This window comes from Anaerotruncus sp. DFI.9.16 (assembly GCF_024461615.1).
Lineage (GTDB): Bacteria > Bacillota > Clostridia > Oscillospirales > Ruminococcaceae > Anaerotruncus > Anaerotruncus massiliensis.
Genome location: NZ_JANFZX010000013.1, coordinates 1 through 57,258, shown reverse-complemented (window position 1 = coordinate 57,258; position 57,258 = coordinate 1). Strand labels below are relative to the sequence as shown.

General features: G+C 63.6%; 51 protein-coding genes and 1 other annotated feature (1 of these 52 only partly in view). Of the genes, 20 read left to right on the top strand and 31 right to left on the bottom strand.

Features of this window, described 5'->3' with window-relative positions:
* From NE609_RS07585 to NE609_RS07565, 5 genes are all read right to left on the bottom strand, one after another.
* Positions 1-68, bottom strand: partial view of a GNAT family N-acetyltransferase gene (locus NE609_RS07585; protein ID WP_256152200.1) — the 5' portion only. The gene continues 730 nt to the left of window position 1, outside the view; the window shows 68 of its 798 coding nt (coding positions 1-68); it begins with the start codon at positions 66-68; the stop codon falls past the left edge of the window.
* Positions 69-146: 78 nt separating this feature from the next.
* Complete coding sequence (locus tag NE609_RS07580) at positions 147-992, bottom strand: S-adenosyl-l-methionine hydroxide adenosyltransferase family protein (protein WP_256152199.1); 846 nt, start codon at positions 990-992, stop codon at positions 147-149.
* Between the two features lie 74 nt (positions 993-1,066).
* Entirely contained in the window at positions 1,067-1,909 is an 843-nt protein-coding gene (locus NE609_RS07575; protein ID WP_101551288.1) for an energy-coupling factor transporter transmembrane protein EcfT, read from the bottom strand.
* On the bottom strand, positions 1,896-3,608 hold the full coding sequence (locus tag NE609_RS07570; RefSeq protein ID WP_121585947.1) for an ABC transporter ATP-binding protein: 1,713 nt from the start codon (positions 3,606-3,608) through the stop codon (positions 1,896-1,898). Before NE609_RS07570 ends, NE609_RS07575 begins: the two co-directional genes overlap by 14 nt.
* A 6-nt stretch (positions 3,609-3,614) precedes the next feature.
* Positions 3,615-4,187: an ECF-type riboflavin transporter substrate-binding protein gene (locus NE609_RS07565; RefSeq protein WP_121585948.1), complete on the bottom strand. Its 573-nt coding sequence runs from the start codon at positions 4,185-4,187 to the stop codon at positions 3,615-3,617.
* Between the two features lie 271 nt (positions 4,188-4,458).
* Between NE609_RS07565 and NE609_RS07560 the strand changes: the two genes are divergently transcribed.
* Both NE609_RS07560 and NE609_RS07555 read left to right on the top strand, forming a co-directional pair.
* Positions 4,459-6,555 carry a ribonucleoside triphosphate reductase gene (locus NE609_RS07560; RefSeq protein ID WP_256152198.1) on the top strand — a complete coding sequence of 699 codons (2,097 nt, stop codon included), beginning with the start codon at positions 4,459-4,461 and terminating at the stop codon, positions 6,553-6,555.
* Complete coding sequence (locus tag NE609_RS07555; protein ID WP_256152197.1) at positions 6,552-7,241, top strand: anaerobic ribonucleoside-triphosphate reductase activating protein; 690 nt, start codon at positions 6,552-6,554, stop codon at positions 7,239-7,241. The genes NE609_RS07560 and NE609_RS07555 overlap by 4 nt, the downstream gene beginning before the upstream one ends.
* A gap of 60 nt (positions 7,242-7,301) precedes the next feature.
* Here NE609_RS07555 and NE609_RS07550 read toward each other — a convergent pair whose 3' ends face one another.
* The 10 genes from NE609_RS07550 to dapA form a co-directional block, all read right to left on the bottom strand.
* Complete coding sequence (locus tag NE609_RS07550) at positions 7,302-8,705, bottom strand: FAD-binding oxidoreductase (RefSeq protein WP_256152196.1); 1,404 nt, start codon at positions 8,703-8,705, stop codon at positions 7,302-7,304.
* On the bottom strand, positions 8,702-9,901 hold the full coding sequence (locus tag NE609_RS07545; protein WP_256152195.1) for an electron transfer flavoprotein subunit alpha/FixB family protein: 1,200 nt from the start codon (positions 9,899-9,901) through the stop codon (positions 8,702-8,704). Before NE609_RS07545 ends, NE609_RS07550 begins: the two co-directional genes overlap by 4 nt.
* A gap of 12 nt (positions 9,902-9,913) precedes the next feature.
* The gene (locus NE609_RS07540) at positions 9,914-10,702 is read right to left on the bottom strand and encodes an electron transfer flavoprotein subunit beta/FixA family protein (protein ID WP_121585953.1); all 789 of its coding nucleotides are present in this window, start codon (positions 10,700-10,702) and stop codon (positions 9,914-9,916) included.
* Positions 10,703-10,785: 83 nt separating this feature from the next.
* The gene (locus NE609_RS07535; protein WP_256152194.1) at positions 10,786-11,544 is read right to left on the bottom strand and encodes a fumarylacetoacetate hydrolase family protein; all 759 of its coding nucleotides are present in this window, start codon (positions 11,542-11,544) and stop codon (positions 10,786-10,788) included.
* A gap of 299 nt (positions 11,545-11,843) precedes the next feature.
* Positions 11,844-12,560 (bottom strand): ABC transporter ATP-binding protein, encoded by a 717-nt coding sequence (locus NE609_RS07530; protein WP_370867153.1) that lies wholly within the window; start codon positions 12,558-12,560, stop codon positions 11,844-11,846.
* A gap of 4 nt (positions 12,561-12,564) precedes the next feature.
* On the bottom strand, positions 12,565-13,362 hold the full coding sequence (locus NE609_RS07525; RefSeq protein ID WP_121585995.1) for an ABC transporter ATP-binding protein: 798 nt from the start codon (positions 13,360-13,362) through the stop codon (positions 12,565-12,567).
* The gene (locus NE609_RS07520) at positions 13,362-14,336 is read right to left on the bottom strand and encodes a branched-chain amino acid ABC transporter permease (RefSeq protein ID WP_256152193.1); all 975 of its coding nucleotides are present in this window, start codon (positions 14,334-14,336) and stop codon (positions 13,362-13,364) included. Before NE609_RS07520 ends, NE609_RS07525 begins: the two co-directional genes overlap by 1 nt.
* Before the next feature lie 12 nt (positions 14,337-14,348).
* The gene (locus NE609_RS07515; RefSeq protein WP_256152192.1) at positions 14,349-15,221 is read right to left on the bottom strand and encodes a branched-chain amino acid ABC transporter permease; all 873 of its coding nucleotides are present in this window, start codon (positions 15,219-15,221) and stop codon (positions 14,349-14,351) included.
* 143 nt (positions 15,222-15,364) lie between these two features.
* Entirely contained in the window at positions 15,365-16,582 is a 1,218-nt protein-coding gene (locus NE609_RS07510) for an ABC transporter substrate-binding protein (RefSeq protein ID WP_121585956.1), read from the bottom strand.
* A gap of 67 nt (positions 16,583-16,649) precedes the next feature.
* Positions 16,650-17,579 carry a 4-hydroxy-tetrahydrodipicolinate synthase gene (dapA, locus tag NE609_RS07505; RefSeq protein ID WP_256152191.1) on the bottom strand — a complete coding sequence of 310 codons (930 nt, stop codon included), beginning with the start codon at positions 17,577-17,579 and terminating at the stop codon, positions 16,650-16,652.
* Between the two features lie 268 nt (positions 17,580-17,847).
* Here dapA and NE609_RS07500 point away from each other — a divergent pair, with 268 nt between their 5' ends.
* From NE609_RS07500 to NE609_RS07485, 4 genes are all read left to right on the top strand, one after another.
* Positions 17,848-18,606, top strand: coding sequence for an amidohydrolase family protein (locus NE609_RS07500; protein WP_121585958.1), 759 nt, complete (start codon positions 17,848-17,850; stop codon positions 18,604-18,606).
* A gap of 15 nt (positions 18,607-18,621) precedes the next feature.
* Positions 18,622-19,707, top strand: coding sequence for an iron-containing alcohol dehydrogenase family protein (locus tag NE609_RS07495; RefSeq protein WP_121585959.1), 1,086 nt, complete (start codon positions 18,622-18,624; stop codon positions 19,705-19,707).
* Between the two features lie 121 nt (positions 19,708-19,828).
* Entirely contained in the window at positions 19,829-20,557 is a 729-nt protein-coding gene (locus NE609_RS07490; protein WP_101551321.1) for a FadR/GntR family transcriptional regulator, read from the top strand.
* A 59-nt stretch (positions 20,558-20,616) separates the two neighbouring features.
* Positions 20,617-21,906 (top strand): lactate racemase domain-containing protein, encoded by a 1,290-nt coding sequence (locus tag NE609_RS07485; RefSeq protein WP_256152190.1) that lies wholly within the window; start codon positions 20,617-20,619, stop codon positions 21,904-21,906.
* A 114-nt stretch (positions 21,907-22,020) separates the two neighbouring features.
* Here the strand turns inward: NE609_RS07485 and NE609_RS17795 are convergent, their stop codons facing one another.
* Positions 22,021-23,583 carry a substrate-binding domain-containing protein gene (locus NE609_RS17795; protein WP_256152189.1) on the bottom strand — a complete coding sequence of 521 codons (1,563 nt, stop codon included), beginning with the start codon at positions 23,581-23,583 and terminating at the stop codon, positions 22,021-22,023.
* Between the two features lies 1 nt (position 23,584).
* A complete protein-coding gene (locus NE609_RS07475; protein WP_256152188.1) occupies positions 23,585-23,995 on the bottom strand; it encodes a LacI family DNA-binding transcriptional regulator in 411 nt (136 codons plus the stop codon).
* Between the two features lie 353 nt (positions 23,996-24,348).
* Between NE609_RS07475 and NE609_RS07470 the strand changes: the two genes are divergently transcribed.
* The 3 genes from NE609_RS07470 to NE609_RS07460 all read left to right on the top strand — a co-directional run bounded on the left by NE609_RS07470 (position 24,349) and on the right by NE609_RS07460 (position 28,560).
* A complete protein-coding gene (locus tag NE609_RS07470; protein WP_256152187.1) occupies positions 24,349-25,584 on the top strand; it encodes an amidohydrolase family protein in 1,236 nt (411 codons plus the stop codon).
* A gap of 128 nt (positions 25,585-25,712) precedes the next feature.
* Entirely contained in the window at positions 25,713-27,110 is a 1,398-nt protein-coding gene (locus NE609_RS07465) for a uracil-xanthine permease family protein (RefSeq protein ID WP_121585963.1), read from the top strand.
* A 130-nt stretch (positions 27,111-27,240) separates the two neighbouring features.
* Positions 27,241-28,560, top strand: coding sequence for a replication-associated recombination protein A (locus tag NE609_RS07460; RefSeq protein ID WP_256152186.1), 1,320 nt, complete (start codon positions 27,241-27,243; stop codon positions 28,558-28,560).
* A 249-nt stretch (positions 28,561-28,809) separates the two neighbouring features.
* Here the strand turns inward: NE609_RS07460 and NE609_RS07455 are convergent, their stop codons facing one another.
* Positions 28,810-29,223: an EamA family transporter gene (locus NE609_RS07455; protein ID WP_101551334.1), complete on the bottom strand. Its 414-nt coding sequence runs from the start codon at positions 29,221-29,223 to the stop codon at positions 28,810-28,812.
* Positions 29,224-29,249: 26 nt separating this feature from the next.
* Positions 29,250-30,374 (bottom strand): peptide chain release factor 2, encoded by a 1,125-nt coding sequence (gene prfB, locus NE609_RS07450; RefSeq protein WP_121585964.1) that lies wholly within the window; start codon positions 30,372-30,374, stop codon positions 29,250-29,252.
* A 214-nt stretch (positions 30,375-30,588) separates the two neighbouring features.
* Between prfB and NE609_RS07445 the strand changes: the two genes are divergently transcribed.
* The 6 genes from NE609_RS07445 (at position 30,589) to ymfI (ending at position 37,127) form a co-directional block, all read left to right on the top strand.
* Positions 30,589-31,629 carry an RING finger protein gene (locus NE609_RS07445; protein WP_147437505.1) on the top strand — a complete coding sequence of 347 codons (1,041 nt, stop codon included), beginning with the start codon at positions 30,589-30,591 and terminating at the stop codon, positions 31,627-31,629.
* Between the two features lie 123 nt (positions 31,630-31,752).
* Positions 31,753-32,163 carry a PH domain-containing protein gene (locus NE609_RS07440; RefSeq protein ID WP_256152185.1) on the top strand — a complete coding sequence of 137 codons (411 nt, stop codon included), beginning with the start codon at positions 31,753-31,755 and terminating at the stop codon, positions 32,161-32,163.
* A 63-nt stretch (positions 32,164-32,226) separates the two neighbouring features.
* Positions 32,227-32,467, top strand: a binding site (T-box leader).
* A 51-nt stretch (positions 32,468-32,518) separates the two neighbouring features.
* A complete protein-coding gene (gene pheS, locus NE609_RS07435; protein WP_121585966.1) occupies positions 32,519-33,538 on the top strand; it encodes a phenylalanine--tRNA ligase subunit alpha in 1,020 nt (339 codons plus the stop codon).
* 16 nt (positions 33,539-33,554) lie between these two features.
* Positions 33,555-35,936 (top strand): phenylalanine--tRNA ligase subunit beta, encoded by a 2,382-nt coding sequence (gene pheT, locus NE609_RS07430; RefSeq protein WP_256152184.1) that lies wholly within the window; start codon positions 33,555-33,557, stop codon positions 35,934-35,936.
* A gap of 153 nt (positions 35,937-36,089) precedes the next feature.
* Positions 36,090-36,335, top strand: a complete 246-nt coding sequence (locus NE609_RS07425; RefSeq protein ID WP_101551345.1) for an IreB family regulatory phosphoprotein — start codon at positions 36,090-36,092, stop codon at positions 36,333-36,335.
* Between the two features lie 57 nt (positions 36,336-36,392).
* Positions 36,393-37,127, top strand: coding sequence for an elongation factor P 5-aminopentanone reductase (ymfI, locus tag NE609_RS07420; protein WP_101551347.1), 735 nt, complete (start codon positions 36,393-36,395; stop codon positions 37,125-37,127).
* A 199-nt stretch (positions 37,128-37,326) separates the two neighbouring features.
* On the opposite strand, the gene NE609_RS07415 is transcribed toward ymfI, so the two are convergent.
* Positions 37,327-37,626 carry a DUF6809 family protein gene (locus tag NE609_RS07415; protein ID WP_101551349.1) on the bottom strand — a complete coding sequence of 100 codons (300 nt, stop codon included), beginning with the start codon at positions 37,624-37,626 and terminating at the stop codon, positions 37,327-37,329.
* 117 nt (positions 37,627-37,743) lie between these two features.
* Here NE609_RS07415 and NE609_RS07410 point away from each other — a divergent pair, with 117 nt between their 5' ends.
* Together NE609_RS07410 and NE609_RS07405 are read left to right on the top strand one after the other, a co-directional pair.
* Positions 37,744-37,965, top strand: coding sequence for a helix-turn-helix domain-containing protein (locus tag NE609_RS07410; protein ID WP_256152183.1), 222 nt, complete (start codon positions 37,744-37,746; stop codon positions 37,963-37,965).
* A 23-nt stretch (positions 37,966-37,988) separates the two neighbouring features.
* The gene (locus NE609_RS07405) at positions 37,989-38,231 is read left to right on the top strand and encodes a helix-turn-helix domain-containing protein (RefSeq protein ID WP_158595532.1); all 243 of its coding nucleotides are present in this window, start codon (positions 37,989-37,991) and stop codon (positions 38,229-38,231) included.
* Positions 38,232-38,289: 58 nt separating this feature from the next.
* Here the strand turns inward: NE609_RS07405 and NE609_RS07400 are convergent, their stop codons facing one another.
* From NE609_RS07400 to NE609_RS07350, 11 genes are all read right to left on the bottom strand, one after another.
* Entirely contained in the window at positions 38,290-38,595 is a 306-nt protein-coding gene (locus NE609_RS07400) for a hypothetical protein (RefSeq protein ID WP_121585971.1), read from the bottom strand.
* Positions 38,596-39,222: 627 nt separating this feature from the next.
* Positions 39,223-41,604 carry an endonuclease MutS2 gene (locus NE609_RS07395; RefSeq protein ID WP_256152182.1) on the bottom strand — a complete coding sequence of 794 codons (2,382 nt, stop codon included), beginning with the start codon at positions 41,602-41,604 and terminating at the stop codon, positions 39,223-39,225.
* Complete coding sequence (recO, locus tag NE609_RS07390) at positions 41,597-42,361, bottom strand: DNA repair protein RecO (RefSeq protein ID WP_172439234.1); 765 nt, start codon at positions 42,359-42,361, stop codon at positions 41,597-41,599. Before recO ends, NE609_RS07395 begins: the two co-directional genes overlap by 8 nt.
* A 346-nt stretch (positions 42,362-42,707) precedes the next feature.
* Entirely contained in the window at positions 42,708-47,486 is a 4,779-nt protein-coding gene (locus NE609_RS07385) for a hypothetical protein (RefSeq protein ID WP_256152181.1), read from the bottom strand.
* Positions 47,487-47,767: 281 nt separating this feature from the next.
* Positions 47,768-49,408: a Na/Pi cotransporter family protein gene (locus NE609_RS07380; protein ID WP_256152180.1), complete on the bottom strand. Its 1,641-nt coding sequence runs from the start codon at positions 49,406-49,408 to the stop codon at positions 47,768-47,770.
* A 369-nt stretch (positions 49,409-49,777) separates the two neighbouring features.
* Complete coding sequence (gene era / locus NE609_RS07375; protein ID WP_256152179.1) at positions 49,778-50,683, bottom strand: GTPase Era; 906 nt, start codon at positions 50,681-50,683, stop codon at positions 49,778-49,780.
* A gap of 80 nt (positions 50,684-50,763) precedes the next feature.
* The gene (locus NE609_RS07370; protein ID WP_256152178.1) at positions 50,764-51,243 is read right to left on the bottom strand and encodes a diacylglycerol kinase family protein; all 480 of its coding nucleotides are present in this window, start codon (positions 51,241-51,243) and stop codon (positions 50,764-50,766) included.
* Complete coding sequence (gene ybeY, locus NE609_RS07365) at positions 51,233-51,745, bottom strand: rRNA maturation RNase YbeY (protein WP_121585977.1); 513 nt, start codon at positions 51,743-51,745, stop codon at positions 51,233-51,235. Before ybeY ends, NE609_RS07370 begins: the two co-directional genes overlap by 11 nt.
* Positions 51,742-52,710, bottom strand: coding sequence for a PhoH family protein (locus tag NE609_RS07360; RefSeq protein ID WP_121585978.1), 969 nt, complete (start codon positions 52,708-52,710; stop codon positions 51,742-51,744). The genes ybeY and NE609_RS07360 overlap by 4 nt, the downstream gene beginning before the upstream one ends.
* A gap of 152 nt (positions 52,711-52,862) precedes the next feature.
* Positions 52,863-54,086 (bottom strand): sporulation protein YqfD, encoded by a 1,224-nt coding sequence (locus NE609_RS07355; protein WP_158595534.1) that lies wholly within the window; start codon positions 54,084-54,086, stop codon positions 52,863-52,865.
* Positions 54,087-54,651: 565 nt separating this feature from the next.
* On the bottom strand, positions 54,652-54,951 hold the full coding sequence (locus NE609_RS07350) for a YabP/YqfC family sporulation protein (RefSeq protein WP_101551376.1): 300 nt from the start codon (positions 54,949-54,951) through the stop codon (positions 54,652-54,654).
* 105 nt (positions 54,952-55,056) lie between these two features.
* On the opposite strand from NE609_RS07350, the gene NE609_RS07345 reads away from it, so the two are divergent.
* From NE609_RS07345 to NE609_RS07335, 3 genes are read left to right on the top strand one after another with little or no spacing between them, the layout of a single operon-like run.
* Complete coding sequence (locus NE609_RS07345; RefSeq protein ID WP_256152177.1) at positions 55,057-56,160, top strand: hypothetical protein; 1,104 nt, start codon at positions 55,057-55,059, stop codon at positions 56,158-56,160.
* A 59-nt stretch (positions 56,161-56,219) separates the two neighbouring features.
* Positions 56,220-56,438 carry a hypothetical protein gene (locus tag NE609_RS07340; protein WP_242970846.1) on the top strand — a complete coding sequence of 73 codons (219 nt, stop codon included), beginning with the start codon at positions 56,220-56,222 and terminating at the stop codon, positions 56,436-56,438.
* Positions 56,439-56,472: 34 nt separating this feature from the next.
* Positions 56,473-57,234, top strand: a complete 762-nt coding sequence (locus NE609_RS07335; RefSeq protein WP_256152176.1) for a glycoside hydrolase family 10 protein — start codon at positions 56,473-56,475, stop codon at positions 57,232-57,234.
* Positions 57,235-57,258: the final 24 nt, after the last annotated feature.

Genomic DNA, 57,258 nt, shown 5'->3' with positions numbered 1-57,258 from the left:
AAGACGTATTCTTGCTCGAGATAGCGTTCGAGCAGCCCGGCATGCGAATCCGCGCATGTGATAATCAACCGATCACCTCAATCGGAAGCGGGGGGGGGCCCCCCCCCCCCCCCCCCCCCCCCCCCCCCCCCCCCCCCGCCGCTTCATTATTTCCAGATGCTGATCGTCCAGTCGGGACCGTAGGAGATGCCGTAGGTCTCGCCCATGCTGACCTCGTTGAGGGAGAGGTCGAGGTTGTTGAGCTCGTTGTTGTAGATGATCGGCTCCCCCTTGGCGACGTAGCCGAAGGAGCGGTGGAAGAGCACCTTGCCCTCGAACTTGACCTCCTCGCCGTGCTTGACCAGGGTGTTGACCATATCGCCGTGCCGGAAGCCCGCCGCGACGAACTGCTGGTAGTTGATGTTGGTGTCCACGCAGCCGAAGTTCGGGCAGATCATCGCGACGCAGCCCTCGGCGCGGCCCTCGGTGATCTTCGCCTCGGGCAGCGGATTGCAGATGATCTCGTCGACGCTGTAGGCCGGACCGACCCCCTCGAAGTCGATGAGCCCCGCCGCGAGCTTGCCCCCGCAGTAGGCGAACAGGTCGCGGCCGTGGAAGATCGCCACGTCCTCGGTGCCCGCGCCGACCAGGCGGTTGCGGGTCTCGTCGATCTCGCGGACCTCGTCGATGCCGAACTTCTCCTTTACCAGCGTCAGGGAACCGTTGTCGGGGGTGACGACGTAGTAGCCGTTGCTCGTCTTGGCGACACACGCCTTGCGCGGGGTGCCGACGCCCGGGTCGACGACCGACACGAAGATGGTCCCCTTGGGCCAGAAGGCCATCGACTGCCACAGGCGGTAGGAAGCCGTCCAGGTGCAGAATTTGGTGACCTCGTGGGTGAGGTTGTACATCTCGATCTCCGGGTCGATCGATTTGACGACCCCGTACATCGAGCAGACCGCTCCATCCTTCAGGCCGAAATCCGTACTGAACACGACATAGGGTTTTCTCATTTTGTTACCTCCATTTACTGATCCGGCTTTGTGGCAGCCGCGTGCCCTGCAATTTCGATGGCAGTTGCAAGCCTTTAAAACGGGTACCACATCGGCGGCTTGACGATGACGCCGTAGGCCATGTAAGCCGCCGTCAATGCGGCCAGCACGGCCGCCAGTACAAGACAGATCTTGTCGAGCCTGCCGTAGGGCGTTTCGACATACCAGGTGCGCTTTTTGTTCTTGCCGAAGCCGCGCAGGTCGAGCGCGTCCGCGATGACCCCCACATCGTCGAAGGAGGAGAGGATGAGCGGCACCGCGATCGACACGACCCCTTCGATCTTCGCCTTGAGGGTGGTCTTTTTGCGGCCCAGCTCGAGCCCGCGCGCCTGGATGGACGCGGAGATGTTCTTGTAGTCCTTGATGAGGTCGGGCAGGTAGCGCAGCGCGATGGAAAAGACCATCGACAGCTTGTAGGGCAGCCCGACCCGGTTGAAGCCGGCGGCCAGCTGGGTGGGGGTGACGACAAAGATCAGCCAGAGGGAGACGAGGAACATCGCCACCACCTTGAGGGTGCGCACGGCAAAATACCAGAGCGTTTCGGCGGGCATGACGAGCCGTTCGGTGAACCGGAAAAGCTCGGTGCAGGTGCCGACGAACTCGCAGCCGATATGCGGGTTAAAAAGGTAGAAGAGGATGAGGTTCACCGTGTTGAGCCCCATCGCGACGAGCATGAGTGCCCAGATGATCTTCCAGTTCGGCTTCAGCGACGCGAGCGCCGCCGCCGCGACCGCCGTGACCGCCAGCAGGATGCGGCAGTCAAAGGTGGAGATCGTCAGGATGATGGTCACAATGAAGAGCAGCACCTTGACCTGCCCGCAGAGGGTGTGCAGCGGGGTGACGCCGGGGCTGAACCGGACGAGGTTATTGCTCGTCATGCCGCCTCACCATCCTTTCGTATTCGATGAAGTGGCGCACAAACGCCTCCGGCTCGATCCCGAGGCGGCGCGCCAGCTTGCACAGCGACGTCTCCTTGAGGCTCGCGCGGCGCAGGATGTCCGGGTCGGAGAGCATCCGGAAGACGTCCCCGTCCCCGATCTTCTCCCCGTCCGCCATGACGACGGCGCGGTCGGTGTATTCGATCGCCAGGTGCATGTCGTGGGTGATAAAGAGGATCGTGAGCCCCATCTCCCGGTTGAGCCGGTCGAGGAAGTCCATGATCTCGCGGTAGTGGAAATAGTCCTGCCCCGCGGTCGGCTCGTCGAAGATCATGATCTTCGGCTGCATGACGAGGATCGAGGCGATCGTCACCCGCTTGCGCTGCCCGTAGGAGAGGGCCGACACCGGCCAGCTGCGCATTTTGGAGAGCCCGCAGAGGCCGAGCACCAGCTCGAGCTTTTCATCGATCGTCTTCTGGTCCACCCGGCGGAGCTTGAGCGCGAGGGTGATCTCGTCGCGGATCATATCCTTGACGAGCATCTGGTTGGGGTTCTGCATGACGTAGCCGATCCGCTCGCCGATCTCCTTGATCGAGAGGACGCCGTAGTCCTCCCCCTCAATGAGCACGCGGCCCTCGTCGGGGCGGATGACCCCGATCAGCAGGTTGGCGAGGGTGGTCTTGCCCGCGCCGTTCTTGCCGACCAGCGCGATGCGTTCGCGCGCGCTGACCGTCAGGTCCACATGGCTGAGAACCTTGTTATCGTCGTAGGAGAAGGACACGTCCTCCACCCGCACGAGCTCCCCGGGCGCGGGCTGCGCCCGGTGGGGGGTCTCGCTGGCGAACCAGCCGCGCAGCGCCTCCTCCCGCCCCTCAAGGCGGATCTCCTCCACCGATTCGGGGTGGTCCTCCTCGGCAATCTCACAGCCGGCGTATTTGAGCGCCGTCACGTAAAGCGGCTCCCGGATGCCGTGCTCCTGCAGGAGCGGGGAGCTCAAAATCTTGGCCGGGGTGGTGTCCGCGACGATCCGGCCCCCGTCGAGCAGAATGACCCGGTCGACCGGCCGGTGGAGCACATCCTCCAGCCGGTGCTCGATGATAATGACCGTCTTCTGCTGCTCCCGGTGGATCCTGTCGATCAGCTCGATCGCCTGGAGCCCCGCCTGCGGGTCGAGAGCGGCGAGCGGCTCGTCGAAGAGCAGGATGCCCACGTCGTTGTGCATGACGCCGGCGAGCGAGACCTTCTGCTTCTGTCCGCCCGAGAGGGAGAAGGGGGTGTGGGCGGTAAACCGCTCCATCCCCACGATGCCCAGCGCCCGCCGCACCTTTTCGAGCATGACGGGGCGCGGGACGCAGTCGTTCTCCAGCGAGAAGGCGACGTCCTCCCCCACCGTGAGCCCCGCGAACTGGCAGTCGGAATCCTGCATGACGGTGCCGACGCGGTTGCTGAGCTTATGGATGTCGAGGCTGCGCGTCTCGTCGCCCATGACCTTGAGGCTGCCGGTGAACTCCGCCTTGACCGAGAAGGGCAGCAGCCCGTTCAGGCAGGAGCCCAGCGTGGATTTCCCGCTGCCGGACGGCCCGAGGATGAGCACCTTTTCCCCCTCGTAGATGGTCAGGTTGATGTCGTAAAGGGTGGGCTTCTGCTGTGACGCGTAGCGCATCCCGAAATCCCGGAATTCGATCACGGGCTTTTTCATGTCGGATTATTCCTCCGTGAGATTGGTTTTGAGCCGGTTCTTTTTGGCCATCATCTTGAGCAGCGGCACGCCGATGATCGCGGCCATGAGGCCGTCCTTGACGCCGGCGATGACGCCCTGCACCATGCCGATCTCCAGTTCGCCCTGGTACCACATCATCGTGAAGAGCGGGGTGATGCCGCAGAAGGCGATGAGCGGGGCGACAAAGGCGAGCACGGCGAAGGTGGCGGCCTGCTTGTTGGTGAAGACCCCCTCGCCGACCCTCGCGCCGTAGACGGGCAGCAGGCCGGTGATGAAGCCGCAGAAGAAATGCCCGATCGTCCAGTCGAACCAGAAGCCCCAACCGCCGATCATGTCGGCCAAAAAGTTCCCGAAGCACGCGGCGATCGCCGCGGGCAGCGGCCCGAAGAGCGCGCCGACGATGACGATGACGACGGGCGCGAGGCTGAACTGCACCTGCGTAAAGATGGGGATCTGGATGTAGACCATCATGATCGCCATCAAAATTGCGCCGAGCGCGACGCCGACCACCGTTTTCGTGTTCCACTGACCTACCAGTTTTCTCCCGATTCCATTCATAACATACCCTCCTGCTTTTCCTCAGTTGTTCATATTGTTCAACTTGTTGAACAAGTTGCTTTCATTATAAAAAGCGCGCCCCCGCTTGTCAATGCGCAAAACCCGAAAACCGCAAATTTCAGCAGTTTCCACCATCCCGCCCCACGGATTCCGCCAGTTTGCACAAACCTGCTCCGCCGGAAAATATTTCTGCCTTTGGCCTTGCATTGCCATACTAGATATCGTATAATACTATTTGTAAAACACAATATCTAGTGAGGAAGGGTTCGCAATGATCAATACGATTCGGAAACGCAGCGGCGAGGTCGTCGCCTTTCAGCCGGAGAAAATCACCCGCGCCATCTATAAGGCGGCCGTCGCGGTGGGCGGCAGCGACTGGGGCCGCGCCGAGGAATTGACCGAACAGGTCGTCGTCCTTGCAAACGCGCAGTTCCCCGACGGCACCGCCGAAGTGGAAAAGGTGCAGGACCTCGTCGAGAAGGTGCTCATCGAGAACGGCCACGCCAAGACCTCCAAGGCATACATCCTCTACCGGGAGAAGCGCCGCAGCGCGCGCGAGGCGAACGCCCTGATCGGCGCGACGATCGACATGTTCTCCAAGTACATGGGGGACGGCGACTGGCGCGTCAAGGAAAACGCCAACGCCCAGAAATCGATCGCGGGCATGAACAACTACATCCGCGAGACGTTCACCAAGCAGTACTGGCTGCATGAGATCTACCCCGACAAGATCCGCGACGCCCACCTCTCGGGCGACCTGCACCTGCACGACCTCGGGTTCTTCGGCCCCTACTGCGCCGGCTGGGATCTCAAGCAGCTGCTGCTCGGCGGCTTCGGCGGCGTGCCCGGCAAGGTCGAATCGAGCCCCGCCAAGCACCTGCGCAGCTTTTTGGGCCAGATCGTCAACTCGACCTTCACCACCCAGGGCGAGACGGCGGGCGCACAGGCGTGGTCCTCCTTCGACACCTACTGCGCCCCCTTCATCCGCTACGACCACCTCGATTTCGCGACGGTCAAGCAGGCGCTCCAGGAGTTCATCTTCAACCTCAACGTCCCCACCCGCGTGGGCTTCCAGTGTCCCTTCTCCAACCTCACCTTCGATATCAAGCCGCCCCGCACCCTGCGCGACCAGGCGGTCATCATCGGCGGCCAGCCGATGGACGCGACCTACGGCGAGTTCCAGGCGGAGATGGACATGCTCAACCTCGCCTTCTGCGAGGTCATGATGGAGGGCGACAAGAAGGGCCGCGTCTTCACCTTCCCCATCCCGACGATCAACGTCACCAAGGATTTCGAGTGGGACAGCCCGGTGGTCAACAAATTCATGGAGATCACCTGCAAATACGGCATCCCCTACTTCTCCAACTACATCAACTCCGACCTCTCCCCCGAGGACGCGCTCTCAATGTGCTGCCGCCTGCGGCTCAACACGGGCGAGCTCCGCAAGCGCGGCGGCGGCCTCTTTGGCTCCAACCCGCTCACCGGCTCGATCGGCGTCGTGACGGTCAACCTCCCGCGCATCGGCTATCTCTCCAGGACGGAGGAGGAGTTCAAATCCCGCCTGCTCGACCTGATGGAGATCGCCAAGGAGAGCCTCGAGATCAAGCGCAAGACGATCGAGGAGCAGACCCGCCGCGGCATGTACCCCTACTCGGCGCACTACCTCGAAAACGTGAAGGAGCGCACCGGCAGCTACTGGTTCAACCACTTCAACACGATCGGCCTCATCGGCATGAACGAGGCCTGCCTCAACTTCATGGGCAAGGACATCACCACCCCCGAGGGGCAGAAATTCTCCCTTGACATCCTCGACTTCATGCGCGACACGATCACCCGCTTCCAGGAGGAGACGGGCCACGTCTACAACCTCGAGGCGACTCCGGCGGAGGGCACCAGCTACAGCCTCGCCCAGCTCGACAGGAAAAAATATCCCGATATCATCACCGCCGGGCAGGACGCCCCCTACTACACCAACTCGACCCAGCTGCCGGTCGGCTTCACCGACGACATCTTCGAGACGCTCGACCTCCAGGACGAGCTGCAGTGCAAGTACACGGGCGGCACGGTGCTCCACCTCTATCTCGGCGAGCAGATCAGCGACGTCGAGGTCGCCAAATCGCTCATCCGCAAGGCGTTTACCAACTACCAGCTCCCCTACATCTCGCTGACGCCCACCTTCTCGGTCTGCCCCGAGCACGGCTACCTGAACGGCGAGGTCTATTCCTGCCCCGAATGCGGCCACGACACCGAGGTGTGGAGCCGTGTGGTCGGTTATCTGCGCCCGGTCCAGAACTTCCACCGCGGCAAGCGCGAGGAGTATAAGGAGCGCAAGAAGTACCGCATCAAACCGGAGGAGCTGAGCGCATGATCTTCGGCGGGATGCAGCGCAGCAGCACGATCGACTTCCCCGGCGCGCTCGCCTGCGTGCTCTTCACGCGCGGCTGCGACCTCGACTGTTTCTACTGCCACAACCGCGAGCTGATCGCCGGGGACGGCGACCAGCTCGCCGAAGCCGCCGTTTTTTCCTTCCTCGAAAAGCGGCGGGGCCTGCTCGACGGAGTGGTCGTGAGCGGCGGGGAGCCGACCCTCCAGCCCGATCTCGAGGAATTCCTCCGCCGCGTCCGCCCGCTCGGCTACCGCGTCAAGCTCGACACCAACGGCCGGCGGCCCGCGCTCGTCGAACGCCTCTGGGGGGAGGGCCTGCTCGACTACGTCGCCGTCGACGTCAAGGCGCTCCCGGCGGACTATCCCGCCGTCTGCGGCGCGGACTGCTTTTCCGACGTGCGCCTTACGATCGATACCCTCCGTTCTCTCGGCGCGGCGTTCGAGGCGCGCACCACCCTCTACCCCGGCCTGGACGCCGGGGCGCTCGGAGGACTGCTCGCCTCCTTCCCGCCCCTGCCCCGCTGGCGACTCAACTACTTCCACATGCCCGGCGCCTTCCGTCCCGCGGACGAAACGCGCCTCCGGCTTCCCGCGCTCACCCCGCAGTCGGTCGGGGAGGCGCTGCCGAAGCTGCTCGCCGCGCAGCCCAACCTGCTTCACGGCGCCTGAACCCAAAACAGCGGCAGCCCCGGAACCATCTGGTTCCGGGGCTGCCTTTTCGCGCGGCCGTCAGAGGCCGCAGACCTTGTGCGGATTGAGGATGTTTTCGGGGTCGAAGGCGCGTTTGACGCCGCGCATGAGCTCGAGCACCTGCGGCTCGAGCGACTCGCGCAGGTAGGGGCGCTTGGCGTAGCCGATGCCGTGCTCGCCCGACACCTGCCCGCGCAGGACGTTCGCCTCGGCGTAGATCTTCTCCATCGCGAGGTGCAGGATGCGCTGCCATTCGTCCTCCTCCCTGCCGTCCCGCAGGATGTAGGCGTGGAGGTTGCCGTCCCCCGCGTGGCCGAAGCTCTTGATGCGCACGCCGAGCTCCGACTGGAGGGCGTGGATGTAGGCGACCATCCGGTTGATGCTGCCGCGCGGCACCACCACGTCGACCTCGTCCATCTCGTCGGTCGAGCCGCGGATCGCCTCGAGGAAGGCGCCGCGCGCCTTCCAGATCGACTCGTCCCGCTCCTCGGTGTCGGAGATGAGCACGTCGAGCGCGCCCTGCTCGAGGCAGAGTCTAGCGACCCCCTCGTAGTCCCGCTCGATCTGCTCGAGCGAGGGGCCGTCGAACTTGAGGATGAGGTAGGCGTCGGCCGAGTGGTCGGGGAACTTTTTGCCGAGGTACTGCTCGGCGTCGAGGATGACCTCCCGCTCCATGAATTCGACCGCTGTGGGCGCGGCCTTGGAACGGACGATGAGGGGCACGGTGTTGATCGCGTCCCGCAGGCTCGGGAAGGGCACGAGCAGGCTGACGGTGCGCTTCGGCAGCGGCAGCAACTTGAGGATGATCTTGGTGACCACGCCGAGGGTCCCCTCCGAGCCGACGATCAGATCCTTCATCGAATAGCCCGAGCTGTTCTTGACGACCTTGCCGCCGAACGTGACGATTTCGCCGTTCGGCAGCACGACCTCCAGCCCGCGCACATAGTCGCGGGTGACGCCATACTTGACGGCGCGCATGCCGCCCGCGTTGGTGCTGACGTTGCCGCCGATCGTGGCGGATTTTTCGCCCGGGTCGGGCGGGTAGAAAAAGCCCTTCTCCTCGACATAGGCGTAGATCTCCATGAGCAGCACGCCCGGCTCGACGGTCAGGGTCAAATTGTCCTCGTCGAGCTCAAGGAAGCGGTTCATGAGGCTCATGTCGAGCAGGATGCCGCCCTCCGCAGCGACCGCCGCGCCGACGAGACCGGTGCCCGCGCCGCGCGGAGTGACGGGGATATGCTCGCGGGAGGCGTAGCGCATGACTGCGGCCACCTCCTCCGCCGAGAGCACCCGCAGCACGATGTCGGGATAGTGGACGGTTCCGCTCAACTCGTCGTGGCTGTAGTCCTCGTGGATCTCCTCCCCCGCGAAGACGCGCTCGTCGTCCCCGATCAGCTCCCGCAGGGCGGCGATATCCGCCGCGGTCATCTGCTTATAGCTCATACCAGCACCCCCTTGGCGGCCTTGATCCGTTCAATGAGGCGGGGCACGATCTCATAGAGATCCCCCACCAATCCGTAGTGGGCGGTTTTGAAGATGGGCGCCTTCTCGTCCTGATTGATCGCGACGATGAGGTCGGCGCCCTGCATCCCCGCGACAAACTGCACCGCTCCCGAGACGCCGCAGGTGATGATAAGCCGGGGGCGCACGGTGCGCCCGCTGAGCCCCACCTGGCGCTTGGCCTCCACCCAGCCGCTCTCGGCGAGCGGGCGGGTGCAGGCGAGCTGCCCGCCGAGCAGCTCCGCGAGCTCCTCGAGCAGCGCGAGGTCCTCCTCCTTTTTGACGCCGCGGCCCGCCGCGACGAGCACGTCGACCCCCTCGATGAACTGTTCCGGCTCCTTGGGAGTGACGCCGAGCACTGTCACGCCGCTTTCCAGCATGGCCGGCGTGACCGCCTGCTCCGTGATTTCGCCCGACGGGGCCTCCGACCGCGTGGGCGCGTCCATCACCTTGTAGCGCACCGTCGCCATCTGCGGGCGGTGGTTGGGGGTGACGATCTGCGCCATGATGTTGCCGCCGAAGGCGGGGCGGATCTGGATGAGGTCGGTGTTTTCGAGCATATCCAGCACGGTGCAGTCGGCGGTGAGGCCGGTGTGCAGCCGCGCGGCGACGCGGGGGGCGAGCTGCCGCCCGACGGGGGTGGCCCCGACGAGGATGGCGGCGGGCCTCTCCGCCTTGACGAAGTCCTCAAAGACGTTGGCGTAGGGCTCGATACGGAAGCGCGCGAGCGCGGGGTCGTCGTAGGCGAACACCCGGTCGACGCCGTAGTGGAGCAGCTCCCGCGCGGAACCGGCAACGTTTTCCCCGATGAAGAGGGCGTAGACCGGCTGGTCCGCCCTGGCGGCCAGCTCGCGGGCCTTGCCGATCAGCTCGAGCGTGACGGGATGAACCCGCCCGTCGACATGGTCGACGTAGACCGCCACCCCCCGCCACGCCGCTTTGTCGACGGCGGGGGCGGGCGCGTCCTCGAGGTATTCGACCGCGCCCGCAGGGCCCTTCTTGACGCAGATGCGGCACATCTTGCAGGCCGCGTTGACCGAAACGCGCCCCTCCCGCTCCTCGAGCGCGCCGAAGGGGCAGAGCGCCGTCAGCGCGCGGGGGTCGGGGATTTTCTCCTGATGAATCACCAGCCTCGGCATAACGGGGCCTCCTTACACAAACTTTTTGTCGCGCAGCAGCGCGTAGAGCCGGTCGGAGAGGGCCTCCCCCTCCTCCTTCCACAGCTCCCGGCGGTCGTTCACCGCGGGCGGGAAAATCCGCTGCACCTGGGTGGGCGAGCCATTCAGGCCGTAGTGGGTTTCCTCGCGGTCCTCCATCTCGTCGAGCGTGAGGATCTCCACCGGCCGCCCGGCGCTCTCCGTCTTTTTGACGTAGGAGGGCAGGCGCGGCTGGAAGATGTCCTGGTCGACGGTGAGCAGGCAGGGAAACCGCACCCTCACCCGTTCGACGTCGTCGGGCATATCCATCTCCACCGAAACGCCGTCCTCCCCGATTTCGAGGATCTTCCGCACGTTGGAGACGCTCGGAACGCCGAGCCACTCGGCCAGCTCCGGCCCGACCTGGGCAGTGTCGCCGTCGGTCGTCTGCTTACCGCAGAGGAGCAGGTCGAACTCGCCGAGCCTGCGCACCCCCTGCGAGAGGGCGTAGCTCGTGGCGAGCACGTCCGCGCCGCCGAACCGCCGGTCGGAGAGGAGCACCCCCTCGTCCGCGCCCATGGCGTAGGCCTCGCGGATGACCGTCTCGGCCTGCGGCGGCCCCATGCTGACGACCGACACCTTCCCGCCGCACCGCTCCCGCAGGCGCAGGGCGGTCTCGAGCGCGTAGAGGTCGTAGGGATTCATCTTGGAATCCACCCCGCCCCGCTTGAGGGTGCCGGTCACCGGGTCGATGTCCACCTTGTTGGTCCCGGGGACCTGTTTGATGCACACGAAAATATTCATCTGCGCTATTTCCCCTTTATCCGATTTGAGTTTTCAAGCAAAAGAGGCCGTCGGGACTGCCGGCGGCCTCTGCGTTCCGTGTCTTACGGCGCGCTCACGACGCTGTCCAGCCTGCCGATCCCACCGATCTCCACCGAGACCCGGTCCCCCGGCCGCATCGGCCCGATGCCGAGGGTGGTCCCCGTCAGGACGACGTCCCCCGGCTCGAGGGTCATGATCGCCGAGATGTAGCTGACGATCATGCGCGGCTTGAAGAGCAGGTGCTTCGTGTTGGAGTCCTGCACCACCCTGCCGTTGAGGATGGTGCGGATGGGCAGGTCCGCGGGGTCCGCGTCGGTGTCGACGCAGGGGCCGAGCGGCAGAAAGGTGTCGAACCCCTTCGCCACGGTCCACTGCCCGTCGGAGGGCTGGAGGTCGCGCGCGGTCACGTCGTTCGCGCAGGTATAGCCGAGGATATACTCCCCCGCCGCGTCCTCCGGGACGTTTTTGGCGCGTTTCCCGATGACGATCGCGAGCTCCCCCTCGTAGTCGACCCGCCTGGACTGCGGCGGATAGACGATCGCCTCCCCCGGCCCGATGACCGCGGTAGCGGGCTTCATGAAGATGACCGGCGTCTCGGGCACCTTCTCATTCGATTCGATGATGTGGTCCATATAGTTGAGTCCCACGCAGACCGCCTTGGTGGGTTCGACCGGCGCGAGCAGCTTCACCCCGGAGAGCGGCGCGCCGCCCTCCGCAGGAGTGAACCCCTCCGCGACCGAGCCGTCCAGCCATTCCACCCGTTCGCCGCAGAGCTTTCCGTAGCGCGCGCGGCCCTCGTGGAGCACCCTTACCAGTTTCATAGTCGTCCCGACTCCCTTCTTACTCATCAGATTGTCAGACATTAAGGCGGCCCAACCGGCGCACAACCCGTTCCCGCGCCGGAAGCCCGGCGGGATGAAACGCATCCTCCGGACCATTCTAACATGCCGCACGTCCCGCGCAAAGTGTGAAAATCCCGATTTGCAGCGGGAAAATCCCGCGGCTTCCCGCCGGCCGCCGGTGGGAAACGGCCCGGCGGCCGGGCCCCGCCCCCCCGCCGGCCCCCCCCCCGGCCCCGCGCGCCCGCGCGGGCCCCGCCGCGGCCAGCTTCTCTCTTCCGTCAGCCGCCGAGGTATGCCTTTTTGATGTCGGGGCTGTTCAGCAGTTCCTGGCTCGGGCCGCTGCCCACGATGTGCCCGACCTCGAGCACGTAGGTGCGGTCGGAGATGGACATCGCCATGAACGCGTTCTGCTCGACGATGACCACCGGGGTCTTGCGGGTGCGGTTGATCTTGACGATCGCGTCGAACATCTCGTCGACGATGACGGGCGCGAGCCCGAGACTCGGCTCGTCGAACATGAGCAGCCTGGGGTCGCTCATCATGCCGCGGCCGATCGCGAGCATCTGCTGCTCGCCGCCCGAGAGGGTCCCCGCGAGCTGCCTGGCGCGCTCCTTGAGGCGCGGGAAGAGCTCGTAGACCTCCTCGACGTGGCGGTCGAGCTCGGCCTTGGAGTATTTCTTGCAGAAGGCGCCCATCTCGAGGTTTTCGAGCACGCTCATCTGCGGGAAGACCTCGCGGCCCTCGGGGATGTAGACGATGCCGCGCCCGACGACGAGGTGCGCCTTGAGGTTGCTGATGATTTCGCCGTTATAGGTGATGTCCCCCTTGGCGGGGCGGTTGATGCCCATGATCGTCTTCATCAGGGTGGTCTTGCCGGCGCCGTTGGCGCCGATGATCGAGACGATCTCGTTGTCCCCCACCTCGATGGACACGTCGAAGAGGGCCTGCACGTTGCCGTAGAAGACGTTGATCCCGTTTACCTTCAGCATAGCCATAAGCCTAACCCTCCACCGCCGGCGGGAGGTCCACCGGCTTATACTTGTCGCCGAGATAAGCGCGGATCACCTCGTCGTTGTTCTGGATCTCATAGGGGTTGCCCTCGGCGATCTTCGCGCCGAAGTTGAGCACGGTGATCTTGGTGCTGATGTTCATGACGACGTCCATGTTGTGCTCGATGAGGAAGAGGTCGATCCCCTTCTCGTGGGTCTTGAGCAGGATATCGACGAACTCGCGGCGTTCGGAGGGGTTGAGCCCCGCGGCCGGCTCGTCGAGGATGAGCAGGTCGGGCTTCATCATGAGCGCGCGCCCGAGCTCGGTCATCTTCTGCTTGCCGTAGGCGAGGTTCTTGACCTTCTCATGCCGCAGGTCGGCCATACCGATCTCCTCCAGGACCTCCTCGGCGCGTTCGATGAGCAGCTTCTCCTCCCGTTTTTCGCCGCGCAGGTCGACCAGAAACTGGATGAGCCCGATCCTGGTCATCTGGTGCGCGCCGATCATGAGGTTTTCGAGCACACTCATCGAGCTGAAGAGCTTGAGGTTCTGGAAGGTGCGCCCGATGCCGAGCCGGGCGATCTGGAAGACCGGCTTGCCGCTGATCTGGGTATCGCCGTAGAAGATCTTCCCGTCGCTCACCGGCAGCACGCCGGTGATCATGTTGACGGTGGTGGTCTTTCCGGAGCCGTTGGGGCCGATCAGGGAATGGATGCAGTTTTTGGGCATTTCCAGCGACAGGTCGTTGACGGCGACCAGCCCGGAAAACCGTTTGGTGACATGTTCCAGCTTCAAGACAGGTTCCATCATCTGCGCCCTCCGGTCTTTTCTTTTTTGGCCATCCAGAACATCCCCAGCCGGTTCTCCTTCGTGAAGAGGGAGACGAGCCCGTTGGGCAGGAAGATCGCGAAGAGCAGGGCGATGATGCTGAAATATAGCCAGTAGTTGGTTCCCAAAAAGCGCAGCATCTCGGGCAGCAGGGTGATCATCGTGGCGCCCAGGATGTTGCCGACGACCGAGCCAATGCCGCCGAGCATCATCATGATGAGATAGTTGGCGGACAGGTCGGTGGTGAAGGTGGTGGGGTTGATGTACCCCATCAGATAGGCGTACATCGCGCCGCCGAGGCAGCCGAAGACGGTCGCGAGGGTGAACGCCTGGATCTTGATCTTGGCAATGTCGATGCCGCACGCCTCGACCGCCTCGACATTGTCGCGGATCGCCTTGAAGACGCGGCCCCACTTGGAGTGGACGATGCGCCACGCGGTAAAGGCGAGCAGGACGACCGCGAAGAGGTAGAGGTAGTAGACCTTGCGGGAGGTGTCGAGCGGGTAGCCGAAGAGGACGATGTGCGGAACGCCCTGCACGCCCATCGTGCCGCCGGTGAGCTCGACCCAGTTGGTGAGCACGAGGCGGACGATCTCGCTGAAGCCGATGGTGGTCAGCGAGAGGTAGACCCCCTTGAGGCGCAGGCTTGGGTAGCCGAGCACCCAGCCGATCGCGACGCCCATGACGATCGCGAGGAGAAAGCCGATCCAGGGCGAGGTGCCCAGGCGGGTGCTGGTCAGCGCGGCGATGTAGGCGCCCAGCGCCATGATGCCGGCGGTGCCGAGGTTCATCTGCCCGGTTAGGCCGGTGATGAAGTTGAGCCCCATGACGATGACGATGTTGACGAGCGTCTGGCTGAGCAGGATATGTACATAGGCGTTGTCGTAGCTCATCGGGAAGACGATGAGCACCGCCAGGAGCACGGCCAGTAAAACACGTTTTACGATTTTCATATCCGGCCCCTCCTAACGTCTGTGTCCGAGCAGGCCGGACGGTTTCACGAGCAGGAAGACGATCAGCAGCACGAAGGCCACGCAGTCCTTATAGAGCGTCGGGATGACCAGCGTGCTGAGGTTCTCGAGGATGCCGATGAAGATGCCGCCGGCGATCGCGCCGGGCAGGTAGCCGAAGCCGCCGATGACGCCGGCCGCAAAGCCCTTGAGGCCGATCATGTTGGCGATCGTGAGGTCTATGGTGAAGAGCGGGATGACCATGATGCCGATGGCGGAGCAGATCACCGCGCTGAGCGCAATTGTCAGGTTGATGTTGGCGGTCACGTTGATGCCCATGAGGGTCGCGGCCGTCTTGTTCTGCTGGACGCAGCGCATCGCCTTGCCCATCTTGGTGGTCTTGAAGAAGACCTGCAAGGCGGTGACGATGATCGCGGAGACGAGGATGATGGCGATGTTCGCCTTGGGGATGACGATGTTCCCGACCTTGACGATCCCCTTGAGGAAGCCGGGGACGGTGAAGGGGGTGGCGCCCCAGATCACGCGGGCGGACTCGGTGAGGATGCGCCCGAGGATGACGGTGCCGATGACGGCGAAGACGGGGGACGCCATGTTGCGCAAGGGATTGAAGATGCCGGTTGCCACGAGCACGCCGAAGAGGAACATGGTGGCGACGGTGGCGATGACGGCGACCGCGGGCGCGGCGCCCATGCGGACGACGAACTGCCCGGCAAAGACGTAGGCGCCGAGCATGATGAGCTTGTCGTGGCTGAAGTTGAGCAGGCCGGTCGCGTTGAAGATGATGGTGTACTCGATTGAGACGAGCGCGTAGATAAACCCGAGGGCCAACCCGCTGACGATCAATTGGACGATGATTTCGGCTGTCATTCTTTCACCCCTGTATTCGTTGCTGTTTTGTCAGCGGCGCGCGCAAAACAGCCGTATTCTGCATGGAGAAGGGGGCCGCGGGGCCGCCGCCTGGCGGCCCCGCGCAGCGCCCCCGGCGCGTGGGAGAGGTTCACATGGTCCGGTCAGCTGTTGAGGTCGACGTACTCGACCATCGTGGGCACCTTGTCGAGGATCTGCGCGATGACGCAGCCGTGGAGCAGGTTGCCCTTGTCGTCGCACTTGTAGCTGCCCTCGGGGAGGGTGAGGCCTTCGGTGGCCGCGAGCGCGTCGCGAACCGCCTGCGGGTCGTCGGAACCGGCGCGCTCGATCGCGTCGGCGAGCACGTAGGTCGCGCTGTAGTAGGTCGCGGCATAGAGCTCGGGGGCGTAGCCGTACTTATCGGTGAACTTTTTGGTGAAGTCCGCGGTGATCTGGTCGTTGCTCGTGGAGACGAAGTCGGTGACCGAGTACCAGCCCTCGACATATTCGGGTTCGAGCAGGTTGAGCACCTGGTCCATGACGACGCCGGCGGAAGCGATGACCGGGACTTCGACGCCCAGCTCATAGAGCTGGCGGGCGGTCAGGGCGACCTCCGCGTCGTCGGTCCAGGAGATGATGCAGTCGACGTTCTCGCTCTTGAGCTGCATGATCTGGCCGGTGAGGTCCTTGTCGCCCGCGTTGTGGCCGACGGCGACGTAGGGCACGCCCGCCTCTTCCAGGTAGGCGATGATGACGTCGCGGCCGCCGGTGCCGAAGTCGTTGTTGTTGAAGGAGATGCCGATCTTGGTGGCGCCGAGCTTCTCGATCGCGAACTTGGCGGCAACCTGTCCGTTGATCGTGTCAGCGGGACGGCAGCGGAACATGTACGGGTTGCCGGCCTCCTCGAGCTTGGGGCTCGTGCCGCCGGTCAGAAAGGCCACCTGCGCGTTCTTATAGAGCTCGTTGGTCGCCATGGCGTTGCCGCTCGTGTGCGGGCCGATGACCGCCGCGACGTCCTGGGTGAGGATTTTGGTGACGACGTTGACCGCGGTGGTCTGGGTGTTCTGGTCGTCCTCGATTGTATAGACGAGCTTCTTGCCCAGCACGCCGCCGCCCGCGTTGATCTCCTCGAGCGCCAGGTCGACGCCCTCGCGGGTGCGCTGGCCTGCCAGCGGGAAGTTTCCGGTGAGCGCGCAGCTCAGGCCGATGAGGATTTCGCCGTCGGTGGCGGGAGCGGCGTCGCCCTCGGGGGCGGGCTCGGCGGGGGCGGCGGGGGCCGCGTCCTGGCTCGGGGCGGCGGGGGCCGCCGCGGTGTCGCCGCAGGCGCCCAGCATGGCCGCCACCATCATCACTGCCAGTAGGATTGCAAGATGCTTTTTCATTTTCTTTCCTCCCGTTACTTGTTCTCTTTCCACAGCCCCGCCTCCGCGGGGCCAAAATCACATCGGATCAGGAGAGCTTGCCGACCTGTTTCAGCACGTCCACGAGGACCGCTTTCTCCTCGTCGGTGATGGGGGCGAGCGGGCTTCTGGCGGGGCCGACCTTGATGCCGGTCACGAGCTCGATGGCCGGGCGCATGATCGAGTTGGGCAGGATGCGGCCGTTCTGTCCGCAGCTCTTGCAGAAGCGGTAGAGCGGGACGAAGAGCTCCTTGGCCTTCTCGTTTTCGCCGGCGGCGAACGCCTGCATGATCGCGCGGATCTCGTGTCCGAAGATGTGCGCGCCGCCCGAAACGATGCCCATGGCGCCCTGCACGATGGTGGGCAGCAGCATGATGTCGTCGCCGTTGAAGATGACGAACTCGGGGTTGACGTCCTCGGTGGCGAGGAAGTAGTCGGTGACCTGGGTCGGGTTGATGCCCGCCTCGTCCTTGATGCCGATGATGTTGGGGATCTTGGCGAGCTCATGGACGGTGGGGGCGTCGATGTTGATGCCGACGAAGATGGGGATGTTGTAGAGCAGGATGTTGACGCCGACGCTCTCGGCAATCGTCTTATAGTGGTTGTAAACGCCCGGCTGGGTGGGTTTGTTGTAGAAGGGGCAGACGACCATGCACAGGTCGATGCCGAGCTCCTCGGCCTTTTTGGTGAGGGCGACGGTCTCCTTGGTGGAGGCGCAGCCGGTGCCGGCGATCACGGGTTTGCGGCCGGCGCTGACGCGGACGGCGGTCTCCATGAGCTTGACGCGCTCGTCGAAGGTGCAGAGGCTCGCCTCGCCGGTGGTGCCGGTGACGATGAGGGAGTCGCACAGGTCGTTTTTGATGAGGTATTCGATCAGATCCTCATAGACCTTGTAGTCGATCTCTTCCTTCTCGTCGAAGGGGGTCACCAGGGGCAGGAGAATCTGCCCGTATTTCTCGGAAAACTCTTTTCTCGTCATGCTGCGTTCCTCCTAAATTCTGTTTGACATCAGCGCCCCGCATTGCTTATCGGGTTATAATGTTATCTGACATCTTGCCTCCATTATATTCATGCTGCAAAGGCATGTCAATCACCATTCGGAAGATTTGTCGTAAATCATTAAAATTAGTGGATATTTTTTGTCGATAGAATACATTTTACCCCCTTGACACGCCATTTGCGCGTTGCTATAATGGGTGCAGATATCAGACAACCTTATATCCAACCATTTACAATGGAGGACGCCTATGATACTCGACGCCCACTGCCATCTCGGACGCGACTGCGTCTACGACTTTGAAGTGACCGAAGAGCTCCTGCTGCGCACCTTCTCGGAGAACGGCATCGACGGCGGCATCGTCCAGCCCTGCATCACCCGCCCCTACCTGGCCGACGCCCGCGAAGCCCACGACCGCATCCGCCGCCTCTGCCTCGCCCATCCGGGGCGCTTCTGGGGCATGGCCTCCCTCAGCCCCCACTACACGCCGGAGGACTACTATGAGGAGGTCCGCCGCTGTGTGCGGGAGCTCGGGTTCGTCGGCGTCAAGCTGACCCCCAATGGCCACGCGGTCGACCTCATGAGCCGCGACGCGCGCACCGTCTACGAGACGGCCCGCTCCCTCGGCATTCCGGTCATGGTGCACACCGGCATGGGGATCCCCTTCGCGGACCCCGCCCGCCTCTACCCCCTCGTACGCGACTTCCCCGGCGTCAAAACGGTGATCGCCCACGCGGGCTCCGATTTCTTCACCGTTCAGGCGCTCCAGCTCGCGAAGGCGTTCGACCACGTCTGGCTCGAACCGAGCGGCGTCGGCATCGAGGGGATCGAGGGCTTTCTCGCGGAGCTGCCCCCCGACAAGCTGATGTTCTCCACCGACGTGCCGGTCCAGGCCGCCGGGGAGCTGCTCAAATACCGCCGCGCCGTCAAAAGCGAGGCGGCGCTCGAACAGATCTTTTCCAAAACGGCCATTCAGGTGTTCGGGCTCAGCCCGGATAGCAAACAATAAAAGGAGTTGGTTTCAATGAGAGACGGAGCCCAGATCATCCTCGGTGCCGGCAGATACATCCAGACCCCGGGCGCGGCGGCGCTGACGGGCCGCGAGGCGAAGCTGTTCGCCGACCGGGCGCTCGTCGTCGCGGGGCGCACCGCGTGGGAGATCGCGGGACCCGACGTGGAAAAGGGCCTGCGGGAATCCGGCGTGGAGTACAAGGTCCACCCCTTCTCCGGCTTCTGCAGCGAGACGACGGTCGGTTCAATCGTCGCCGACGCGCGTACATACGGCGCGAAACTGGTCATCGGCGTGGGCGGCGGCAAATGCATGGACGCCTCCAAGCTCGCGGCTGACCGGCTGGGCGTGCGGGTCGTCACGGTGCCGACGACGGCGGCGACCTGCGCCTGCTACGCGACCGTCTGCATCAAATATGACGACACCGGAACGCCCGACTGCAACGAATACTGCAGCCAGCCGGTGGGCGCCGTGCTGGTCGACACCGACCTGCTCTCCCGCCGCTCCCCCTCGCGGATGCTCGCGGCGGGCATCGCGGACGCGATGGCCAAATACCCCGAGATCGACTTCAGCATCCGCTTCGTCAAGGGCTGGGACATCACGATCATGCCCGTCTCGGCGCTCCAGGTGGCCAAGTCGAACACCGAGAAGTACTTTGCCGACGCGGCCGAAAGCGTGCGCGATGTGGCGGCCAAGCGCCTCACCCCGGTCGTCGACGACATCCTCTTCACCAACCTCGCGCTGACCGGGCTCACCTCCCAGCTTTCAAGCGGCAGCAAGCAGCTCGCGATCGCACACGGCCTCTACGACGCGGTGAGCAAGCTCTATAAGCCCCAGCGCGCCAGGCTCCTGCACGGCGAGATCGTCTCGGCGGGCATCCCGGTGCAGCTCGCGGTCAACGGCTACTCGGAGGAATACATCGAAAAGAACATCCGCTTCCTGAAGGAGCTCGGCACCCCGACCTGCATCTCCGACCTGGGCATCGAGCCGACCGAAGAAACCCTCGAAGCGGTCCTCGACTTTATCTTCACCAACGTGGGCATCGATGAGCCCGGGCTCCAGCGGCAGATCCGCAGGGAGTTCGCGCGCGTCATGAAATAGCCACAATTTCCCTGCCGAGGCTTGATGAAAGGCAATGCGGGTGTTATAATGGAGGCGGATGAACCCCCTCCCGGTTGTCGGATGATAGGACAGGAACGGACGGCGGGAGGCGGCGAGCGCGATGAAGGTGGTGGGAACGATGAAACCGATCGAACGGATTTCGATTGTCGATCAGGTGATCAACAACCTGAAGGACTACATCGTTGAACAAAACGTCGCCGTGGGCGACAAGATGCCCACGGAAAAGGAAATCTGCGAGATGTACGGCGTGGGGCGTTCGACCGCGCGTGAGGCCTACCGGATGATGCAGGCCATCGACATGATCGACGTCAAGCGCGGCAAGGGTGCCTATTTCAAGGGGGTCCCCAGCGAGCGCACCGACGACAGCTGCGTGGCCTGCTGGTTTAAGGAGCACGGCCAGCGCCTGACGAGCATCATGGAGGTGCGCATGGGCATCGAGACGATGACCACGCGGCTTGCCATCCAGCGGATCAGCGACCGGCAGCTCGAACAGCTGCGGGTGATCCACGATCTCTTCATGCAGAGCGCCAAGGCACGCAACTATGTCAAGATGGCCTTCTACGACGAGGAGCTCCACCACAAGATCGCCGAGGCGAGCGGCAACGAGCTGCTCATCCGGATGGAAAAGATCATCGCGGAATGCATCGTGGATTACCGCGTGCAGACCTACCTGCTGCCCGACAACGCCGACCATGCGATCACCACCCACGAGGCCCTGATCGGCGCGTTTGAAAAGCGCGACGTCGAGGCGGGCGTCGCGTTGATGACCGAGCACATCGAAAACTCCCTCGAGGACATGGAAGCGATCGTGCAGGAAAAGGAATCCTGAACGAACCCGTCCCCGCCGCGGCCGCGGCGGGGATTTTTTTACCGAAACGGAGGAACGGCATGGACGTCTACGGCGAGATCCTGCGGGGGACCGCGCTCCCCCGCTTTTTCCCCCTGCGCCAGCGGTTTGACCGCGCGGAGGTCCCCGACGCCGGGGAGGCGGTGCGCCGCACCCTTTGCGAAGCGGGCGTGCTCGAACGCCTTCGCCCGGGGGACACGGTGGCCCTCACGGCGGGCAGCCGGCAGATCGACCGGCTCCCTGAGATTCTGCGCGCCCTGGCCGAAGCGGTGCGGTCGCGCGGAGCCCTCCCCTTCCTCGTGCCCGCGATGGGCAGCCACGGGGGCGCGACCGCGGAGGGGCAGCGCGCGCTGCTCGCCCGCTACGGCGTCACCGAAGAGACGGTGGGCGCGCCGGTGCGCTCCTGCATGGACACGGTGGAGGTCGGCCGCCGGGCGGACGGCGTCCCCGTGCGCATCGACCGGCTCGCGGCCGAAGCCGACTGGATCGTGCCTGTCGGCCGCGTGAAGCCCCACACCGACTTTCGCGGCCTGGTGGAAAGCGGCGTCATGAAGATGCTCGTCGTCGGACTCGGCAAGCGGTACGGCGCGGACCTCTGCCACAGCGCGGGCTTCTCCCATATGGCGGAAAACATCTGGGAGTGCGGGCGGGTCATCCTGCAAAACGCGCGCGTCGCCTTCGGGGTGGCGCTCGTGGAGAACGCCTGCCACCGGCTGCGCGTCGTGGAGGCGATCCCTGCGGAGCGGATTCCCCTGCGGGAGCCCGAACTGCTTGAACAGGCCAAAGCCCTCATGCCGCGCATCCCCTTCGACCCGCTCGACGCGCTCTTTGTGCGCCGGATGGGCAAGGAACTGAGCGGCGCGGGCATGGACCCGAACGTCACCGGGCGCTCGGTGCAGCTCGGCGTCGGCCCGCCGCACGCCGCGCGCCTCGCGGTGCTCGATTTGACCGCCCACTCGGCGGGCAACGCGGCGGGCATGGGCAACGCCGACTTCATCACCGAGCGGCTGCGGGGCAAGATCGACTTCACGCCGATCTACGTGAACGGGCTGACCTGCCGCGACCCGGCGGGCATGCGGATGCCCTGTGTGATGCCCGACGACCGCTCCGCCCTGCTCGCCTGCCTGCACACCTGCGGCGCCGCCGGGCCGTTCCGCGCCGTGCTCATCGAGGACACGGCGCACATCGAAACGCTGTGGGCGTCGGAGGCGCTGCTCCCCGAAGCGCGGGAGAACCCCGCCCTCACGGCGGCGGGCCCGCCCCGGCCCCTCCCCTTCGACGGCGAAGGGGCGCTCGGGACGCTCGCCTTCCCTCTTGCCGAGCAGCTCTAGAACGCGCGAAAGCGCCGGGAATTTCTCCCGGCGCTTACCTTGTTTTTGGAGTTTTTCCCACAGCCGCATAAAACACCCGGGCCCCGCGGGGGGGGCGGGGGGCCCGGGTGTTTTCTATTTCTTCGTGGGCGGGCGGCGGCGCGCCGTGCGCACCCACGATTTTTCGAGGTTGCCGGCCGTGATCAGCACCGGCTCCACGACGACGTAGGAGGGCAGGTGCTTGCCGAGCAGGCTGCTCGCGGCGGCGAGGCCTAGGTAGCGGCCCATCTCGTACGCCTGAGACGAGACGATGCCGATGACGTTCTGGTTCATGAGGAAGAGGCGCGCGATCTCGTCGTTGATCTGGGTGGTGACGAGCAGGATATCCTCACGGCCGATCGACTGCAGATATTTCTGCGCCGTGAGGGTCGCGTCCGCGCTGAAGATGTAAAGCCCCTCCGTCTCGGGGTGGGCCTCCAGCGCGTCCCGCACCACCGACAACGCGTTTTGCTCCCGGATGAAGTCCTTGCGGAAGACGATGTCCAACTGGGGGAAGTCCTCCGTCACCGTGCCGATCGCGGACATGTCCCGCTGGCGCGCGGTGAAGTTGATGTCCGCGTTGCAGACGAAGCCGATCTTGCGCTTTCCCCGCCGGATCATTTCGGAGGCGAGCAGCCTTCCGGCCAGCCGCCCCTTCTCCGTCTCGTTGGTCGCCACACAGGTGGCGTAGGCGTATTCCGGCAGGTCGGGCGGCACGTCCACGCCGAGAATCAGCTTGGAACGCTCGGCCGACAGCGCGAGGAACCGGTCGCGCAGCGCCGTCTGGTCGTTGGAAAAGCTGATGATCGCGTCTGGGGCGAGCCGCGCGAGCTCCTGGAGCTGCATGTCCCGCATGCTGACGCTCCCTTTCGCCTCCGCCACCTCGAGCAGCGTCATGTCGAGGCTGGCCAGCGATTCCCGCACCCCCTGCAGCACGAGCTCCGAGAACATCGTGCCCGCGCCGTCGAGCGCGATGCAGGCGGTAAAGCGGTGGGAACGGATGCGCCCGAGCTCGTCCTCCGAAAGCTCGAGCAGTTCGGGGCGCGCCGCGGGCCCGCCCGACGGCGCGCGTGCGAGCGACCGGGTGCTGCCGCCCGGCAGGAAGGAGGGGAGCAGCAGCGTGCGGCTCTCGTCCATCCGCTCATTGATCAGCGCCCGGACGACCGCGTCGGCCAGCTGGGGCGCGCCGAGATCCACCCGCGTCAGGTCGGGACGGCTCTCCTCCATCGCGTAGAGCCCGTCCATCGCCACGAGCGAGACGTCTCTCGGGTAATCCAGCCCGTGCCTGCGCAGGCTCGCGGCGGCGTGCACCGTCGCCCACGTCCCGGCGGCGACCACCGCCGTCAGGCCCGGATGGCGCGCGAAATGCGCGTCCACCGCCGCCTGGGCGGCCTCGTTCCCCTCCTCCACGGCCCGCGCGATGTTTAAAAATCGGGAGGGCCAGTACTCCAGCCCCCGGTCGGCAAAGAGGGCCCGCGCGCCCGCGCGGATCTCCTCGGTGACGTCGATGTTGTGGATGCTCGTGAGAATGGTGATCTCCCGATGTCCCCGGCTGATCAGGTGGGAAAGCGCCATCCGCACCGCCTGCCGGTAATCGAAGGAGACGGCGCAGGAATTTCCCGCCGGGGGCGGCGTGCTGCTGAGGAAGACGGTCGGCACCTCATAGGGGGGGCGCCTCCCGCCTGGCCGGCGGGACCCGCACCGAGGTGTGCACGACGCAGAAGCTCAGCCGGTGAAACCGCTGGAGCGCGCGGAGCTCCCCGTCCGGGATCGTCTCCGGCGCCGCGATGAGCACCAGCTGGATCTTATGCTCCGCCAGCCGCTGCTCCAGCAGGCCGAAGAAGTCCGCACAGGCGCACATCCCCGTGCCGTGGGCGAAAAACCCGGCCAGCCGGATCCCCCGCAGGCCGTAACGGTCGTATTCCCGCAGCGGGCGGTATCCGAGCTTTTCAATCGCCGCGCGCACCCGCGCCGCGGTCTCCGGCTCCACGCGCCGGGTCCCGTTGAGCACGTGCGAAACCGTCGCCGCGGAAACGCCGCTTTCCCGCGCGACCTCACGGATCGTTACCATACAGCCGCCTCCTTCGTGGAAACTACACAAATCATACTTTTAGCATAATCTCTCACGCGCGCATTGTCAATTTGGGAGTTGTGCCGAAACGCCCCCCGGCCGAAATTTCGCCGTTTTGACCGCGCGGACCCGTCGAACTTTTACAAATTCACCACGAAACTGGTAGATTTTTTCGATTTTGTTTTCTTGTTTACGCAAACATGTGTACACATTTATTAAAAATCGGCTGAATTTTACAAATTTTAAGTGCAATTTTCACAGAAAATTATTTGACAGCCCCCCGTCATCTTGCTATGATGAAGTAGAAAAGCGGCCCTGAGACCGCTGAAAAATCGATTTGAGGAGGAACCCTTATGCTGCTCATCCGCAATGCGAACATTGTGGGGCGTGGAATGTCCGATATCCTGATCGGAGACGACGGAAAGTATCTCGAGATCAAACCGGAAATCCGCGCCGAAGGGATCGAGAACTGCGAAGTGATCGACGCCCGCGGCATGCTCGCCGCCCCCACGTTCGTCAACACGCACATGCATTTCGACAAGGCTTACACGGCGCTTCAGGGCCGTGAGAGCACGGTCGAAACGCTGGAGGACTCCATCCATATCATGCACGACTTCAAGCGCCATTACACCGTTGAGGAAGTCAAATCCCGCGCCGAGCGCGCGATCCGCGAGTGCGTCATGTTCGGCACCACCAAGCTGCGCACCAACGTCGACATCGACAATATGGCCAACCTCGTCGGCCTCGAGGGCGTCCTCGCCGCGAAGGAAGCGACCAAGGACATCTGCGACCTCCAGGTCATCGCCTTCCCGCAGGAGGGCATCTACGCCAACGAGGGCACCGAGAAGCTCATGTGGGAAGCCATGGAGATGGGTTGCGACATCGCCGGCGGCATGCCCGCTGCCGAGTGGCTCCCCGAGCTCGCCCGCAAACACGTCGACCTCGTCTTTGAGATCGCCGAAAAGTACAACGTCCCCATCGACATGCACATCGACCAGTCGAAGGACATGTTCGACCGTTCCCTGGAATACACCGCCTGGCTCACCCTCCAGAAGGGCTGGGGTCCCCGCGTCACCGGCGGCCACTGCACCTCAATCACCTACCAGAACCAGTCTCACGCGATCAAGGTTATGAAGCTCATCAAAGAGGCCGGAATGAACATCTGCACCAACACCCAGGTGCTTGCGATCATGGGCATCGACGCCGAGCCCCGCACCCGCGGCGTCACCAGAATCCGTGAGATGGTAGAGATGGGAATCAACGTCGCCACCGCGCAGGACACGATCTGCGACGGCTTCCACCTCTATGGCACCGGCGATCCGCTCGACTACGGTCTGGTGGGCGCTTATACCGCGCAGTACAACACCCCCGGCACCGCGAAGACCATTTTCGACATGCTGACCACCAACTCGATGCGCATCTTCGACCCCGACGCCAAGTACGGGATCGAGGTCGGCAACGACGCGGACCTCAACATCCTCGACGCGGACAATATCCAGGAGGCGCTGCGCACCCGCGCGTCCCGCCCCTATATTCTGCGCCACGGAAAGGTCATCGCCTCCTTTGAGCGCAAGGCGGCGCTGCTCTGAGACACCGGAAAAAGGTTTGACAAACCCATCCGCTTCGCCTATTAAGACAGCAGAGGCAAGGGCGCCGCGGGAATGAAAACGTTTTTTCGCGTCGTCCTTTCTCTAATTTCAGGAAAGGAAGTCGGCTTATGTACAATCCGGAACAGCCCATTTTTGAGACACAGCCCGACAGTACCGTCAAGGTATCCATTGGCGTGGAGGAGAACCCCAAGAGCTGGTGGCAGACCCTCTTCTTTGCCTGGCAGATCACCCTCGTCGATTTTACCCCCTTCATTTGGGCCGGCATGTTCGTCTCCCTCGCGGGTCTGCCCGACACCGTCGTGCCGGTCATGATCAAGACCTGCTTCCTCGCAATGGGTATCGGCACCCTGATCCAGACCACCATCGGCAACCGTCTGCCGATCGTCCAGGGTCCGTCCTCTTCCGTTCTGACCGCCATGGGCGGCGTCACCGCCACCTACGGCTTCCCCGCAATGTGGGGCGCGGTCCTCGTCGGCGGCGCGCTCGAGGCCGTCATCGGCTTCTCCCGCGTGCTCGGCAGACTGCGTAAATTCATCCCGCCCGTCGTCACCGGCTCGGTCGTCGCGACCATCGGTTTCGTCGCGTGCAAAATCGCCGCAGGCTGGATCTTCTCCTCTCACGAGCCGATCTTCCTGATCCTCGCGGCGGTCGCCTTCCTCTTCGCCCTCTTCCTCAAGTTCAGGGGCAAGGGTCTGCTCTCCCAGGGCTTCGTCCTCATCTCGGTCCTCGTCATCGGCGTCGTCATCTCGTCGATCGTCGGGATCTTCGACTGGGGCAAGGTTTTCGCGGAGGATTGGTTCGCTCTGCCGACCATCTTCCCCTTCCGCAACTTTGAGGGCATTCCCAGCGCGGCCGGTTCTCCTGTCGTGTTTACCTTCGCCGCCATCCTCGCCGGCTTCACCGGCTACATCGGCTCGATGTTCGAGTCGATCGGCGACTACGCCGCGACCTGCGCCGTCTGCGACCAGGTTTACCGCGTCAAGCACATCAATAAGGGCATCTTCGCGGAAGGCCTCGGCTGCATGTGCAGCGGCCTGCTCGGCGCGCTGCCTGTCACCAGCTACACCCAGAACATCGGCATCCTCGCCGCCACCGGCGTGGCTTCCCGCCGCGTCACCCGCGTCGCAGCCGTCATGTTCCTGCTTTACGGCCTGTCGCCGAAGCTCGCCATGCTGCTCGCCTGCATTCCGCGCCCGATCGTCGGCGCCGTCTTCCTCATCTCCGCGAGCATGATCATGTTCTCCGGAATCGACGTCGTCATATCCGAGACCCGCGACGTCCGCGGCAACCTCATCGCCGGCACCACGATCGGACTGGGCGTCATGATGCCCGTCTTCTTCTCCACCACCGGCGCCGAGTGGGCTGCCTCCTTCCATCCGTTCCTGAAGATGTTCGTCAACAACAACGTCTTCATCGCGGTGGTTTCCGGCGTCCTGCTCAACATCGTCCTGAACATGCTCCTCAAGGAGCGCAAAGCCACCGAGACTCCCGCGCAGGGCGCGTAATTACGACAAACTCCTACTCTACCTTCTCACACAGACAGCGAAAAGCCCCGCCCGGAAACGGACGGGGCTTTTCGTAACCTCTTTTCAAACCGGCGCGAAAGGGCTATACTAAGGAAAAGGCGGTGATCGTATGCGTCAGCAGTCCCTCTTTGAAAGCCGGGATCCCGAGGCCCCTCTGGCCAGCCGCCTGCGCCCCGAAACCCTCGAGGAATTCGCGGGGCAGCGGCACCTGCTCGGCGAGGGCAAGGTCCTGCGCCAGCTCATCGAGAGCGACCGGGTCTCCTCGATGATCTTCTGGGGGCCGCCCGGCGTGGGCAAAACCACCCTCGCGCGGATCATCGCGCACAGAACCCAGGCGGAATTCATCGATTTTTCCGCCGTGACCAGCGGCATCAAGGAGATCAAGGAGGTCATGGCGCGCGCCGAAACCGGGCGGCGGATGGGCGACCGGACGATCCTTTTCGTCGACGAGATCCACCGCTTCAACAAGGCCCAGCAGGACGCCTTCCTGCCCTTCGTCGAGCGCGGGAGCATCGTGCTCATCGGGGCGACCACCGAGAATCCCTCCTTCGAGGTCAACTCGGCGCTGCTCTCCCGCTGCAAGGTCTTTGTCCTCCAGGCGCTTTCGGAGGAGGACCTCTTTTCCCTCCTGCGCCGCGCCCTCTCCGACCCGCGCGGCTTCGGCGGGCAGGAGGTCAACTTCCCCGACGAGCTGCTGCGGATGGTCGCCGCCTTCGCCAACGGGGACGCGCGGGTCGCGCTGAGCACCCTCGAAATGGTCGTGCTCAACGGCGAGCGGCGGGACGGGAAGGTCACGGTGACGAGCGGGACGGTCGAGCAGTGCATCAGCAAGAAATCCCTGCTCTACGACAAAAACGGCGAGGAGCACTACAACATCATTTCCGCGCTGCACAAGTCGATGCGCAACAGCGACCCCGACGCCGCCGTCTACTGGCTTTCTAGGATGCTCGAGGCGGGCGAGGACCCGCTCTATGTCGCGCGGCGGCTCATCCGCTTCGCGTCGGAGGACGTCGGCATGGCGGACAGCCGCGCCCTCGAGATCGCCGTGGCCGCCTACCAGGCAAGCCATTTCATCGGCATGCCGGAATGCAGCGTCAACCTCACCCACGCGGTCGTCTACCTCTCCCTCGCGCCCAAATCCAACGCCCTCTACCTGGCGTATGAGAGCGCCAAAAAGGACGCGCAGAAGATGCTGGCCGAGCCGGTGCCCCTCCAGATCCGCAACGCCCCCACCCGCCTCATGAAGGAGCTCCACTACGGCGAGGGCTACCAGTACGCGCACGACAGCGAGGATAAGCTCACCAACATGCAGTGCCTGCCCGACTCCCTCGCCGGGCGCAGCTATTACCGCCCGACCGCGCAGGGCTCCGAGGCCCGCGTTCGGGAACGCATGGCCCAGATCGCCGCGTGGCGCCGGGAAAACACCTGACCAGATCCGCAAAAGCGGCCGCCTTTGGCGGCCGCTTTTTCCTGTCAGGCGCTCCGGGCGGAGGGTCGGCGGCCCTTCCCCGCACGCTCCTGCCCGGCAAGCTCGCCGCACCTTCCGTTTCCACCGTTGGGAGCGCACCGGAGGGGCGCGATAAAAAACCGCGGCCGCAAACAGGCGCGCGGTAAATCTAAAGCCCCGCCGGGGGTGGAGGAGAGCAAAAATGCCGCCCGAGGGCGGCATTTTCCAGGATCAGAGCACCATCAAAAGGGTGCCGCCGGTGATGAGCACCGCGCCGATGACCGATTTGACGCTGACCGCCTCGTGCAGGAAGATGAAGGCCATCACGATCGTAATCACGAGGCTGAACTTGTCGATGGGGACCACCTTGGAGACCTCGCCGATCTGAATGGCCTTGTAATAGCACATCCACGAGGCGCCGGTGGCGAGCCCCGAAAGGATGAGGAAGAGCATGCTGCGCTGGGAGATGTCGCGGATGCCGTGCTGGGAGCCGGTGAGGAAGACCATCCCCCACGCGAGTAGAAGCACGACCACCGTGCGGATGGCGGTGGCAAGGTTGGAATTGACGTTTTCGATGCCGATCTTGGCAAGGATGGAGGTCAGCGCCGCGAAGACCGCCGAACCGACCGCGTAGACAGCCCACATATAAGATTCTCTCCTCAATGCTATTCTCAGTCCACCTGTCCGAGCGTCCCCAGGCTCGCGGCCTTGAGGTACGCGTTGATAAACCCGTCGATGTCGCCGTCCATCACGGCGTTGATGTTGCCCATTTCAAAGCCGGTGCGGTGATCCTTGGCGAGGGTGTAGGGCATGAAGACGTAGGAGCGGATCTGGCTGCCCCAGGCGATCTGCATCTGCTCCCCCTTGATCTCGTTGATGTTGGCCAGATGCTCCCGCTCCTTGATCTCGACGAGCTTGGCGGTGAGCATCTTCATGCACATGTCGCGGTTCTGGAACTGGCTGCGCTCGTTCTGGCAGGAGACGACGATCCCGGTCGGGATGTGGATGAGGCGGACCGCCGAGGAGGTCTTGTTGATGTGCTGGCCGCCCGCGCCGGAGGAGCGGAAGACCTCCATCTTGATGTCCTCGGGGTCGATCTCGACGGTGTTGTCGTCGGGCAGCTCGGGCAGCACCTCCACCGAGGCGAAGGAGGTGTGCCGGCGGCCGGACGCGTCGAAGGGCGAGATGCGCACCAGCCGGTGCACGCCCGCCTCCGAGCGCATGAAGCCGTAGGCGTTCTCCCCCTCGATCATGATCGACGCGCTCTTGAGACCCGCCTCGTCGCCGTCGAGATAGTCGAGGATTTTATAGGTATAGCCGTGGCGCTCGGCCCAGCGGGTGTACATGCGGTAGAGCATCTGGGCCCAGTCCTGCGCCTCGGTGCCGCCCGCGCCCGCATGGAAGGTCATGATCGCGTTGTTCACGTCGTATTCGCCCGTCAGCAGGGTGGCGAGCTTCTGGGTCTCGAGGTCCTGCTCAAACCTCTCGGCGTCCGCGAGCGCCTCCTCGTAGACCGATTCGTCCTCCTCCTCGTCCGCGAGCTCGATGAGGGTGAGGGTGTCCCCGTAGAGGGCGTCAAGCCTGTCCCAGCCCTCGATCTTTCCCTTGACGCGGGCGGTTTCCACCTGGTTCTTCTGCGAGCGTTCCACATCGTTCCAGAAGCCCGGCGCGGTCGTCTGCTCCTCCAGTTCGGCGAGCTTGCGCTTGAGGCCCTCGTATCCGATCGCCTGGGCGAGATCGTCCAGTTCCTCACGGCGGCCCTCCAGCCGCAGGCGCAGCTCCTCAAATTGCAGCATATCGGCAACTCCATTCCACTAGCATTTGTCATTCTCAGAAATAATATTATAGTATTTTTTCCCGGGAAAGTAAAGCGGTTCCGGCGCAAAACCCCGTGGAAAAGCCGTTCGCACGAAAAGTTCACAATTACGCTCTTGAATTTTCAGGGGATTGTCTGTATCATGGGTATTCAGAAAGCACTATTTATGGATTTATGATTCAGGGGTTGATTTTTTGGCGAACTATACGGGCGTAAAGTGCCCCGTCTGCAACAAACGCTTTACGGAGGACGACGACATCGTCGTGTGCCCGGTCTGCGGCGCGCCCCACCATCGGACGTGCTACCAGCAGCTCGGGCACTGCGCGCTGAACGACCTGCATATCAAGGGACATGCCTGGGAGCCGCCGCACGAGCAGCAGACCCCCGGGCAGGCCCCCGGTGGCTCCGCGGGCGGGACCGCCTGCCCGGCGTGCGGCGCCGGCAATCCCTCCACCGGCCTTTTCTGCCAGGTGTGCGGCGCGCCGCTGCACCGCGGCACCCAGGGCCAGCCCCAGCCCCAGCAGGGACAGCCCTTCTCCCCCTTCGGCGGACAGCCCTATGCCGCCGCGCCGCCCGCGCAGAATCCTTACAGCGCGGCCTTCGGCGGGCTCAACCCCTCGGAGGAGATCGACGGGGTGTCGGCGCGGGATCTCGCGCTCTATGTCGGGGAGAACTCCGGCTACTTCCTCCCCCGCTTTAAACAGATTTCCCAGGGGAAGCCCGTTTCTTTCAACTTCTGCGCGCTTTTCTTCAACTTTTTCTACTTTTTCTACCGCAAGATGTATTCGGTGGGGCTCATCCTGCTGGGCATCACCCTGCTCGCGCAGATCCCCACCCTCTTCGTCATGCCCGAGGCGGTCCATTTCGCCCTCGACCACATGAACGACATCTACGCCGGGGCGAGCATGTTTGAGTTCATCAGCGAGTTCCAGCCCACCCAGCACCTGTGGGCCTACGCCGCGATGGAGTACATGCGCTATTTCCTGCTCGCCGTGGGCGTCGTCTTCTCCCTCTTCGCCAACCGCTTCTACCTGCGGCACGCGGTCAAAAAGGTCACCCGCGTCCGTGAGGGAATGCTCGCGGCGCAGGGCACGCTCGACGACCGCCGCTACACCGAGACGATCGCCCGCGCGGGGCGCACCAACCGCGCCATCGTCGTCATCGCCGCCGTGGGCTGCGTGGTGGCCTATTTCGCCGTCTATATCCTGATGGTGATGGCGATCATGGTCTCCTGAACCGATCGACCCGAGGGGGGAGCGGCAAAGCCGCTCCCCCCTTTTTGCCCTTCTTGCGTTTTTCGCGGCGGGGTGTTATGATGGACCCATCGGGCGCGCTGCGCGAAAGAAAGGAGCCCTGTCATGGCCGCTGAACGAATCTCCGAACCCGCCGTGGTCTGGAAGGACCGCAAACGCATCTGCGGACTGCCGATCACCTTTACGAAATATTCGATGTCGGAGGACCGGCTCTTTCTCGAGACGGGACTTTTGAACACCCGGCAGGAGGAGGTCATCCTCTACCGTGTGCGGGACATCAGCCTCACCATCAGCCTGTGGCAGCGGATCTTCCGGGTTGGGTCGGTGCTCGTGCAGTCGTCGGACAAGTCGCTGCCCAGGCTGCTGCTCAAGAACATCCGCGAGCCCCGCGGGGTCAAGGAGCTCATCCACAAGCAGGTGGAGGAGATGAAGCTCGCCCGCCGCCTGCGGGTCGGCGAAATCCTCGACAACGACGAGTGCGGCTGCGAGGACGGCGAGGACGGGATGCTCCTGTGAGGAGAAAAATCTCAAAAAGCCCTTGCAAATCCGGAGCAATCATGCTAAGATGATGGTTAATCGAATAACGCTGAGATCGGGAGAGTAGCGCATCCGCGCCGCAACAGAGAGGTCCGCCGCCGGCTGAAAACGGACCGCGGGAAGCGTCTGCGTGAAGTTCACCCGTGAGCGGCGCCGCTCAAACCCCCCGGGGCGGTAGGCGGCGACGGTTCGCCCCGTTAAAAAGCGCAGAAGTGTCCAATACTCTTTGTATTGGGAATTTGGGTGGTACCACGGACTGGCGTCACGGCCGTTCGTCCCTTTGCGGACGGACGGCCTTTTTATTTTGCAGTATCACAGGGAAGGATGAAATACAATGTTAAACGCGCTGCAACAGATCAGACAGCAGGCGGCCGAGGCGCTGGCGCAGGCCGGCGACCTCAAGGCGCTCGACGACCTGCGGGTCAAATACCTCGGCAAGAAGGGGGAGCTCACCGCCATCCTCAAGCAGATGGGCAAGCTCTCGGCCGAGGAGCGCCCGAAGGTCGGGCAGCTCGCCAACGAGGTGCGTTCGGGCATCGAGGCGCTCGTCGAGGAGCGCACCGCCGCGGTCAAGGCGGCCCTGCTCGACCAGAAGCTCGCGCTCGAAAAGCTCGACGTGACGATGCCCGGCAGGGCCGCGCCGCTCGGCAAGCTCCACCCGCTGACCAAGGTGCTCGAAGAGGTCAAGGAGATCTTCCTCGGCATGGGCTTCTCGGTGGCCGAGGGCCCGGAGGTCGAGACCGACTACTACAACTTCGAGGCGCTCAACATCCCGAAGGACCACCCGGCGCGCGACACGCAGGACACCTTCTACATCAGCGACAACGTCCTGCTGCGCACCCAGACCTCCCCGGTGCAGGTGCGCACGATGGAAAAGCAGAAGCCCCCCATCCGCGTCATCGCGCCCGGACGGGTCTACCGCTCCGACGCGGTGGACGCGACCCACTCCCCCCTCTTCCACCAGATCGAGGGGCTCGTGGTCGACCGCGGCGTCACGATGGCCGACCTCAAGGGCACGCTGGAGATGTTCGCAAAGCGGCTCTACGGCGAGGAGGCGGTCGTGCGCTTTCGGCCCCACCACTTCCCCTTCACGGAGCCGTCCGCGGAGATGGATTTCCAGTGCTTCGCCTGCCACGGCGAGGGCTGCCGCCTCTGCAAGGGCGAGGGCTGGATCGAGATCCTCGGCTGCGGCATGGTGCATCCCAAAGTGCTCTCCATCTGCAACATCGACCCCGAGGAATACAGCGGCTTCGCGTTCGGCATGGGGCTTGAGCGGATCGTCATGCGCCGCTACGGCATCGACGACCTGCGCCTCTTCTACGAGAACGACCTGCGGTTCCTCAACCAATTCTAAGGGAGGGTAACTTATCATGAATCTGTCCATGAAATGGCTGGCCGACTATGTCGACGTCGGCAATATCACGCCCCACGAGTTCTCCGAAGCGATGACCATGTCCGGTTCCAAGGTCGAGGGCTGGGAGCGCGAGGGCGCGGAGATCAAAAACGTCGTGGTCGGCCGGGTCGACGAGATCGTCCGCCACCCCGACAGCGACCACATGTTTATCTGCCAGGTGGACGTGGGCGCGGGAGCCCCCGTGCAGATCGTCACCGGCGCGCAGAACGTCCGGCAGGGCGACTACGTGCCCGCTGCCCTGCACGACTCCTGGCTGCCGGGCGGCGTCCACATCAAAAAGGGCAAGCTGCGCGGCGTCGAATCCTGCGGGATGCTCTGCTCCCTTTCCGAGCTGGGCCTCACAACCCACGACTTCCCCTACGCGGTCGAGGACGGCATCTTCATCCTGGAGGAACCGGACATGAAGCCGGGGCAGGACATCCAGTCGGCGATCGGGCTCGACGACGTGTGCGTCGAGTTCGAGATCACCTCCAACCGCCCCGACTGCCTCTCGGTCACCGGGCTCGCGCGCGAGGCGGCCGTCACCTTCGGAAAGCCCCTCGACCTCAAGGCGCCCGCGGTCAAAGCGACCGTCGACGACATTAAAAACCACCTCTCGATCGAGGTGCTCGCCCCCGCCCTCTGCCCCCGCTACACGGCGCGGATGGTCAAGAACATCAAGATTTCCCCCTCCCCCCGCTGGATGCGGGAGCGGCTGCGCGCCTCGGGCGTGCGCCCCATCAACAACATCGTCGACATCACCAACTACGTCATGCTCGAATACGGCCAGCCGATGCACGCGTTCGACTATAAATACGTCGAGGGCGGCAAGATCGTCGTCCGCAACGCCAAGCCGGGCGAGACGATCATGACCCTCGACGGGGTCGACCGCGTCCTCTCCCCCGAGATGCTCGTCATCGCGGACGCGAAGAAGCCCTCCGCCGTCGCGGGCGTCATGGGCGGCGAATACAGCGGCATCATGGACGACACCAACATGATCGTCTTCGAGTCGGCCTGCTTCAACGGCCCGTCGGTGCGCACCACCGCCAAAAAGCTCGGCATGCGCACCGAGGCGTCCGGCCGCTTTGAAAAGCAGCTCGACCCCGCCACCACCATCCCGGCGGTCGAACGCGCCTGCGAGCTCGTCGAGCTGCTCGGCGCGGGCGAGGTCGTCGGCGGCATGATCGACGTGGACAACTCCGACCATACCGAACGCCGCATCAAGCTGGAGCCCGACTGGATCAACAGCTTCCTCGGCATCGAGGTACCGGTCGAGGAGATGCACCGCATCCTTACCCGCCTCGAATGCAGGATCGACGGCGAATTCGTCATCCCGCCCACCTTCCGCGCCGACCTCGCGCACAAGGCCGACCTCGCTGAGGAGGTCGCGCGGTTCTACGGCTACGACAAGATCCCCGTCACCGCCATCCGCGGCACCGCCAACGGCCGCTACACCCCCATCCAGAAGTTCGGGCAGCTTCTCGGCCGCACCCTGCTCGCACAGGGGCTTTACGAGGTCGCGACCTACTCCTTCATCAGCCCCAAATACTACGACAAGATCGGGCTTCCGGCGGACAGCGATTACCGCAAATGCGTCGTCATCCAGAACCCGCTCGGCGAGGACACCAGCGTCATGCGCACCACGACCGTCCCCTCGATGCTCGAGGTGCTCTCCCGCAACTACAACAACCGCAACAAAGCCGCCGCCCTCTATGAGATCGGCAACGTCTACCTCCCCGTCGAGGGACGCGAGCTGCCCGACGAGCGCGCCTGCGTCACGATCGGCGCCTACGGCGAGGGACACGACTTCTTCACCCTCAAGGGCGTCGTCGAAACGCTGCTCTCCGCGGCGGGCGTCGAGGGCGCGGAATATGCCGCCGTCTCCGACGATCCCACCTACCATCCCGGCCGCTGCGCCGAAATCACCGTGAACGGCCAAAAGCTCGGCATGATCGGCGAGGTGCACCCGGCAATCTGCCAGAATTACCAGATCGGCGCGCGCGCCTATATCGCCTGCCTCGACGAGGCGGTGCTGTTTGAAAACGTCGCGCCCGAGCGCGGCTACAAGCCGCTGCCCCGCTTCCCCGCCGCGACCCGCGACCTCGCGCTCATCTGCGACGACGAGCTGCCCGTCGCCGCGCTCGAAAAGGCGATCCGCGAGGCGGTCGGCAAGGTGCTCGAGGAGGTCAGCCTCTTCGACGTCTACCGCGGCGCGCAGGTCGCCGAGGGCAAAAAGAGCGTCGCCTATTCCCTCACGATGCGTGCCGACGACCGCACCCTCACCGACGAGGAGGCCGACGCCGCCATCAAGCGGGTGCTCAAATCGCTCGCAAACCTCGGCGTCGAAATCCGCAGCTGAATCCAAGCATCAAAAAAGCCCTGGTTTTACCGGGGCTTTTTCAGCGGTATATTTGCGCGGGCAAAGTCATACAATATGAGAAATATACAGTTTACGCCTTGCCATAAGGCGAAAATTGTTGTAAAATGGTCAGTAAGAGGGAGGGGTGATGTCATGCACGAGCCGACGATATCCTTTTCGATCCATGAGGATAAGGAACAGCAGATGAAGGAAATCCTGACGGAGGTCTATGACGCGCTCCGCCAGAAGGGCTATAACCCGATCAACCAGATTGTGGGATACATCCTGTCGGAGGACCCGACTTATATCACGACCCACAACAACGCCCGCAGCCTCATCCGGAAAATCGACCGCGACGAGCTGCTCCAGATGCTGGTCAAAAGCTACCTGAACGATTAGAACATTACGGACGCCCCCGCCCGCAGGACGGGGGCGTTGACATCCCGTGGAGGCTTTATGAAGACCGTCCTGATTACCGGCGCGTCCCGCGGCATCGGCCGGGCGTGCGCCCTCGCCTTCGCGCGGGAGGGCTATGCCGTCGCGGCCTGCTGGCACAAAAACGAGGCCGCGGCCCGCTCGCTTTTGGACGAGCTCTCCGCCCTCGGCTGCGACGCGGAGCTCTACCGCGCCGACGTCGCCGACCCCGCCGCCGTCGAGGCGATGGCCGCCGCCGCCGAAAAACGCTTCGGCCACATCGACGCGCTGGTCAACAACGCGGGCATCGCCCAGCAGAAGCTCTTTACCGACCTCACCGCCGCCGACTGGGACCGGATGCTTTCCGTCAACGCGGGCGGCGTGTTCCATACCTGCCGCTGCGTCCTGCCCGGCATGCTCCGCCGCCACAGCGGCCGCATCGTCAACATCTCCTCCATCTGGGGGATCTCCGGCGCGTCCTGCGAGGTGCACTACTCCGCCTCCAAGGCCGCCGTCATCGGCTTCACCCGGGCGCTCGCGCAGGAGGTCGGCCCCTCGGGCGTCACCGTCAACTGCGTCGCCCCCGGCGTCATCGACACCGAGATGAACGCCAATCTCTCCCCCGAGACCCTCGCCGCGCTGTGCGGCGAAACGCCCCTCTGCCGCATCGGCTCCCCCGAGGAGGTCGCGGACGCCGTCGTCTTTTTATGCGGCGGGAAAGCACGGTTCATTACGGGACAAGTGCTAAAGGTCGACGGCGGCTTTCTGGGCGGCTGATCCGGGGGACTTTCGAGAAAGTCCCCCGGGCCCCTCAAAGCTTTATCAGGCCGGCCTCCCCGCCCCACCGCGCACGCGGCCCGTGCCCGGGGCGGCAGGGACACGCTTTCGAGAAAGTCCCCCGGGCCCCTCAAAGCTTTATCAGGCCGGCCTCCCTGCCCCACCGCGCACGCGGCCCGTGCCCAAAGCTGTAGCGCGTTCAACCGGAAGCCGCATCCCGCGCCGAAACCGCGCGCGCGTTCAGCTCCCCCGTCAGCCGCGCGCACAGCCGGAACCCTTCCGCGAACGCGGTTTCGCAGTGGATACACTCCATTTCGTACTGCGCGTCGATCAGCGATTTCAGCCAGACAACCTGCTTCTGTGTCAGCCTGCTCCGGATTTTGCGGGCGCACCGGCCATATCGCGCCTTAACCTCCTCAAAGCCCGGCTGATGCGCCGCCAGGCCCGCATAATAATCCAGTCCGTTCCTGTAAAGCTGACGTAAATAATCTTCCGCCACCGTTTTCCGCCTCCCAGCATAATATGTGATAGAATGTTTTGATACGACCTTTTTGGTCGCCTCTCTGCTTTTAGTATACACGACTAATAAAGTCGTGTCAAGGGGGTTATCGCTCTTATGAATCATTTTGCCAGTCGTCTCCGGGCGCTACGCCTCAAAAAGCAAACGCCTCAAAAGACGTTGGCCGATCTGCTCGGCATCACCGTGCGGCAGTACCAGCGTTACGAAAGCGGAGAGCAGGAACCGCATATCAATGGGTTAGTCGCTATTGCCGATTATTTCGGCGTATCGATAGATTATCTTGCCGGGCGGACCGACAAACCGGAAACAAACCGTTAAAACAACAAAGGAGGGCACTTCACGTGTTTGACCAGGACACATTCGGAGACCGATTAAAATTTCTGCGCAGCCGGGAGGACAAATCGCCTGAAGAGATCGCGGAACTGCTCAACCTGTCGACCGAGCAGCTTCACAAGCTGGAAAACGGCAGTCTGAACGCCTCGCTGGATTTCCTTGTGAAGCTGGCGGGCTACTTCCAGGTATCGACGGATTACCTGCTGGGGTTGACGGACATCCCGCATCTTGAGCAGGGGGCATCCGACTGAGCGCCAATCGATAAAAAAAGCCGCCGTCCCGGAGGGGACGGCGGCTTTTCAGCATCATTCAGGCTTTTTTCTCGCCGAGCTGGCGCTCAAGCCAGATGGAGGCGATGTTCATCGCGTCGAAGAGGTTGTTCTTTTCGGTCTTTTTCACGACGCGGTCGCGGGGGCGGAGCTCCTCGTCGGTGGACCAGATTTGGACGGAGACCTTGGTCGGGAGGGTTTCGCCGTCAAAATCGGCCTCGCTGAGGATTTGGAGCATGGCGACGTATTTGTCGCCCATATCGCCGTAATAGATGGTATTCCCGCTGCGGACGAGCGGGCGGCCCTTGTAGGTCAGGGAACCGGGCTTGGTAATTTTCTTTTCCACAGTTATCACTCGCAATCTATCTTCATGAAATTTCGTACCAAGATAAATCATAACATAAATTTGCCAGGCTGTAAAGCGCGGCGCGCTTTTCCGACGGCTTTCGACACGGGTCGGGCGCACGGCGGCGCAGGGCGGCCGGCCTGATGAAGCTTTGAGGGGTCCGGGGGACTTTCCCGAAAGCGCGTCCCTGCGCCCCGGACACGGGTCGAGCGCGCGCCGTGGCAGGGCGGCCGGCCTGATAAAGCTTTGAGGGGGCCGGGGGACTTTCCCGAAAGCGCGTCCCTGCTGCCCCGGACACGGGGCGAGCACGCGCCGTGGCAGGGCGGCAGGCCTGATGAAGCTTTGAGGGGGCCGGGGGACTTTCTCGAAAGCGCGTCCCTGCTGCCCCGGACACGGGTCGAGCGCGCGCCGTGGCAGGGCGGCAGGCTGATGAAGCTTTGAGGGGTCCGGGGGACTTTCCCGAAAGCGCGTCCCTGCGCCCCGGACACGGGTCGAGCACGCGCCGTGGCAGGGCGGCAGGCCTGATAAAGCTTTGAGGGGTCCGGGGGACTTTCTCGAAAGTCCCCCGGAAAGCTTTTCGCCAAGGCCTTTTCCAGAAAAGGCCGTAACAATGACGCGTACCTCCCGCTACTTCAGCTCGGCGATCGTAACTCCCGCTTCCCCTTCCCCGTACGTCCCCAGGCGGAAGGTTTTGACGTTGCGGTGCTTGCGCAGGCGCTGCTGGACGGCGGCGCGCAGGGCGCCGGTGCCCTTGCCGTGGATGATCGTGACGGTGGGCACGCCCGAGAGGACGCACGAGTCGATGAACCGCTCGAGCTCGACGAGGGCCTCATCGGAGGTCATGCCGCGCAGGTCGAGCTCGGTTTTGACGTCGCGGGTGGCCTTGGAGGAAACGCCGCGCGACGAAACGCCGGCGTTATTGACCGTGACGCGCTTGTTGGACATGTCGACGAGGCGCACCTCCGACTGGTGGACGCGCGTCTTGATGATGCCCGCCTGCACGTTGAGGTATCCCTGCCCGTCAGGCGCGGAGAGGACGGTGCCCTCCTTCCCGAGCTCGAGAAGGCGCACGGTGTCGCCGCGCTTGATCGGGCGGTCGGGCACGTAATTTTCCACGTTCTTGCGGGTGACGGGGTCCGCGAGGTCCTGCAATTTCCGCAGGTTTGCCTTGAAGGCGACCTTCGCCGCGGCGGCGCGCTCGGAGAAGTCGGCGCTGTCCTTCTGGCGGCGCAGCTCGTCGAGCTCGTCGATCAGCTTTTCCGCCTGCGCGCTCACCTGCTCGACGATGCCGCGCGCCTGCACGCGGGCGCGCTCGAGCTCGCGCTCCCGCTCCCGCTCGGCGGTGCGGCGCAGTTCGTCCGCCTCGGCGGAGGTGCGCTGCGCCTCGACCCGCTGGCTCGCCGCCAGCGCGCGTTCCTTTTCGAGTTCCTGCCGGGTGCCCTCGAGCTGGGCGACCACGTCCTCGAAGCGCGCGTTCTCGCCCGACAGGTGGGTGCGCGCGTTCTCAATGACGTCGGAGGGCAGGCCGAGGCGTTCGCTGATCGCAAACGCGTTCGACCGCCCCGGCACGCCGGTCAGCAGGCGGTAGGTGGGCCGCAGGGTCGCCACGTCGAACTCACAGCAGGCGTTTTCGACGCCGTCGGTGTTGAGGGCGTACATCTTGATCTCGGCGTAGTGGGTGGTGGCGACCACCCGGGCGCGCTGGGCGCGCAGCTGCTCGATGATCGCGACGGCGAGCGCCGCGCCCTCGACCGGGTCGGTGCCCGCGCCGAGCTCGTCGAGCAGGACGAGGGAGTCGCCGTCCGCCTCGTCGAGGATGCGGATGATGTTGGTCATGTGCGCCGAGAAGGTGGAGAGGCTCTGCTCGATCGACTGCTCGTCGCCGATGTCGACGAGCAGCTTTTTGAAGACGGGCACCGTGCTGCCGTCCGCGACGGGCAGCATGAGGCCGCATTGGGCCATTGCGGTGAGCAGGCCCAGGGTCTTGATCGCGACCGTCTTGCCGCCCGTGTTGGGGCCGGTGACGACGAGCGTGTCGAACGTCTCCCCGAGCGAAAGGTCGATCGGCACGACCTTGTGCTTGTCGAGCAGCGGGTGGCGGGCCTTTTTGAGCCGCACCACGCCGGTGTCGTTGATGGCGGGCACGCTCGCGTGCATCTCGTCTGCGAGGCGGCTCTTGGCGAAGTAGAGGTCAAGCTCGACGACCGCCTCATAGCTGCCCCGGATGCTGGCGGCGCAGCCGCCCACCTGCGCGGAGAGCTCGTAGAGGATGCGGTCGATCTCCGCCTGTTCCCTGCCCTGCAAAAGCCGGATCTCGTTGTTGGCCTCGACGACCCCCATCGGCTCGATGAAGACCGTCGCGCCCGACGAGGAGGTGTCGTGCACGAGGCCCTTGATCTCATTGCGGTATTCCAGCTTGACGGGCACGACGAAGCGGCCGTCCCGCTGGGTGATGATGTTGTCCTGCAAAAACTTCTGGTAGGTCGCCGAGCGCACCATCTTATCGAGGACCTCGCGCGCCTTGGCGCCCGCCTGGCGGATTTTACGGCGGATGTCGGCGAGCTCGGGGCTCGCGTTGTCGGCGATCTCCTCCTCGCTGATGATCGTGTCCGCGATGTGCTTTTGCAGGTCGGGCAGCGCGACCACCGAATCGAGCAGGTAGGAGAGGCTCGTCTGCCCGCCTTCGAGCTGCCGCCGCCACCGTTCGATCGTCTCGAAGGCGCGCAGCACCTTCCCCACGTCGAGCAGCTCGCGCGGCGAGAGCCGCGCGCCGATCTCACTGCGCTTGAGCGCGGCGGCGGGGTTCTCCACCGCGCCGACCGACGGCGTGGAGTAGCGGTTGGTCAGCGTGTTCGCGTCGACCGTGTACTGCATGAGCTCGCGCACGTCCCGCAGGTCGCGCGCGGGCTCGATGGCCAGCGCCATCGCCTTCGCGTCCTCGCAGGAGCAGAGCTGCGCCAGCCGCGAGAGGATCTTATCCAGTTCAATTGCCTTACAGTATTTATCCATTGACTGATCCCTTCATTGTCCGGTAAAAATCGAGCGTGTCAAACCGCCGTTCCAGCTGTGTGACCGTATAACATTCGCAGACCTCCTCCAGCCGGGCGAGCGCCGGTCCGGGGAGGCTGAAGGAGAAGAGCTTCTCCGCCTCGGAATAGAGGATGTGGCGCATGGCGGCGAGCACCCCCCTGCCGAGCGGCAGGCGCACCTGGTCCGCCGGGAAGGAACGGACGCACTCCCCGCAGGCGAGCTGCGCCGACTGGGGCAGGAAGAACATCTCCTCCGCCTCATAGCAGCCGCAGCCCGCGCAGGCGACGAGGTTGGGCATGAAGCCCGCCATCGTGAGCAGCCGGAGCTCGTAGACCGGCTTTAGAAACCCGCAGGCGCGTTTGCCCGTGTCGAGCAGGTAGAGGGTGTTGAGCAGCAGGCGCAGATAGCCGTCCGCGTTTTCCTCACGGGGGGCGACCTGGGCGGTCAGCTCGCAGAAGTAGGAGGCGAGGGAGAGCTTTTCCACGTCGCCGCGCACGCCCATGAAGACGGTGTCGAGGTCGGCCTTGTCGACGCTGTACCGCTCCCGGTTGGAGAACAGCACAAAGCACGAGTAGCTGAGCAGCTCGGCGGGAACGCGCAGCGTCCCGCGTGGCTTCTTAGCTCCCCGTGCGTATGCGGATATGATGCCGCGTTCCCTCGTCAGGAGGGTGAGCACGCAGTCAAACTCGTCAATCGCGCGCTCCCGCAGCACGATCCCGTCGGTCGTGATATGCACCGGTATCTCCCGTCACAGCGGCGCCCAAAGCAGTCCCGGTTGCGGACTGCTGCCGGACGTCTACATATTTGAGGTAGTCCTCAATCTTTCCCGAATGTAAAAACGCGTCATAGGCCGACATCTCGCCCGGATTCATCAGCACCGCCCCCATCTTTTCCTGATGGTACTATTTTTTCCGGCGGCGGCACCCTTATCAGAGGGAAAGTCTATCACATTTTCCAGTAATTTAGACTTGACAGCCAAAAACGCGTTTTATCAGAAAAAGCATAGCATACATCCCCCGCCCCGTCAAGCCGGGGCGGGGAAGGAAAGGGGCGCATCCGGAGGGATGCGCCCCTTAGGGTTCTTATTCCTGTTCGCGCCGCTTATAGAGCCAGACGCCGGTGGTGATGCCGCCCACGGCTACCGCCGCGATGAGCGCCGCCAGCGCGATCGTCACGCCGCTCAGGCGCCTGTGCGCCACCGCGGGCGCGGACGCCTGCGCGGGCGCCGCTTCGGCCGGCACCGCTGGCTCGACCGCCTTCTCGGCGGGCTCCAGCGAAATTCTGTCCGGGGTCTCCGGCACCGCGGGAAGCTCCGCCGTGAGGGTGACCGTCGGCACGGTGACGCCCGGCAGGTAGTAGCCGCCGCCCGTCACCGGGTTGCCCGGCTTGGCCGCGGGGATTTCCGACACGGTCGCGTCGTAATCCGCAAAGAGGTCGAACAGGTCGTCAAAGGTATAGTAGACCTTATTGTCGGGGATCGAAGGCATGTTCTTGCCGTAGATCGCCAGTTCCCTGCCCTTGTAGCTGATGACAAGGGTCACGTCGCGGCCTTCGAGCGCGCGCAGCACGCTGCCGGGCACGTTGAGCGCCTTGGAGGCGTTCGCTTTGATGACGTCGCCGCCGTCCGCGCGCTCGATCGATTTCTGGACCTTCGCCCAGAAGTCGTAGTTATCGAGCGAGGCGCTCCCGCCGCCGGAACCGCCGCCCGAGGAAGAATGTCCGGAGGAGGGCTTGCTGTTGGTGAAGGTCACGACAAACGGGCTGAAATGGGTGACCGTCACGTCGACATACTGGTTGCCCGCATCGTCCTTCTGAATCTCCAGGTAGAAGGTTTCGCTGCCGCCGGAGTATTCATGGACGATCTTGGCATACCGATCCGTAACGCTCTTCGGGATGGGGAGCTTGAAGGTGACCGGCTGTCCGCTCAACGAATCGATGGTTCCCTTCTCATCCGTGCCCTCGATAAACCAGACGGGCTGCACCTCGAACTTGATCTCGGTGACCACCGCGGTCGTGATCCCGTCGTTGGTGACCTCCTGTACGACGATATCGTGGATCTCCGTCTCGAGGGAAACATGGATTTCGGTGGTATTATTGGCAAGCGCCGCCTCGGTCGCCTCCGCGGGCAGGTTCCCCTTCACCGCTTCGGCCAGGTTCTTCGGCGGTTCTTTCGCCGCCGGGTTGCCGGTGGCGGCCAGTTCGCCCTTCGCCTCTTCAAACGCCTGCTTTTCAGCATCCGTCGCGTCCGCCGGGACGGTCGCCTTGACCTCCGGAACGCTCGCCACAGGCGCCACTTTGAAGGCGATATCGTAGCTCATCCGCAGCGCGTCCACCTGCTTTTTCAGGTCGGGATTCTTCGCAAGGTAGGCCGCCAGCTTGCCGGCATCGAGCTTATCCAGCATGGCGCTGGCCTCGCCGATCGCCTTCTTGAAGGCATCCTTTTTGCTTTGGTCTGCCAAAATTTTGTTGATTTCACTCTCGGTGACAGTGGCCAAAGTCGTGGTGGAATCGTCACCCAGCGCCGCTTTCAGGGCGTCGTTGCCGGCTTTGATCGCCGCCGCGACAACACCGGCGATCTCCTCGTCGGTGTTGATGAACTCGGGAACGACCGGCCAACGGGTCGCGTCTGCGTCTATGCCGCTTTTGTCGCGGTAGACATAGAAGACCTGTTTTGCGGTGCCAAGTTCATTTTTGGTCAGGATTTCGCCGCCGGGGCCTTTCAGGTTCGCCAGATGGATGGTGAACTTGGTGAAATCCTCGAATTTGCCGTTCTGGTTGGTCGGGTCTTGCAGACAGATCAGACCCGCATACCCGAGATCCGTCTCGTCCGTCGAATGATAGGTGGTATTGTTCATGTTGAAAGTGGCGCGGGGGCTTGCACCGTCTGCATTCGGATAGTTGCTCAGTCGGAACGCGTTGCCGGAATAGGCAAACGTGTTTCCACTGACGTCATAGCTGCCGCCGTCCGCCACCTTATAGATGTTGATCGAGTTATGGGTGCAGTCGCCCTTCGCGAAGGTGTTGTTGGCGATCTTGCTTCCGCTGGCGAGCGGAATGGACTGGCTGCACTCGATGCCGTTATAGACCTTTCCGCCATTGGCGTCGAAGGTGTTTCCGGTGATCGTGACGACACCCGACGCGGCAATATTGATGTAATCGTAATAAATGCCGTCCTGGCCGTCCGCTGTTTTCGCATCTACCCCTCTGATGGTATTGCCGGTAAAGGTGAACATTCCGTCACAGGTGACCTTGATCAGGTGGTTCGCACCATTTCTTCCATCCTTAGGAACGATTCCGGTACCCGTAAACACGGTATTTTTGATGGTTACGCCGCCGGCGCTGACCACCATTGTACCGGTAAATTCCTTGCCGTTGCCGTCGATGGTGACCGCCTTATCCACAGCGACGGGATCTTCTTTAACGTCTGCCAGAAGCGTGATCGTGTCGCCGTTCTTGGCGGCTGTGATCGCCGCGGCAAGGTTCGGATAAACAGTGCTTCCAATCTGCGCGACCGAAGCGCCGGGGGACACCTTGTAACTGCCGTCGCTCTGCTTTTCGCACACATAGCCCGCGGCAACATACTTGGTCACGTCGCTGTTAAAAGTGCCGCCTGTAATAGATGGATTGCCAGTATTTGTTCCGGCGTCCAGAGCCTTACCATTTCCGCCGATAAAAGTACCGCCCGAAATATAAGCGGTTGCCTTTGCGTTGATGCCGCCGTCGCCGCCGGTATTGTCGTTTCCGACCAGAATCGCCACCTTGCTGGCAGACTTAAACGTACCGCCATAAACATGGGCCTCCACTTTTCCGACTTCCCCGGCAATGTAAATTGCATAGAACGAGCAATCGTCAGTATGCTCATCCCTCAGTGTTTGGAAGCTGCCATCTTTCACTTCGGCATAGCCGGCATTTATCGATAATGCGCCCTGAACACCTGTCACAGAACCGTTATTGAAATACAATTCTCCTTCGCTTCTGACACAATAAGAATAAGCGCTCATTTTATTGCAGGAAATCGTATTAAATGTACCGCCATTGACGGTGGCAACGCCAAGGTTGTAGAGGGCGCAGGTGGCGCTATCAAAGGTGCCCCCGTTAATAATTACCGTACCCTCCGAACGATTCATCACACCTGCTCCACTGGCTGCAACGTTTCCAAGGTAAGTGCCATTTTCCACCGTGAGCACGCCGTAGTTGTCGATCGCTCCCCGGCCGCTTAAAGAGGCGGAACTGTCGATCGTTCCGTTTCCGGTGATCGTCAGTGTGCCCCTGTTGATAAGCGGACGGCCTACAAAAGTACTGCCGACATTGATCGTCTTCCCCGCCAGATCCAGCGTGATGCTGAGGCCTTCGGGAATCGTTACGATATCGTCCGCCGTTTCCGCGGTATAACCGGAAAGCAGCTTGATCACGTCACCCTTCTTTGCCGCTTTGACCGCCGCGTCAAGGCTCGGATAGCCGATACCGCCAATCTGCGCGATGTCGGGTACCGGAACGGCGGTAAACACCGTTCCCCTCTCAATTTTACCTGTACGAGCATCGCCCGCTTCCATGCGATAGCTGTAGTCGTCCACAGCCGTAAGCGTCATTCGGCCCGCGTCCTCGCCCACCTCAAAATAGGCATTTACACCATACCCGAATTTCACTCTGGTGGACGTGATACTCCCATTGTAGTTCAAGGTATGGAACAGTTCGCCGAAACTGCTCTCCGCCTGACCTCCATCCTTATTGACTTCCTTTTCGATGCGCGCGCGCAGTTTCCCATCCTTCTTAAAAACAGTCAACTGACCGGCAGCGTCTTCGGAGGAGACATAACTTCCCACAAATCGTTCCAGCGTTTCCGTGGACGTAGAAAAATCCGGAAGGAAATTTTGCGCATAATAGGTGACATCCATCACTCCCGACAAATGCGCAACGATATAGAGATCATCGGATTTGACGCGTTCTCCCAGCAGGCTCGCGGGAATCGTCACTGACTCATTGCTGCCGACCTTACCAAAGTCGTAGTTGATTAATACGCCCGACTTGGATGTATGCTGGAAGGATATCTCGACGTTTTCGATCTTAGTCTCGCCCGCCGAGGGTTCTTCAAACGTATATCCCTCGTTCGCTTCCACCCGAATTGTGACGGTATTAAAGTTATTGGTGAGCGCCGGGGAACTGATAAAATATTTGCTCTCCTGGACCGCCGTACCGGCCTCCTGCTCGGTCCCCCCGTCAACCTGGTAGAAAATGCGGATCGGGCCCACGGCAGAAATGCCGTTATCCTCCATCGTGGCGGGCATCCCGGCAAGCGCTCCGACTACCGCATCCAGCTTGTCCGCGTTCGTGACCAGCACCTGGTCGTCCGGGGACAGCGCGTCAAAAGCGTCCATCGCCGCGCGCACCGCGTCGGCGTCTGCCACTGTCACTGTGTCGGCGTCCGGGAGCGCCTCGATCATATCGATGACCGCCTGGACCGCCTCCGAGGGCTTCTCTTCGGGCTCCGTGTAGAGTGGGCAGCCCTCCTTATGTACCTCGCCCTCGGCGGCGCCGCAGGTACATTCCTCGGAGCTTATGTCCTTGGAGTTTGCGTCCTTGGAGCTCGAATCCTCGGAGCTCGCGTCCTTGGAACTTGCGTCCTCGGAGCTCGAACCCTCGGAGCTTACATCCTCGGAACTTGGGCCCTTGGAGCCTTCATCCTCGGAGCTCGCGCCTGTGGAGCTCTCGTCCACGGACGGCTCTTCTTCCGTCTTCACAGGACTGATCGTATCGGATACATCCGATACGCCGTCACCGGTGACGGGCTGGTCGTCGTTCGCAAGGCTGACAACGCCGCTCATCGTGAGGATGAGCATGGCCGCAAGCAACATCGTCAGCAAGCGAATCCAGTTCTTTTTCATGATATGCCCTCCTAGAAAAATATCTTTGTCCGAATCGGATCTGTCCGGAATTTCTTTGGGCCGCGGCCGGGGGAGACGGTGTGACCGTTTTTTTCTCCCTTTTTGTTACCCATACTATAACATATAGTATGACCTTTGTACAGTTATTTTTTTGAAATTTGGTGGAAATTCCTGCAAATTGCCGCCTTTTTTGTGGTTTAAAACATAAAAAACCGGCTTTCCGCGCGTATGCGCGGAAAGCCGGACGGATAGAGCGCCTCTCAGCGCGGAAAACCGGCCGAGGCGAGCTCCTGCCCAATGTTGAGGATGTGGTCGCCGATCCGCTCGAAATCGGTCAGCATCTCGGAATAGAGAATGCACGCCTCGTCCGAGCAGACCCCCTCGTGCATCCGCCGAATCTGATTCTGCCGGAACGCGAGGGTCATGTCGTCCATCTTCTGCTCAAAGGCGGAAATCTCAGACAGGCGTTCGACGGAAACGCCGTCCAGCTCTCGAAGCAGGCCGATGGCGCGCAGGCTCACCTCTTTCATCTGTGCGATCTCGCCCCGCGCCTGCTCAGAAAAGGAAATCCGCTTTTCCTCCAGCAGTTTCGTGTACTCGCAGATGTTGACGGCGTGGTCACCGATCCGCTCGAGGTTGCCGCTGATCTTGAAAAAGGCGCTGATCGTCATCGAGTCCCGCTCGTTTGCCTCGTAAACGATGATGCGCGAGATGTACTTTGATATTTCCTTGTTGAGGTAGTCGATGTATTCCTCGGTGCGTTCGACCTCCGCCAACCGGCGGGAATCGCCGTCCAGTACGGCGAGGAAGCTCTGCTCCACGTTGCCGCGGGCCATGTCGGCCATCCGTCCGAGCTCCCGCCAGACGCCGTTGATCGCAATGGCGGAGTTGCCCATCTGGTATTCCGGCGACGCCTCCACCGGCTTGATGTAGAGCAGCTTTTGCAGCGCGGCGTCCTCCGAGACGTGCTCGGGCAGGATGCGCACCGCGAGCTTCGCGAGCCAGGTGCCCAGCGGGAGCAGGAGCAGGGTGGTCGCGACGTTGAAGAGGGTGTGCATGTTGGCGATCTGGGCCGCCGGGCTGCCGGGGGTCAGCGCCTCGATGAACTGCGTGAGCGGGAACGTCATGCAGATCACGGTGAAGATGCCCGTCCCGATCAGATTGAAGAGCAGGTGGATGACGGTGGTGCGCTTCGCGTTGCGCCCGGTGCCGATCGAGGCCAGCACCGCGGTGATGCAGGTGCCGATGTTCTGGCCGAAGAGGACGTAAACCGCGCTCGGCAGGCCGATGAGTCCGCTGTCCGCCAGCGCCTGGAGAATCCCCACCGACGCCGAGGAGGACTGGATGACGGCGGTGAAAAGCGCTCCGGCCAGGATCCCCAGCAGCGGGTTGCCAAATCGGGTCATGAGGCTGACGAACGCCTCCGAATCCCGCAGCGGCATCATGGAGGAGCTCATCATCTCCATCCCGATGAAGAGGATGCCCAGCCCCGCGACGATCTGCCCGTAGTGGTGAAAGACCGCCCGCTTCATGAACACGACCAGCGTCACGCCGCAGAAGGCGAAGAGCGGGGCCAGCGCGCCCACGTCGAGCGCGATAAGCTGGCCGGTGATGGTGGTGCCGACGTTCGCCCCCATGATGATCCACACGGCCTGCCGCAGGGTCATCATGCCCGAATTGACAAAGCCCACGACCATGACGGTGGTCGCGGAGGAGGACTGGATCACCGCCGTGATGCCCGCGCCGACCGCGACCCCCAGCAGGCGGTTGCTCGTCAGCCGCTCCAAAATCCGCTTCATGCGGTTGCCCGCCGCCGCCTCGAGCCCCGAGCTCATCATCTGCATCCCGTATAAAAACAGCGCCAGGCCTCCCAGAAGCCCCAGGATATCCGCCACCTTCACGCGCGGCACGCTCCTTCTCTCTTTTCTTCCTTCCCGAATCCGCCGGCAGGGCGGGGATGAAACATTCCAAAGGCATGGCGCGCGTCCGGTGCCGGACGCGGGTCATGCCTCTTCAGTCCCGGTATCCGGGCGGATGCTCCGGATGGCGCAGCTGCTTCCATGCGGAACGTCCCCCCTTTTTACCGCGATTCGCAACCCATTATAAAAGATCGCACCGGCGAGCACAAGGGTTCCTCCTCAAATTTTACGCAGATTTTACACGGCGGCCGCCGCGCCCACGGCCGCCTCTCCGCCGACGAAAGAGGCCCCGCGGGGACGGATAACCGTCCCCGCGGGGCCTCCTGTTCGTTTTTTAGACCGACGCGCGGCTCAGTTGTAGCCGAGCGACCGGATGACGTTCTCCCGGTTGCGCCAGTCCTCGCGCACCTTGACCCAGCATTTGAGATTGACCCGGCAGCCGAGGAACCGTTCGATGTCCTGCCGCGCCTGGGTGGCGATCCGCTTGAGCATCTCGCCGCCCTTGCCGATGATCATCCCCTTGTGGCTCTCCCGCTCACAGTAGATCTGCGCCTCGATGTCGACGAGGTCCTGCCCCTCCCGCTCCTTCATCGATTCCACCGACACGGCGGTGCCGTGTGGAATCTCGTCGCGCAGGTTGCGCAGGAGCTTTTCCCGCACGATCTCGGCCACGATCACCCGTTCGGGCTGGTCGGTCAGCGTGTCCGCGTCGAAGAAGAAGGGGGAGGGCGCGGCGAACGCCTCGAGTTCCCCGAGCACCGCGTCCACCCCGTCGCGGGTGAGCGCGGAGATCGGCACGACGGCGGAAAACTCGTACTCCTTTGTAAAGGCAAGGATGCGGGGCATCAGCTTCTCCTTGCTGGCGAGGGTGTCGATCTTGTTGACGACGAGGACCGCGGGAATCCGCTGCGCCCGGAAGGAGGCGATGAGGTCGCGCTCGGCGGGGGCGATCTCCCCCTGCGGCTCGACGACGAGCAGCGCGACGTCCACGTCCGCGACGCTGTCGCTGACCTGCTTCACCATGTATTCCGACAGCCGCGTGCGGGGCTTGTGGAGCCCCGGCGTGTCGATGAAGACAAACTGGGTCTCCCCCCTCGTCAGCACGCCGGTGATGCGGGTGCGGGTGGTCTGGGGCTTGTCCGAGACGATCGCCACCTTCTCCCCGATCAGGGCGTTGAGCAGGCTCGATTTTCCCACGTTGGGGCGTCCGACGATGGCGACGAACGCCGATTTGGTGCTGTATTCCGGTTCGGTCAAAATGCTTCTCCTCCCCGCCCCTGTGGGGCGCGTCCAGTTTTTCCGCCCTTTACGGCGCGGCGCAAAAATGCGCCGGCGGTCTACGCCGGCGTCTGTTTCTCCCCGCCGAACCCGAACACAAACCAGGCCGCGAGGGCAAGATAGATCACGAGCAACACCTTCGGCTGCCAGTGCGCGAGCAGCGCGCGCCAGAGCGCCAGCAGCCCCTTCGGGCGCCAGAGCACGGCGAACCCGACCCCGACGCTCGCGAGCGCCATGACGAGCACCGCGCCGGCCGAAACGTCCTTTGCGAGCTTTGCGAGCGGATGCCTGCCGGGGCTGGCGAGGTCGACGGCCGCCTCGACGGCGGTGTTGAGCATCTCGGCGGCGAGCACGCCGCCGACCGCGAGGGACAGCAGCCCGAAGCCCGCGGCCTCCACGCGCAGCGCCCCGGCCAGCCAGAACACGAAGAGCGCGGCGGCCAGGTGGATGCGGAAGTTGCGCTCGTGCAAAACGCAGTGGCGCACGCCGCAGCCCGCCCAGCGAAAGCTGCGGGCGAGGGCGGCGAGCTTAGATTTCATCTTCGGTCAGCACATAGCTGCCGTCCCGCTGCAGGCCGAGGCTCGAGAGCACGCTCTCCTCCTTCTCGCGCATCCGCACCATCTCGAGCCCGCCCGACTCGTGGTCGTAGCCGAGCAGGTGGAGCATCGAATGCACGGTCAGAAAGCCGATCTCCCGCTGGAGGGAGTGGCCGTAGATACGGGCCTGTTCGACGGCCTTTTCGATCGAGATGACGATATCGCCGAGCTGGAGCGCGCCCGTCTCGAGGTTGCGGTCGTAGACGCCGTCCTGCCCGAGCGGGAAGGAGAGCACATCGGTGGCCGCGTCCTTTTGGCGGAACTCGTTGTTGAGCTGGCGGATCTGTTCGTTGTTCACGAAGCTGACGCTGACCTCCGCGCTGTCGCCGAACTGCTCGGCGGCGAGCACCGCGTGGCAGCAGCGGCGGATGAGCAGCCGGATGCCGCTGGGGATCTTCACGTCCTTCTGGCGGTTGGTGATGAGCACCTTGATACTTTCGGTCATCTGTTGCGTTTACCCTCCTCGTAATACCGCTCGTACGCCTTGATGATCGCCTGTACCAGGCGGTGGCGCACGACGTCTTTCTCGGTGAAATGAAGGATGGCGATGTCATCCACGTTCTTCAGCACCTTGACCGCTTCCAGAAGGCCCGAACGCCTGGCGTCCGGCAGGTCGATCTGGGTCACGTCCCCGGTGATGATGGCTTTGGAATTGAACCCCAGCCGGGTGAGGAACATCTTCATCTGCTCGGGCGTGGTGTTCTGGGCCTCGTCGAGGATGATGAAGCTGTCGTCTAGGGTGCGCCCGCGCATGTAGGCGAGCGGGGCGACCTCGATGTTCTGGCGCTCGACGTATTTCTGGTAGTTTTCCGGGCCGAGCATATCGAAAAGCGCGTCGTAAAGCGGGCGCAGGTAGGGGTCCACCTTGTTCTGGAGGTCGCCCGGCAGAAAGCCGAGCTTCTCCCCCGCCTCGACGGCGGGGCGCGTCAGGATGATGCGGTTGATCTCGTGCGCGCGGAAGGCGCGCACCGCCATGGCCACGGCGAGGTAGGTCTTGCCGGTGCCGGCGGGGCCGACGCCGATGGTGATCGTGTTGTCGCGGATCGCCTCGACGTACCGCTTCTGCCCGAGGGTCTTGGCCTTGATCGGCTTGCCCGTCGTGGTGATGCACACCACGTCGTCCGCGAGCGCCGCGACCTTGTCCTCGCGCCCCTCGCTGACCATCGCCATGACATAGCGGATGTTCTGTTCGGTGAGCGACTCCCCCTTGTTGATGAGGGAGAGCAGCCCGGTGATGGCGCGTACCGCCAGAGAGACGCCCTCCTCGTCGCCGAACACCTTGATTTCGGTGCCGCGGCAGGTCACCGTGACGCTGTATTCCTGCTCGATGAGCCTGACGTTCTCATCGAAACTCCCGAACAGCGCCAGCGCGTGCTCCATCCGGTCGATATTCACCAGTTGTTCGATCATTCGTTTTTTTCCATCCTTTTTCTATTGGAAATCCCCAAAATCATCCACGATTTAGTATAGCAAATCTTCACGCAAATAACAAGCAGTTTCCACAGTTCTTTATGAATATTTTGTGAAACTTTCCCAGTTTCTTTGGAAACGCGCCAAAATCCCTAGTAGCCTCCCTCGCGCAGGGCCTTTTCCCCCTGTCCTGTGCGGTCGAACACCGGGATTTCCACCTGCCGGGCGATGTCCATCTCCACGAGGTATTCCCCCGTCAGCACGACCCTGCCGCCCTCCGTTTTGGCCGAGACCTCCCGCTTGACCACCGCGCCGGACGCCCACGCGCCCCGCTCCTTCGCGGCGAGCTGCCGCTCGGCGATGCGCAGCGCCGTTTCGGCGCTGATCCGCTCCTCCTCCGTCTCGTAGAAGATGTAGGTTTCGCGCGTCACCGAGAAGGGCATCTCCACACCGAGCAGGACGGGCGGCCGGGTCACCTTCTCCACCTTGTACTCCCCGTCCAGCCCCGAATAGAGGAAGAGGGGCAGGCGCACCCCCGGCAGCTCGAGGTAGCGGCGCTTGACCACCCGCCCGGACGGCACCGCGCGCGACTGGGTGAGCGGCACCTCGACGGCGAGGCTCTCGGGGACGCGCGCGATGACCTTGGCGTTGGCACGCAGCAGGTGGTTGAGCCCCCAGCGGTCCTCAAAGACGCCGCTCACGAGGATCTCCCCCTCCCGGACGGCGTCCCCCTTCCGCACGGCCGCACGGCCGTCCGTGACCGCCATGCTGACGATCTGCCCGTCCCGCGCCGCCACGACGTTGGCGGGCACTTTGGTGTCGATCTTCTGGGGCGGCACGGTGCGTTCCCGCACGAGCAGCGTCGCGGTGGTGCCGCGGATGTTGAGCGCCGCCCACGAGAGATCGTCCACCTTGAGCTGGACCTCGAGCTGGATCTCCCGCGCGTCGAGCCCGCTTTTGAGGACGCCCCGCCTGACTCCGAGCTCCTCGAGCGCCTGGAGCAGCACCTGGCTGTCCACCCGCTCGTTCCCCTGCACCTCGACCACCCACACGAACTGCTGGGTGACGGCGAAGAAGGCGATGAAGAGCGCCGCGCCGGCGGCCACGCCGATCCTGCGGCGGTAGCGGCGCAGCAGGAAGGGCAGCCCGTGACGCTCCTTCACGCGGGTGACCGCCCCCGCCTTGCGGGCGAGCGGGCGCATCCGCCGGTAGCCGTCCACGGTGGTGCGGCCCGAATATCCCGCCTCCTCCCGCCGGCAGTCCCACAGAGGGACCCGGTGGTGGGCGCAGAGGTTGATGAGGCGCTCGAAGGAACCCGACCGCGCAAAAAACTTGACATGCCCGCGCAGGTAGCGCAGGAACCGGATAAACAGCAAAAAACCACCCCTCAGCTTGTCGAAAATCATTTCGGCAAGCTGAGGGGCCGCTGCGGCGGGTTCTCCGGGGGGGGGGGGGGGGGAACGTGCGGTAGGGACCTACGGTCCCCCCACACACGCCCCCTCCCTTCCGGGGCGGCGGGGCTTGCCGGGTTTGAAACATAGAAATCATCGGGATACGGAGGCCCTGCCAAAAAATCATTTCGGCAAGCTGAGGGGCCGCTGCGGCGGGTTCTCCGCCCGCCGCGCCTCTCCAACATGCCGTATGCGTTATAAAACCGTCGGTCCATCTCCGCGCCAAGAGCCTCGCTTCGCTCGGTTGCGCTCCGAAACGCGCCTGCGGGCGCAGCCCCCCACACGCCCCCTCCCTTCCGGGGCGGCGGGGCTTGCCGGGTTTGAAACATGGAATCATCGGGATACGGAGGCCCAGCCTGAAAATCATTTCGGCAAGCTGAGGGACCGCTGCAGCGGGTTCTCCGCCCGACGCGCCTCTCCAACATGCCGTATGCGAAATGGCGGGGTCCGGTATGAAGCGCCGGCTTCCCGGCTCCGCCTGTCAAACGATTCAGACCGTGGAGAACTCCAGCGCGGTAAAATATCCCTGCACCGTCATGCTGTCTCCGCTGAGGCATTTTAAGGTCAGGCGGCGGCCGGTGAACTTGAGGATCATCCTCCCGGTGTTGAGCCGGACGATCTGGTCGTTGTATTCGAGCACTCCCTGGCAGTGCTCGATATAGGCTTCGCGGTTGCCGAGCAGCTCCAGCTGTGGCAGCCCTTCGAGCACGTCGACCGGCAGCTCGAGGGTGCGGGACACCGCGTCCGCGATCGAATAGCGCTCCTTTTTCCCTTTCTTCCTTCCGAACATCGATTTTCCCCCATCTCCCCGCGGCAAATTTGGGTGCATCCGCCGGGGGACCAGTACATAGATATTATAAAAAGCGGTTTTTTATGTAATCGGGGGTGTGGGCGCGTGAAATGCGCAAAATACCTGTTGGCGGCGTCCGCGGCGGCGGCGGCCGTCGGGCTTTTATGGAAGACCAAGGAGGTGTCGGAGGGGGTGCGCACGGGGCTCGGGAGCTGCGCGGCGGTCATCATCCCCTCCCTTTTCCCGTTTATGATCCTCGCGGGGCTGATCGCCGCAACGCAGGCGGGGGCGGTGCTCTCCCGCGCGGTGAGCGGCTTTACCCGCCGGGTGATCGGCATGCCGGAAAACCTCGGCGCGGTGCTGCTCATGAGCTTCGTGGGCGGCTTCCCGGTCGGCGCGCGGATGCTTTCCGACATGCTCGCGCGCCGGGAGATCGACCGGGAAACCGCCGAGCGCGCCCTCTGCTGCTGCGTGAACGCCGGGCCCTCCTTTCTCATCTCCGCCGTCGGCGCGGGGATGCTCGGCAGCCGCGCGGCCGGACTCGCGCTGCTCGGCGCGCAGGTGCTCTCCTCCCTCGCCGTCGGCGCGCTCGCCTTCCGGGGCGCGCGGGCCGGCAGTCCGCCGGCCCGCGCGCCCGAACGCTCCCGCGACGCCTTCGTGAACGCCGTGCGCTCCGCCGCCTCGGGCATCCTCTCGATCTGCGCCTTCGTCGTCGCCTTCTCCGCCGTCACCGCGCTGCTGCGCGCCGTCGGGCTCACCGGGGCGCTGGCGGGCGCGCTCGGGAAGCTCTTCCCCGCGCTGGGGGAGCCCTTCTTCACCGCCGCGCTCGCCGGGCTGCTGGAAGTCACCGGCGGCTGCATCGCGGCCGCGTCTCTGGGCGGGCGCGCGGGCATTTTGCTCTGCGCCTTCCTCGTCTCCTTTTCCTCCCTCAGCATCATCTTCCAGGTGCGCTCCTGCTTTTTTGACGGCTGCGGCGTGCGGTTCGGGCGCTTTTACCGCTCCCGGCTGCTCCACGGCGGGCTCACCACCCTCTTCGCCGCCCTCTTCGCCCGGTGGCTGCCCCCCGCCGTCCTCGCGGCGTCCGCCTCCCTCTCCTCCCCCGTCCCGCGCGCCGATCCCCACGCCGTCCTGCCCGCCCTCTGCCTGCTCTGCATGTGCTCGATCCTCGCCTTTCCCGAATGGCGTCGAAATGTTCATTTTTACAAGTAGAAATTTCTCCTCCGTTCCTGTATAATAATAGGGTTATATCGGACTTTCGGAGGTGCGCCATGAGCAAGCTGAGACTGTTTTCCAACGAGATCCCGCCCGCCTGCCAGTACTGCAAATACGGGTTCATCACCCGCGACGGGCGTTCGGTGCTGTGTGAAAAAAAGGGTGTGACCTCTCCGTTCACCTCCTGCCGGCGCTACCGCTACGCGCCGCTCAAGCGGGTCCCCAAGCGCCCCCGCGCGCTGCCCGCTTTCGACAAATCGGACTTCGAGCTGTGACGCCCCACTACGGTATAGAAGGAATGTTGCCCATATGAAACCGAAACGGACGCATGTGATCGCGCGCACCCTGCTCCTGTCGCTGGCGATCGTCGCCGCGACCTTCACGGTGCTGCTGGCGAGCGACCTGCTCACCGGCGAGATCATCCCCAAGAGCTATCCCGGGGGGATCGTGCCCACCGCCCCCGAGCTGCGCGCGATGACGGTGCGCACCCGTGGCAACGCGGATTTCCCCTCCGCGCCCAACCTTTCGGCCAAGGCGCTGCGCGGCCAGCTCGACGCGATCGCGGACTTCGCCGCCGAATACGGCTACAACGCCGTCTTCTTTGAGGCGGCTCCCGAGTGCGACGCGCTCTACCGCTCGTCGGTGCTGCCGTCGAGCGCCTATCTCACCGGCGAACAGGGCTCCTTCGCCTTTTTCGACCCGCTCGGCTACCTCGTCGACGAATGCAAGGAGCGGGGCATCCAGGTCTACGCGGTCGTCAATCCCTACGCGGTCGCTTCCGGCGGCCTGGCCGCCTCCTCCCCCGCGGCAAAAAATCCCGGCTGGGTGAAAAACGGCGTCCTCGACCCGTCCGAGCCGGGCGTGCAGAAGCTGGCGGGCAAGGTCGTTTCGGAACTCACCGCCAACTACGACATCGCGGGCGTCGTCCTCTCGGGCGTCGACTCGGGCGTCTTCGACGACGTGGAGGACTACGCCTCCTGTGTCGCCAAAACCGCCGGGCACGCGCACGACAGCCTCAAGCATAAGGATTCCCAGCGGCTCGGGGAATGCCGTTATTTTCAAGAATATTGAAGGCTACGATTATCCGATATTCAA

Excerpts from the sequence above, each read along its gene's own strand:
- NE609_RS07580 (WP_256152199.1), bottom strand. The coding sequence starts at position 992 with ATGAGAAAACCCTATGTCGTGTTCAGTACGGATTTCGGCCTGAAGGAT.
- NE609_RS07575 (WP_101551288.1), bottom strand. The coding sequence starts at position 1,909 with ATGACGAGCAATAACCTCGTCCGGTTCAGCCCCGGCGTCACCCCGCTG.
- NE609_RS07570 (WP_121585947.1), bottom strand. The coding sequence starts at position 3,608 with ATGAAAAAGCCCGTGATCGAATTCCGGGATTTCGGGATGCGCTACGCG.
- NE609_RS07565 (WP_121585948.1), bottom strand. The coding sequence starts at position 4,187 with ATGAATGGAATCGGGAGAAAACTGGTAGGTCAGTGGAACACGAAAACG.
- NE609_RS07560 (WP_256152198.1), top strand. The coding sequence starts at position 4,459 with ATGATCAATACGATTCGGAAACGCAGCGGCGAGGTCGTCGCCTTTCAG.
- NE609_RS07555 (WP_256152197.1), top strand. The coding sequence starts at position 6,552 with ATGATCTTCGGCGGGATGCAGCGCAGCAGCACGATCGACTTCCCCGGC.
- NE609_RS07550 (WP_256152196.1), bottom strand. The coding sequence starts at position 8,705 with ATGAGCTATAAGCAGATGACCGCGGCGGATATCGCCGCCCTGCGGGAG.
- NE609_RS07545 (WP_256152195.1), bottom strand. The coding sequence starts at position 9,901 with ATGCCGAGGCTGGTGATTCATCAGGAGAAAATCCCCGACCCCCGCGCG.
- NE609_RS07540 (WP_121585953.1), bottom strand. The coding sequence starts at position 10,702 with ATGAATATTTTCGTGTGCATCAAACAGGTCCCCGGGACCAACAAGGTG.
- NE609_RS07535 (WP_256152194.1), bottom strand. The coding sequence starts at position 11,544 with ATGAAACTGGTAAGGGTGCTCCACGAGGGCCGCGCGCGCTACGGAAAG.
- NE609_RS07530 (WP_370867153.1), bottom strand. The coding sequence starts at position 12,560 with ATGGCTATGCTGAAGGTAAACGGGATCAACGTCTTCTACGGCAACGTG.
- NE609_RS07525 (WP_121585995.1), bottom strand. The coding sequence starts at position 13,362 with ATGGAACCTGTCTTGAAGCTGGAACATGTCACCAAACGGTTTTCCGGG.
- NE609_RS07520 (WP_256152193.1), bottom strand. The coding sequence starts at position 14,336 with ATGAAAATCGTAAAACGTGTTTTACTGGCCGTGCTCCTGGCGGTGCTC.
- NE609_RS07515 (WP_256152192.1), bottom strand. The coding sequence starts at position 15,221 with ATGACAGCCGAAATCATCGTCCAATTGATCGTCAGCGGGTTGGCCCTC.
- NE609_RS07510 (WP_121585956.1), bottom strand. The coding sequence starts at position 16,582 with ATGAAAAAGCATCTTGCAATCCTACTGGCAGTGATGATGGTGGCGGCC.
- dapA (WP_256152191.1), bottom strand. The coding sequence starts at position 17,579 with ATGACGAGAAAAGAGTTTTCCGAGAAATACGGGCAGATTCTCCTGCCC.
- NE609_RS07500 (WP_121585958.1), top strand. The coding sequence starts at position 17,848 with ATGATACTCGACGCCCACTGCCATCTCGGACGCGACTGCGTCTACGAC.
- NE609_RS07495 (WP_121585959.1), top strand. The coding sequence starts at position 18,622 with ATGAGAGACGGAGCCCAGATCATCCTCGGTGCCGGCAGATACATCCAG.
- NE609_RS07490 (WP_101551321.1), top strand. The coding sequence starts at position 19,829 with ATGAAGGTGGTGGGAACGATGAAACCGATCGAACGGATTTCGATTGTC.
- NE609_RS07485 (WP_256152190.1), top strand. The coding sequence starts at position 20,617 with ATGGACGTCTACGGCGAGATCCTGCGGGGGACCGCGCTCCCCCGCTTT.
- NE609_RS07475 (WP_256152188.1), bottom strand. The coding sequence starts at position 23,995 with ATGGTAACGATCCGTGAGGTCGCGCGGGAAAGCGGCGTTTCCGCGGCG.
- NE609_RS07470 (WP_256152187.1), top strand. The coding sequence starts at position 24,349 with ATGCTGCTCATCCGCAATGCGAACATTGTGGGGCGTGGAATGTCCGAT.
- NE609_RS07465 (WP_121585963.1), top strand. The coding sequence starts at position 25,713 with ATGTACAATCCGGAACAGCCCATTTTTGAGACACAGCCCGACAGTACC.
- NE609_RS07460 (WP_256152186.1), top strand. The coding sequence starts at position 27,241 with ATGCGTCAGCAGTCCCTCTTTGAAAGCCGGGATCCCGAGGCCCCTCTG.
- NE609_RS07455 (WP_101551334.1), bottom strand. The coding sequence starts at position 29,223 with ATGTGGGCTGTCTACGCGGTCGGTTCGGCGGTCTTCGCGGCGCTGACC.
- prfB (WP_121585964.1), bottom strand. The coding sequence starts at position 30,374 with ATGCTGCAATTTGAGGAGCTGCGCCTGCGGCTGGAGGGCCGCCGTGAG.
- NE609_RS07440 (WP_256152185.1), top strand. The coding sequence starts at position 31,753 with ATGGCCGCTGAACGAATCTCCGAACCCGCCGTGGTCTGGAAGGACCGC.
- pheS (WP_121585966.1), top strand. The coding sequence starts at position 32,519 with ATGTTAAACGCGCTGCAACAGATCAGACAGCAGGCGGCCGAGGCGCTG.
- pheT (WP_256152184.1), top strand. The coding sequence starts at position 33,555 with ATGAATCTGTCCATGAAATGGCTGGCCGACTATGTCGACGTCGGCAAT.
- NE609_RS07425 (WP_101551345.1), top strand. The coding sequence starts at position 36,090 with ATGCACGAGCCGACGATATCCTTTTCGATCCATGAGGATAAGGAACAG.
- ymfI (WP_101551347.1), top strand. The coding sequence starts at position 36,393 with ATGAAGACCGTCCTGATTACCGGCGCGTCCCGCGGCATCGGCCGGGCG.
- NE609_RS07410 (WP_256152183.1), top strand. The coding sequence starts at position 37,744 with ATGAATCATTTTGCCAGTCGTCTCCGGGCGCTACGCCTCAAAAAGCAA.
- NE609_RS07395 (WP_256152182.1), bottom strand. The coding sequence starts at position 41,604 with ATGGATAAATACTGTAAGGCAATTGAACTGGATAAGATCCTCTCGCGG.
- NE609_RS07370 (WP_256152178.1), bottom strand. The coding sequence starts at position 51,243 with ATGAAATCTAAGCTCGCCGCCCTCGCCCGCAGCTTTCGCTGGGCGGGC.
- ybeY (WP_121585977.1), bottom strand. The coding sequence starts at position 51,745 with ATGACCGAAAGTATCAAGGTGCTCATCACCAACCGCCAGAAGGACGTG.
- NE609_RS07360 (WP_121585978.1), bottom strand. The coding sequence starts at position 52,710 with ATGATCGAACAACTGGTGAATATCGACCGGATGGAGCACGCGCTGGCG.
- NE609_RS07350 (WP_101551376.1), bottom strand. The coding sequence starts at position 54,951 with ATGTTCGGAAGGAAGAAAGGGAAAAAGGAGCGCTATTCGATCGCGGAC.
- NE609_RS07340 (WP_242970846.1), top strand. The coding sequence starts at position 56,220 with ATGAGCAAGCTGAGACTGTTTTCCAACGAGATCCCGCCCGCCTGCCAG.
- NE609_RS07335 (WP_256152176.1), top strand. The coding sequence starts at position 56,473 with ATGAAACCGAAACGGACGCATGTGATCGCGCGCACCCTGCTCCTGTCG.